This window comes from Corynebacterium sp. HMSC068G04 (genome assembly GCF_001814885.1).
GTDB lineage: Bacteria > Actinomycetota > Actinomycetes > Mycobacteriales > Mycobacteriaceae > Corynebacterium > Corynebacterium hiratae.
This window is the reverse complement of record NZ_KV818344.1, coordinates 1-57,671: the sequence shown is the minus strand read 5'-3', so window position 1 is coordinate 57,671 and position 57,671 is coordinate 1. Positions and strand designations below refer to the sequence as shown.

49 protein-coding genes and 3 tRNA genes (1 of these 52 running past the window's edge) are annotated in these 57,671 nt (G+C 62.8%); 20 read left to right on the top strand and 32 right to left on the bottom strand.

The genetic code is table 11. From position 1 onward, the window contains the following. From HMPREF2993_RS10850 to HMPREF2993_RS10815, 8 genes are all read right to left on the bottom strand, one after another. Positions 1-3: part of a transposase family protein coding region (locus tag HMPREF2993_RS10850; RefSeq protein ID WP_141758298.1), annotated on the bottom strand (this coding region is incomplete at its 3' end). 693 nt of the annotated region lie to the left of the window's left edge; the window shows 3 of its 696 annotated nt. A gap of 264 nt (positions 4-267) precedes the next feature. After that, positions 268-1,014 (bottom strand): GntR family transcriptional regulator, encoded by a 747-nt coding sequence (locus HMPREF2993_RS10845; protein ID WP_046647316.1) that lies wholly within the window; start codon positions 1,012-1,014, stop codon positions 268-270. A 56-nt stretch (positions 1,015-1,070) separates the two neighbouring features. Further along, the gene (locus HMPREF2993_RS10840; protein ID WP_070511984.1) at positions 1,071-1,745 is read right to left on the bottom strand and encodes an SDR family oxidoreductase; all 675 of its coding nucleotides are present in this window, start codon (positions 1,743-1,745) and stop codon (positions 1,071-1,073) included. 18 nt (positions 1,746-1,763) lie between these two features. Next, positions 1,764-2,951 carry an alkylhydroperoxidase domain protein gene (locus tag HMPREF2993_RS10835; RefSeq protein ID WP_070702326.1) on the bottom strand — a complete coding sequence of 396 codons (1,188 nt, stop codon included), beginning with the start codon at positions 2,949-2,951 and terminating at the stop codon, positions 1,764-1,766. 27 nt (positions 2,952-2,978) lie between these two features. Beyond that, positions 2,979-4,676, bottom strand: a complete 1,698-nt coding sequence (locus HMPREF2993_RS10830) for a dipeptide ABC transporter ATP-binding protein (RefSeq protein WP_070702323.1) — start codon at positions 4,674-4,676, stop codon at positions 2,979-2,981. A gap of 1 nt (position 4,677) precedes the next feature. After that, a complete protein-coding gene (locus HMPREF2993_RS10825) occupies positions 4,678-5,532 on the bottom strand; it encodes an ABC transporter permease (RefSeq protein ID WP_070702321.1) in 855 nt (284 codons plus the stop codon). Beyond that, on the bottom strand, positions 5,529-6,509 hold the full coding sequence (locus tag HMPREF2993_RS10820; protein ID WP_070511974.1) for an ABC transporter permease: 981 nt from the start codon (positions 6,507-6,509) through the stop codon (positions 5,529-5,531). The genes HMPREF2993_RS10825 and HMPREF2993_RS10820 overlap by 4 nt, the downstream gene beginning before the upstream one ends. Then, a complete protein-coding gene (locus tag HMPREF2993_RS10815) occupies positions 6,510-8,213 on the bottom strand; it encodes a TIGR04028 family ABC transporter substrate-binding protein (protein WP_141758296.1) in 1,704 nt (567 codons plus the stop codon). A 56-nt stretch (positions 8,214-8,269) separates the two neighbouring features. Here HMPREF2993_RS10815 and HMPREF2993_RS10810 point away from each other — a divergent pair, with 56 nt between their 5' ends. Further along, a complete protein-coding gene (locus HMPREF2993_RS10810; RefSeq protein WP_070702318.1) occupies positions 8,270-10,159 on the top strand; it encodes an FAD/NAD(P)-binding protein in 1,890 nt (629 codons plus the stop codon). A gap of 50 nt (positions 10,160-10,209) precedes the next feature. Here the strand turns inward: HMPREF2993_RS10810 and HMPREF2993_RS10805 are convergent, their stop codons facing one another. Beyond that, a complete protein-coding gene (locus HMPREF2993_RS10805) occupies positions 10,210-11,370 on the bottom strand; it encodes a cystathionine gamma-synthase (RefSeq protein ID WP_070702316.1) in 1,161 nt (386 codons plus the stop codon). Positions 11,371-11,576: 206 nt separating this feature from the next. On the opposite strand from HMPREF2993_RS10805, the gene HMPREF2993_RS10800 reads away from it, so the two are divergent. Next, the gene (locus HMPREF2993_RS10800; RefSeq protein ID WP_246822437.1) at positions 11,577-12,488 is read left to right on the top strand and encodes a mechanosensitive ion channel family protein; all 912 of its coding nucleotides are present in this window, start codon (positions 11,577-11,579) and stop codon (positions 12,486-12,488) included. A 2-nt stretch (positions 12,489-12,490) separates the two neighbouring features. Beyond that, positions 12,491-12,880 (top strand): globin, encoded by a 390-nt coding sequence (locus HMPREF2993_RS10795; RefSeq protein ID WP_070702312.1) that lies wholly within the window; start codon positions 12,491-12,493, stop codon positions 12,878-12,880. On the opposite strand, the gene ald is transcribed toward HMPREF2993_RS10795, so the two are convergent. Next, positions 12,877-13,959 carry an alanine dehydrogenase gene (ald, locus tag HMPREF2993_RS10790; RefSeq protein WP_070702330.1) on the bottom strand — a complete coding sequence of 361 codons (1,083 nt, stop codon included), beginning with the start codon at positions 13,957-13,959 and terminating at the stop codon, positions 12,877-12,879. The genes HMPREF2993_RS10795 and ald overlap by 4 nt on opposite strands. A 128-nt stretch (positions 13,960-14,087) precedes the next feature. Here ald and chrA point away from each other — a divergent pair, with 128 nt between their 5' ends. Next, complete coding sequence (chrA, locus tag HMPREF2993_RS10785) at positions 14,088-15,254, top strand: chromate efflux transporter (protein WP_070702309.1); 1,167 nt, start codon at positions 14,088-14,090, stop codon at positions 15,252-15,254. Here the strand turns inward: chrA and HMPREF2993_RS10780 are convergent. From HMPREF2993_RS10780 to HMPREF2993_RS10760, 5 genes are all read right to left on the bottom strand, one after another. Further along, a complete protein-coding gene (locus HMPREF2993_RS10780) occupies positions 15,251-15,907 on the bottom strand; it encodes a DUF8185 domain-containing protein (protein WP_070702307.1) in 657 nt (218 codons plus the stop codon). The genes chrA and HMPREF2993_RS10780 overlap by 4 nt on opposite strands. Next, positions 15,897-16,370: an acyl-CoA thioesterase gene (locus HMPREF2993_RS10775; RefSeq protein WP_046647327.1), complete on the bottom strand. Its 474-nt coding sequence runs from the start codon at positions 16,368-16,370 to the stop codon at positions 15,897-15,899. Before HMPREF2993_RS10775 ends, HMPREF2993_RS10780 begins: the two co-directional genes overlap by 11 nt. Before the next feature lie 49 nt (positions 16,371-16,419). Then, entirely contained in the window at positions 16,420-18,090 is a 1,671-nt protein-coding gene (gene ettA / locus HMPREF2993_RS10770) for an energy-dependent translational throttle protein EttA (protein WP_070516054.1), read from the bottom strand. Between the two features lie 80 nt (positions 18,091-18,170). Beyond that, entirely contained in the window at positions 18,171-18,761 is a 591-nt protein-coding gene (locus HMPREF2993_RS10765; RefSeq protein ID WP_070702305.1) for a single-stranded DNA-binding protein, read from the bottom strand. 221 nt (positions 18,762-18,982) lie between these two features. Beyond that, the gene (locus HMPREF2993_RS10760; RefSeq protein ID WP_070702303.1) at positions 18,983-21,055 is read right to left on the bottom strand and encodes a bifunctional copper resistance protein CopD/cytochrome c oxidase assembly protein; all 2,073 of its coding nucleotides are present in this window, start codon (positions 21,053-21,055) and stop codon (positions 18,983-18,985) included. Between the two features lie 76 nt (positions 21,056-21,131). On the opposite strand from HMPREF2993_RS10760, the gene HMPREF2993_RS10755 reads away from it, so the two are divergent. The 3 genes from HMPREF2993_RS10755 to HMPREF2993_RS10745 all read left to right on the top strand — a co-directional run bounded on the left by HMPREF2993_RS10755 (position 21,132) and on the right by HMPREF2993_RS10745 (position 22,886). Continuing rightward, positions 21,132-22,064 (top strand): LysR family transcriptional regulator, encoded by a 933-nt coding sequence (locus HMPREF2993_RS10755; protein WP_070702301.1) that lies wholly within the window; start codon positions 21,132-21,134, stop codon positions 22,062-22,064. 39 nt (positions 22,065-22,103) lie between these two features. Next, positions 22,104-22,177 (top strand) — tRNA-Arg (locus tag HMPREF2993_RS10750). 76 nt (positions 22,178-22,253) lie between these two features. Further along, positions 22,254-22,886 (top strand): alkaline phosphatase family protein, encoded by a 633-nt coding sequence (locus HMPREF2993_RS10745; protein WP_049155814.1) that lies wholly within the window; start codon positions 22,254-22,256, stop codon positions 22,884-22,886. Here HMPREF2993_RS10745 and HMPREF2993_RS10740 read toward each other — a convergent pair whose 3' ends face one another. Next, entirely contained in the window at positions 22,887-23,072 is a 186-nt protein-coding gene (locus HMPREF2993_RS10740; protein WP_070679995.1) for a PspC domain-containing protein, read from the bottom strand. A gap of 129 nt (positions 23,073-23,201) precedes the next feature. On the opposite strand from HMPREF2993_RS10740, the gene cmrA reads away from it, so the two are divergent. Continuing rightward, positions 23,202-24,014, top strand: coding sequence for a mycolate reductase (gene cmrA, locus HMPREF2993_RS10735; RefSeq protein ID WP_070702299.1), 813 nt, complete (start codon positions 23,202-23,204; stop codon positions 24,012-24,014). Between the two features lie 47 nt (positions 24,015-24,061). Here the strand turns inward: cmrA and HMPREF2993_RS10730 are convergent, their stop codons facing one another. Continuing rightward, the gene (locus HMPREF2993_RS10730) at positions 24,062-25,603 is read right to left on the bottom strand and encodes an alanine/glycine:cation symporter family protein (protein WP_070702297.1); all 1,542 of its coding nucleotides are present in this window, start codon (positions 25,601-25,603) and stop codon (positions 24,062-24,064) included. 262 nt (positions 25,604-25,865) lie between these two features. Between HMPREF2993_RS10730 and orn the strand changes: the two genes are divergently transcribed. From orn to HMPREF2993_RS10710, 4 genes are all read left to right on the top strand, one after another. After that, positions 25,866-26,498, top strand: coding sequence for an oligoribonuclease (orn, locus tag HMPREF2993_RS10725; RefSeq protein WP_046647412.1), 633 nt, complete (start codon positions 25,866-25,868; stop codon positions 26,496-26,498). A gap of 49 nt (positions 26,499-26,547) precedes the next feature. Continuing rightward, positions 26,548-26,620, top strand: a tRNA-His gene (locus HMPREF2993_RS10720). A 155-nt stretch (positions 26,621-26,775) separates the two neighbouring features. Beyond that, positions 26,776-27,636 (top strand): siderophore-interacting protein, encoded by an 861-nt coding sequence (locus HMPREF2993_RS10715; RefSeq protein WP_046647336.1) that lies wholly within the window; start codon positions 26,776-26,778, stop codon positions 27,634-27,636. Positions 27,637-27,663: 27 nt separating this feature from the next. Further along, entirely contained in the window at positions 27,664-28,209 is a 546-nt protein-coding gene (locus HMPREF2993_RS10710) for a DNA-3-methyladenine glycosylase (RefSeq protein WP_046647337.1), read from the top strand. A gap of 49 nt (positions 28,210-28,258) precedes the next feature. On the opposite strand, the gene sucD is transcribed toward HMPREF2993_RS10710, so the two are convergent. The 4 genes from sucD to HMPREF2993_RS10690 all read right to left on the bottom strand — a co-directional run bounded on the left by sucD (position 28,259) and on the right by HMPREF2993_RS10690 (position 32,451). Continuing rightward, positions 28,259-29,137, bottom strand: a complete 879-nt coding sequence (gene sucD / locus HMPREF2993_RS10705; RefSeq protein ID WP_046647338.1) for a succinate--CoA ligase subunit alpha — start codon at positions 29,135-29,137, stop codon at positions 28,259-28,261. Positions 29,138-29,145: 8 nt separating this feature from the next. Next, on the bottom strand, positions 29,146-30,318 hold the full coding sequence (gene sucC / locus HMPREF2993_RS10700) for an ADP-forming succinate--CoA ligase subunit beta (RefSeq protein WP_198525904.1): 1,173 nt from the start codon (positions 30,316-30,318) through the stop codon (positions 29,146-29,148). A gap of 203 nt (positions 30,319-30,521) precedes the next feature. After that, a complete protein-coding gene (locus HMPREF2993_RS10695; protein ID WP_070509723.1) occupies positions 30,522-31,166 on the bottom strand; it encodes a hypothetical protein in 645 nt (214 codons plus the stop codon). A 55-nt stretch (positions 31,167-31,221) separates the two neighbouring features. Continuing rightward, positions 31,222-32,451: a L,D-transpeptidase gene (locus tag HMPREF2993_RS10690; protein ID WP_070702296.1), complete on the bottom strand. Its 1,230-nt coding sequence runs from the start codon at positions 32,449-32,451 to the stop codon at positions 31,222-31,224. A gap of 286 nt (positions 32,452-32,737) precedes the next feature. Between HMPREF2993_RS10690 and HMPREF2993_RS10685 the strand changes: the two genes are divergently transcribed. Next, a tRNA-Lys gene (locus tag HMPREF2993_RS10685) sits at positions 32,738-32,810 on the top strand. Between the two features lie 87 nt (positions 32,811-32,897). Here the strand turns inward: HMPREF2993_RS10685 and HMPREF2993_RS10680 are convergent. The 5 genes from HMPREF2993_RS10680 to HMPREF2993_RS10660 all read right to left on the bottom strand — a co-directional run bounded on the left by HMPREF2993_RS10680 (position 32,898) and on the right by HMPREF2993_RS10660 (position 36,981). Beyond that, entirely contained in the window at positions 32,898-33,404 is a 507-nt protein-coding gene (locus tag HMPREF2993_RS10680) for a 2'-5' RNA ligase (RefSeq protein ID WP_070702293.1), read from the bottom strand. 11 nt (positions 33,405-33,415) lie between these two features. Further along, the gene (locus HMPREF2993_RS10675) at positions 33,416-34,177 is read right to left on the bottom strand and encodes an ABC transporter ATP-binding protein (protein WP_046647345.1); all 762 of its coding nucleotides are present in this window, start codon (positions 34,175-34,177) and stop codon (positions 33,416-33,418) included. Then, the gene (locus tag HMPREF2993_RS10670) at positions 34,168-35,283 is read right to left on the bottom strand and encodes a FecCD family ABC transporter permease (protein WP_246822435.1); all 1,116 of its coding nucleotides are present in this window, start codon (positions 35,281-35,283) and stop codon (positions 34,168-34,170) included. The genes HMPREF2993_RS10675 and HMPREF2993_RS10670 overlap by 10 nt, the downstream gene beginning before the upstream one ends. A gap of 2 nt (positions 35,284-35,285) precedes the next feature. Beyond that, a complete protein-coding gene (locus tag HMPREF2993_RS10665) occupies positions 35,286-36,434 on the bottom strand; it encodes an ABC transporter substrate-binding protein (protein ID WP_070702292.1) in 1,149 nt (382 codons plus the stop codon). A gap of 268 nt (positions 36,435-36,702) precedes the next feature. Next, on the bottom strand, positions 36,703-36,981 hold the full coding sequence (locus HMPREF2993_RS10660) for a DUF3618 domain-containing protein (RefSeq protein ID WP_010191207.1): 279 nt from the start codon (positions 36,979-36,981) through the stop codon (positions 36,703-36,705). 187 nt (positions 36,982-37,168) lie between these two features. On the opposite strand from HMPREF2993_RS10660, the gene bcp reads away from it, so the two are divergent. Both bcp and HMPREF2993_RS10650 read left to right on the top strand, forming a co-directional pair. Then, a complete protein-coding gene (gene bcp / locus HMPREF2993_RS10655) occupies positions 37,169-37,639 on the top strand; it encodes a thioredoxin-dependent thiol peroxidase (protein ID WP_070509732.1) in 471 nt (156 codons plus the stop codon). 3 nt (positions 37,640-37,642) lie between these two features. Next, complete coding sequence (locus tag HMPREF2993_RS10650) at positions 37,643-38,281, top strand: TetR family transcriptional regulator (protein ID WP_070509734.1); 639 nt, start codon at positions 37,643-37,645, stop codon at positions 38,279-38,281. Positions 38,282-38,294: 13 nt separating this feature from the next. On the opposite strand, the gene HMPREF2993_RS10645 is transcribed toward HMPREF2993_RS10650, so the two are convergent. From HMPREF2993_RS10645 to HMPREF2993_RS13655, 6 genes are all read right to left on the bottom strand, one after another. Then, the gene (locus HMPREF2993_RS10645) at positions 38,295-38,720 is read right to left on the bottom strand and encodes a holo-ACP synthase AcpS (protein WP_070702328.1); all 426 of its coding nucleotides are present in this window, start codon (positions 38,718-38,720) and stop codon (positions 38,295-38,297) included. 36 nt (positions 38,721-38,756) lie between these two features. Beyond that, entirely contained in the window at positions 38,757-39,509 is a 753-nt protein-coding gene (locus tag HMPREF2993_RS10640; RefSeq protein ID WP_070516075.1) for an ATP-binding cassette domain-containing protein, read from the bottom strand. Between the two features lie 2 nt (positions 39,510-39,511). Next, complete coding sequence (locus HMPREF2993_RS10635) at positions 39,512-40,570, bottom strand: ABC transporter permease (protein ID WP_070702290.1); 1,059 nt, start codon at positions 40,568-40,570, stop codon at positions 39,512-39,514. Then, positions 40,567-41,562, bottom strand: a complete 996-nt coding sequence (locus HMPREF2993_RS10630) for a substrate-binding domain-containing protein (RefSeq protein WP_070509737.1) — start codon at positions 41,560-41,562, stop codon at positions 40,567-40,569. The genes HMPREF2993_RS10635 and HMPREF2993_RS10630 overlap by 4 nt, the downstream gene beginning before the upstream one ends. A gap of 97 nt (positions 41,563-41,659) precedes the next feature. After that, complete coding sequence (locus tag HMPREF2993_RS10625) at positions 41,660-50,572, bottom strand: type I polyketide synthase (protein ID WP_070702288.1); 8,913 nt, start codon at positions 50,570-50,572, stop codon at positions 41,660-41,662. A 5-nt stretch (positions 50,573-50,577) separates the two neighbouring features. Continuing rightward, complete coding sequence (locus HMPREF2993_RS13655) at positions 50,578-50,748, bottom strand: hypothetical protein (protein ID WP_157844603.1); 171 nt, start codon at positions 50,746-50,748, stop codon at positions 50,578-50,580. 37 nt (positions 50,749-50,785) lie between these two features. Here HMPREF2993_RS13655 and HMPREF2993_RS10620 point away from each other — a divergent pair, with 37 nt between their 5' ends. The 5 genes from HMPREF2993_RS10620 to HMPREF2993_RS10600 form a co-directional block, all read left to right on the top strand. Beyond that, positions 50,786-51,568: an HNH endonuclease family protein gene (locus HMPREF2993_RS10620; RefSeq protein ID WP_046647354.1), complete on the top strand. Its 783-nt coding sequence runs from the start codon at positions 50,786-50,788 to the stop codon at positions 51,566-51,568. Between the two features lie 371 nt (positions 51,569-51,939). Continuing rightward, positions 51,940-52,923 (top strand): ABC transporter permease, encoded by a 984-nt coding sequence (locus HMPREF2993_RS10615; protein WP_049155780.1) that lies wholly within the window; start codon positions 51,940-51,942, stop codon positions 52,921-52,923. Further along, complete coding sequence (locus HMPREF2993_RS10610; protein ID WP_046647355.1) at positions 52,924-54,009, top strand: ABC transporter permease; 1,086 nt, start codon at positions 52,924-52,926, stop codon at positions 54,007-54,009. It begins immediately after the preceding gene. After that, positions 54,006-55,976: an ABC transporter ATP-binding protein gene (locus HMPREF2993_RS10605; RefSeq protein ID WP_070702285.1), complete on the top strand. Its 1,971-nt coding sequence runs from the start codon at positions 54,006-54,008 to the stop codon at positions 55,974-55,976. The genes HMPREF2993_RS10610 and HMPREF2993_RS10605 overlap by 4 nt, the downstream gene beginning before the upstream one ends. A 62-nt stretch (positions 55,977-56,038) precedes the next feature. After that, a partial coding sequence (locus HMPREF2993_RS10600) for an ABC transporter family substrate-binding protein (protein ID WP_070702283.1) occupies positions 56,039-57,671 on the top strand: 1,633 nt, incomplete at its 3' end.

The following is a 57,671-nucleotide window of genomic DNA, read 5'->3' as shown; positions in this document are numbered from 1 at the left end:
CACAGTACGGGTTCCTGGTGGGTTTAGATGGTTGTGTAGGAACTTTCATCTTCACACCAGGGACCCCTACATGTTGTGGTGACCCGCCGAACCCGTCGAGCTCTACCTCACCCCGCTACGCACCCCAAAACCGGAAGAGCCGGTTAAGCCCTTAAAGAACGAAACCCGCCAACCGAAAGATGGCTGACGAGTTGGCGTGCTTTAACGCCTCCCCAAAGGGACACACCTAATGACGGCTGCCCCCGCAGGGTCGCAGACTCATAGTGATTAGTCGAGGGTCGGCGTGGGGTCCTCGCCGATGACAACTTCCACCGTGACCGCATCGGGGCGCAGGGTCTCTTCCAACTGGGCAGCTACGACACCGCCCTCTGCCTTGACGGTTCGCGTAATGCGCAAGACCGGTTGGTTGCGTCCAACGCCCAGGGCTTTCTGCTCCTCCGTGCGCGCGGTGGCGGCCACGAGAGAATCCCGCTTAAATACGGGTGCCAGGTCAAGCTCCGTCAATAATTCAGTCAGCGGCTTCTGCATTTCCTCTTCCGTGAGGCGCGGTGCCAAGGCCTGCGGGATAAGAAGCGTGGAGGCCATGATGGGCGATCCTTCAGTCATCTGCACCGTGCGGCATTCCCACACGGCATCGCCTTCTTCAATCCCAAAGGTGGAGGCGAGGTGCCCGGGTGTTTCAATAAGCGTCAGCGACAGCACCCGCACCTCAACCTCAAGACCATGCTCCCGTAATTGGTCAAGCGCGCTGCGCCCGCTCGTCAGGCTCAACGTCGGCGGGGTGGCACGCACGAAGGTGCCGCCGGTGCGCCCGCGCTTGCGGTCGATAAGTCCCTCGATCTGGACGATGTCCAGGGCGTGGCGCACTGTCATGCGCGCCACCTTGTATTCCTGAACCAATTCCCGCTCCGTGGGGAAGCGATCACCCGGCTTCAGTTCGCCGGATTCAATCTTGCTCCGCAGCGAATCCGCGATCACCAAATAGGCGGGGCGGCGGCGTTGAGAGGTGGACACGCCTCATAACTGTACCGTGTGCTGGGTTTTTCGCATCTTGAGAGAAAACGCGCCACCTACTTGCGCTGGTTTAGCTCAATGCGTGGGCGCACGCGGATCTCAGTGAGCTGCGTGGTAGGGCCGGCATCAACGGTGGCGCGGATAGCCTTCGCCACCTCGACTGGGGCGATGACATGCTCCGGGTTGTAGTCCTGCAGGCCCTGCAGCATCGGGGTATCCGTCGGGCCCGGCGCGACGGTGGACACGCGGATGCCGAGCTCGCCGAGGCGCAAGCCGTCGGCAAGCGCGTACAAAGCATGCTTCGTGGCGGCGTAAATGACGTTGTCACCATAGGAGTGAATGCCGGCACCGGAGTTAATGAACACCACAAGCCCTTCCGCCGCACGCAGCGCGGGCAGAAGCTGGCGGGTCAGCTCGGCTGGCACGTGCACGTTGAGGTCCATCTGCGCGCGCCAATCCTCTGGCCTAGCGCTTTCCACAGAGCGCTTATCCGCCCGCGCCGCCGCATGCACGAGCACGTCGACGCGTTCAAGCGAAGCCAGTTCGGTGGGGAGCGCTGCGCCGTCGAGAAGCGACAGCAAGTCGATTTCCACCGGCACGATGTTCTCCGCCTCCGGCAGCTCCCCGGCGCGCCGGCCCAGGGCATACACGCGGTGGTCCCGGGCAAGATCCTTGATGATCTCCGCGCCCATTCCACCCGTCGCACCAGTTACAACGGCAGTTTTCACCATGGTTGTTCCTCCTTCTCGTTAGCGGAAACGCTTCGGTACATCCGGCTCCCCCAGCGTCAGCATCAGGCGGTTGGCCCAGTTGAAGAACGCGGAGGAATTGATGACATCGATGATGGCTAGGGTATCGAATCCCACGGCCTCGAGGCGCTCAACGTGGGAGGCGTCGAACGCAAAGGGAGACTCGGTCAGGGCCAGAGCGGCATCGCGGATGGCAGACCACTGCGCCGAGCCCAGGTCAGCATCTACGCCTTCCTCGAGCAGGCGGTCAATCGCCGCGGCGTCACCGCCCTCCTCCTTCGCGCGCTGCTGGTGCACCGACGCGCAGTACTCGCAACCGTTGAGGCGCGAGACTACCGTGGCGGCCAGCTCACGCTCGGCGCGGCCGAGGCCGCCGTCGGTGTTGTAGAAGATGTCCAGGTCCGTGAGCGTGCGCGCCTTGAGCGCTGCTGGGTCGCGGGCTAGCAGGCGGAAGTACTCCATGTCGATGCGCTCGGGCTTAATCAGCGCATCACGCTGCGCGTCCGTGAACTCCTCCTTCGGCTGCGGCGGCACCCAGGGCTTCCAGCCCAGCGAGTGCGCCACAAAGCCCTGCGGCTTGACGACGTCCGGCACCAACGTCCCCTCCCCCGGCACCCACTCCGGGGTCTGGGTGGGGCGCGGCGCCTCAGTCACGGGCGCGGGCTGCGCGGCACCGGCAAGCACGGAGAGGCCGTACACCACGCGCAGCTGGAAGGATAGGAAGCTGACCAGCTGCGCCAGCGTCACGATGTCATCGTTGGACCACCCGGCCGCCTGCAGGTGACCAATCGCAGCCGGGGAGGCGTCCTTGGGGTGGAAGACCAGAAGGTGGGCGAAGTCAAGGGCGGCGGCGAGGCGCGGTGAGCCCTCGAAAAGCGTGAAGCCGCCATCGATGTACGGGCCGCTGGTGATGCCGCGCTCTACAGCGCGGGCTATCTCGGCGGCGAGCTCCTCCGATTCCTCCGCCAGCAGGTCAGAATAAAAGGCGACGGCAGGAGCCGCCTGATACACGCCCGCAACAAACGTCGCGATAGCGTAGCGCTCCGCATAGCTAAACGTGCCGGGCGCTGAAGGCTCGAGGAGCGCGGCGAAGGAGGCTTGTGCGTTCTCCTTTGCTTCGGGCCGGCGCTCGCGCAGCTGAGCCACGTCTCCCTCAACACCCGCCAACAGGTTTATGATGTCTGCCATGAATTAATCCTTTCGTTTTCGCCCAGGCTACAGGCCCAGGTTGAGGTCGCCGGCGCGGTAGCGCGAGCCGGGGATGGCCTCGATGAGCTTCCGGGTAAACGGTGACTGCGGGTTGCTGAAGACCTCTGCCGTAGGCCCGCACTCCACCTGCTGGCCCTTCGAGAGCACCGATACGGTATCGGAGATTTGGTTGACCACCGCGAGGTCGTGCGAGATGAAAATGTAGGTCAGACCGAGCTCCTCCTGCAGCCGGGCCAGCAGCCGCAGAATCTGGGCCTGCACGGTGACGTCGAGGGCGGAGACTGCCTCGTCGAGGATGACCAGCTCCGGCTCTACAATCATGGCGCGGGCAATCGCCACGCGCTGGCGCTGACCGCCGGAGAGCTCGCGCGGACGGCGGTCGTAGTAGTCCGGGTTCAGCGCCACCAGGTCCAAGAACTCCTTGGCCTTTTCCTTGGCCGCGCTTGCACGCTCCCCCTTCAAATTCCGCAGCGGCTCCGCCACCGTCTGGCCAATCGTCTGCTTGGGGTCCAGGGAGCCATAGGGGTTCTGGTAGACCAGCTGGATGTTGTTGCGCTCTTCGCGCAAGGCCTTACCGCGCAGACCCACGATGTCGCGCCCGCCGACGGTGATGTTGCCCGATGTCGGGGTGTTGAACATGGCGATGCTGCGCCCCGTCGTGGTCTTGCCGGAGCCGGATTCGCCCACGATGGCGTGGGTGGATCCCTTGGCCACGGTGAAGGAGATGTCATCGACCGCGGTGAAGTCGCCGAAGCGCTGGGTCAGGCCTTCCACGCGCACCAGTGGTTCGCCGGCATCCCGAGCAGTCGCCGCGACGTGGGGAACAGAAGAAGCGCGTTCAGCGGTTGCGCCAGCCTTCGCAACAGCGCCGGTGGTTGCTGTGCGGGCGTCGGCGACGGTGAGGGAGGGGGCGTCGGCAAGCAGGCGTTTGGTGTAGTCGTGGCGCGGGTTCGTCAGCACCGTGGCGGCTAGGCCCTCCTCGCGCAGCTGGCCGGACTCCATGACCACGACGCGGTCGGCGCGGTCACCGGCCACGGCGAGGTCGTGGGTAATGAAGAGGATGCCCATGCCGAGCTCCGCGCGCATGTCATCGAGGAGGTCGAGGATGATCTTCTGCACGGTGACATCCAGCGCGGAGGTGGGCTCATCGGCGATGATGAGGTCGGGCTCCAGCGCCACGGCGGCGGCGATGAGCACGCGCTGCTTCATGCCGCCGGACAGCTCGTGCGGGTACTGGTGATAGCGGCGCGCAGGGTCATCGATGCCGACGCGCTCCAGCAACTCCAACGCCTTAGCCTTGCGCTCGGCCGCAGTACCAACCTTGTGGATGCGCAGCCCCTCCTCCACCGAGGCGCCGATGGTCTGCACCGGGTTGAGGGAGTTGTTCGGGTCCTGCGGGATGAGGCCGATGCGCCGCCCACGCAGCTCACGCCACTCGCGGCGACGCAGCGAAGTGATATCGCGGCCATCGAAGGTGATGGTTCCGGCATCGATGGTGGCATTCGAGGGCAGCAAGCCGATGGCTGCCATGGCGGAGGTGGTCTTGCCGGAGCCGGACTCGCCCACGATGGCGGTCATCTGCCCCGGGTGAACCTCGAGGTTGACGCCTTGCACGGCGGAAACGTCACCACCTGCGGTCGAATAGGACACGTTCAGATCCCGCACGCTGAGCAGGGGCTGCGCTGCATTTTTTATAACAGTCATGTTAGGCCTCCACGGGGAAGTTCTGGGACAGGCGGTTGGCGGACATCACCACGGCGACCAGCGCAATGCCGGGCAGGATGATGAGCCACCAGGCGGTGGCCATGAAGTCGCGGCCCTCGGCGATAATGAGGCCCCATTCCGGGGTCGGCGGCGGGGCGCCATAGCCCAGGAAGCCGAGGATGGACAGCTGCAGGATCGCGGTGCCGAACTGCAGGGTAGCCAGGGCGATAACCGGAGTGAGTGAATTGGGAAGGATGTGGCGGAAGAGCACGGTGGCGTGGGTGGCGCCAGCGCCGTATGCGGCCTCGATGTAGTCCGAGCTGGCCACGGAGATCACTTGGGAGCGGGCCAGGCGCGCGAAGGTCGCGACCGAGGTCGCGCCGACGGCCACCGCCGCCTGCACCGAGCCGAAGCCCAGCACGATGATGATGGACAGCGACAACAAGATGCCGGGGATGGACAGCAGCACGTCGACGACGCGCATGAGCACGCTATCCACCGCTCCTCGCAGGGAGCCGGCGAGAAGACCGATCAGCGTGCCGACGACGAGGCCGACAGCCACGGCGATCAGCGCGCCGAGCAACGACTGGCGGGCACCGTAGACGATGCGCGCATACAGGTCGCGGCCCACCGCGTCCGTTCCCATGAGGTGGCCGGACTCCCCCGGCGCCAACAGGGCTACGTCGGTGCCCGCGTACGGGTCAGCCGAGGTAAACAGGCTCGGGAACAGGGCGGCCAAGAACGCCACCGCGAGGACGATAATGGCGATGACGGAACCCGGCGCGAGCCATGGGTTGGCCTGCCCCGCGGGAGCGCGGCGCGAGGTTCGCAGGGGTTTGGTGAACGTCACACTCATGAGCGCACCGTCCTTTCTTCAGTGGCGGCAGCGCGGCGTTTCGGGGAACCGGCGCGCAGGCGGGGATCCAGTACCGGGTAGAGCAGATCCACGACGAGGTTGATGATGATGTAGGAAGTTGCGGCGATGAGAACCACCGCCAGCAGCACCGGGGTATCGCGGTTAGCCACCGCTTGGGCCACCATGTAGCCCAAGCCGGTACGGCCGAAGACGGTTTCGGTCACCACGGCACCGCCGACGAGCTCACCAAAGAGCAGGCCCGCCATGGTCAAGGTAGGCAGCAGCGAATTACGCAGGACGGTGCGCCAGAAGATCCAGGACTCCGAGGCACCACGAGAGCGCACCGCCTGGACGAAGGGCCGCGACTGCGTCTCATCAATGGAGCGAATCAGAACCTGGATGAGCGGTGCGGCCATGGGCACGGACAGCGTCAAGGTCGGCAGGATGAGGCCTTCGACAGACCCAGGTTCGATAACGCGCACCCAGCCCAGCTGGAAGGAAAAGAACTGGATGAGCAGGATCGCGATCCAGAAGCCGGGCAGCGAGACCATGAAGGAAGGCAGACCCCGGAAGAAGGAGCCGATGGCGCCGAGACCGGGCAGCGTGGCAAGGAAGGCGACGAATACGGCCACGATGAGTGCCAAGCCGATGGCGCTGATGGCCAGGATGAGGGTGTGGGGAAGGGCGTCGGCAAGCAGCGTAGCCACCGGGGCGCCGGACTGCGTGGAGTTACCAAAGTGCCCGGTGAGGAAGCCGCCCAGGGAGGTGAAGTACTGCACTACAAGCGGCTTGTCGACGCCCATCTCCTCCCGAATAGCCTCAATCTCCGCCTGGGATAGGCCCAGGGCGGGATCGCCGAAGCGGGACTGCACGGCATCCGACGGCAGCGCCGAAAGAAGCAGGAAGGCCACGGTGTAAGTAATGAGCAGCACGAGGAGAGCCTGCCCAATGCGGCTGAAGATCTGGCGGGTTGTCATCTATTTTTCCTCCTCATCCGATGGCGCGGCGTCGATGCTGACCTCGTAGAACCACGGGCGCGCTACCGATTCCGGGCTAAAGCCAGTGATGCCCGGTCGCACGGCGTAGACCACAGGTTCCTCGAAGAGCGGGAGCACGTAGGCCTGCTCCGTGAGGTAGTCCTGCACCTCTTCCGTGGCATTGATGCGGCCTTCTTTATCGGGGGTATCGAGGACGGCGTCGAGAAGCTCCTGCAGGTGCTCGTCGATGGGATTGCCCTCCGCGTCCTGGTTGAGGAAGGCATCGCGGTTGTTGATGCCATAGAGCGAGGTGATGACGTCGTAGTCGGCGCGACCGACCATCGAGTGGTAAATCTGCACCTTGTTGATGTCCTTGGCATCGGCGTTCTGGGTGGCCTGGTCACCGGCGTTGACCTGGATGCCGATGCCCAGCTCACCCAGCTGGTCCTGCACCATGGTCATGACTTCCTTGGAACGCGGCTGCGGCAAGGCGGTGTTAGTGCGCAGGACGAGGCGCTGGCCGTCCTTGACGCGGATGCCATCCGGCCCGGGTTCCCAGCCGGCCTCGTCGAGAAGCCGCTTGGATTCCTCCAGGTCAAAGGTATAGGCGGCGGACTGGTCCTTGTAGGCCAGGCCAGTCTCGGCCACCGTCGAGGTGGCGAGCGGATAAGACTCGGAGAAGAGCACGCGGAGGATCTCCTCGCGGTCCACGCCGTGGATGATGGCCTCGCGCACGCGCTTATCGTGCAGCAACGGGTGATCGAAGCGGAAGGCGAATTGGTTGTTCATGGAGTTCGTGCCGCGGGCAATGATGTTGATGCCCTGTTCCTCAAGCAGCGGCTCCTGCGGAGCGGAGATCTGGCGAGCGATATCGGCCTGGCCGGAAAGGATTGCTCCGGTGCGCACGGATTCCTCGGCGGCGAGGATGTAGTGGACGCCGTCGATCTCCGCACGGCCTTGGTGCTTGACTGCCGGCGGGGCCCAGTCATAGTCCTCGCGGGTCTTAAGCTTAAGGTCGGTGCCGATTTCTTCCGACTCCACTACGAAGGGCCCGGAGCCGATGACGTTGACCGCGTTGCCAGGGCCAAAGCCTTCGTTGTCCAAGGCCAGCGTGGAATCGGAGAGCAGGCCGGCGTTATAGGCGGAGGTGGCTTGGAGGAAACCCGGGGAGGGCTGAGTGAAGTAGAACTTCACGGTGTCCTCGTCCACGACTTCGCCGCGGTCATAGTTGGCGATCTGCTCGGAGCTGGTCAGCGTGCGGGATTTGTCACCGCGCCCGAAGAGATCGAAGTTGGCCACGACGTTCTCGGCGGTCAAAGGAGAGCCATCGGAGTAGGTCACGTCGGTGCGGATAGTAAACGTGTACTCCGTGGCATCCTCGTTAACCTTGGGCATCTCCGTGGCGATCCACGGCGAGAGCTCGAGGGTCTCGGGGTCTTGGTAGAGGAGGCGGTCGGTCAGCTGGTTGACCACGCCACCGTTGGGGTAGAAGCCCGCGGCCGGCGGGTAGAGCGTGCGGAAGAACTGCGGCTCGAGGTAGGTAAGGACGTTGTCCTCCCCTTCCGGCCGGTCCGCAGCAGAGCAGCCCGCTAGGGCAAGGGCTGCTGCCAAGGTGGCGGCGAGTGCGCGTAGAGTTTTCACGGTAATGCTTTCAGAAAGTAGATAGTCGGTGTGCAGTGCGTCTCTGGATTTAACACAACGCATACTGAGCGGTATTATTCCACTAGACAGCACAGTCTAAAAGTTTGAGGTTGATTTATATGCCCGCCATCGCCATCGTCGGGGCCGGCCCGCGTGGTATCTCGCTGGTCGAGCGCCTTGCAGCCCACCTGCGCGCGACCCCCCTTCAGTCACCCCTGCGGCTCCACATCATCGATGATGCCCCGCTCGGCGCTGGCCGCATTTGGGACACCGAACAGACCCGCACGCTGTGCATGAACACATTGGCTGGCGCGGTCACGCTATTCACCGAGCCCGGCTCCACGACCACCGCGCCGGTACTTGAAGGCCCCATCCTCTACGAGTGGATCCAGCTTCTGCGCGGCGAGCGCCCCTCCATCTCCCCCGCCAAGCTGGAGCTTTATGATTCCCACCCGCCGCGCGAGGGGCTCGCCGCCTCTTTTGCCGAAGAGCTCGCGCAGACCCGCCCCGAGTCCAACCCTTCCCGCGCGCTTTACGGCGCCTACCTGGAGTGGGTTTTCGAGGTTGCGCTGGCTCAGCTGCCGGAGAGCGTGGACGTCGTCCAGCACCGCGCCCGCGCGTTGTCCATCGAAGCGGCCGAGGGCCACGATGTCATTGCGCTTTCCGACGCCTCCACCGTCACCGCCGACGCCACCGTCCTGGCCTACGGCTGGCAAGTGCCTGCCCTGAGCGAATCCGAGCGCGCGCTGGCCGAGGCCGCAGATTCCGGCTTGCACTGGGTGCGCCCGGATAACCCCGTGGAGCAGCCGGTGTCTGAGGTCCCTGCGGGCGAGAAGGTCCTGGTCCGGGGCTTGGGCATGGGCTTCTTTGACGTCATGGCGCTGCTCACCATCGACCGCGGCGGCGAGTTCGTCGAGGACCCCTCCACCCGCTCCGGGCTGCGCTACGAGCCGAACGGCGAGGAGCCGCACTTCATCGTCTCCTCCGGCCGCGGCTACCCTTATATCCCGAAGTCGGAGTACCACGCGCTGCCGCCGAAGGCTGAGCTGACCCGCTTCCGTGCCGCAGCCGCCGCGCTCGATCCGAAGGTGGAGCTGGACTTCGGCACGCAGCTGCTGCCGCACATCCTGCGCGATGCCTACGCCGAGTACTACGAAAACCAGGCGCGGGTGGCACCGGATGCTCTGCAGCGCCCGCTCGAGGATATCCTCGCCACGATCGATTCCACGGAGCTCACTGCCCCGGTTCTTCGGGGCATGGCGGATCAGCTGCGCGTCGCGCTCGACGGCGCATCGACTGAGCCGCTCGACCTGGCGCACTGGGCGCACCCGCTGGCGGATTTCGATGGCACTGAGAACGCCGAGCTCACCGAGTACATCGCCGAGGGCCTCGCCCGCGATATCCGGGAGGCCGTCGCCGCCGCCGATTCCCCGCTGAAGTCCGCACTGTGGGCCATCTCGGCCGCGCGCAAGCCCTCCTCCATCGCCGGCTCGGAGGGCCGGATGACGTGGGAGTCCCGCACCAGCACCTACAAGGAGTTCATGGCCTTTGGGCAGATGGTGGGCTCCGGCCCGCCGCTCTTCCGCACCCGTCAGCTGCTCGCGCTTGTCGACGCCGGCCTCGTCACCTTCCTAGGCCAACGCCCCCAGCTGGAGATCGGCGAGAAGTTCACGCTGCGCACCGCGCTCGGCGAAGCTTCCTCCACCTGGCTTATCGACGCCTGGATGCACTCCCCCGATGTCCGCCGCACCGGCGATCCACTCGCGGTGTCCCTCAACGGGCGCGTGCGTGCCTTCGTCGACCACGGCCAGGCCACCGGTTCGCCGGAGACGACGTGGAACCGACGCGTGGTCAACCCGGGCGGCACCGAAGACCCGCGCCTGCACATCGTCGGCATCCCCACCTATGCGCAGTGGCCGGATACCACCATTTCCCCGATGCCCGGCACCGATCCGCTCATGCTGCAGGAAACCGACCGCACGGCCGGATCCCTGCTCAACGCTCTCTAATCAGGCACAGCGCATGCGCCGAGGCTCGAAACCTTAGCGCTGCGGCGGTTTTAGTGAAGGGCGTCGAGGGCCTGCTCCAAGTCCGCGAGCAGGTCATCAATGGACTCGATGCCCACGGAAATACGCACGAGGTCTGCCGGCGGGACGAGCTCGGAGCCCTCCGCGGAGATATGCGTCATGTTCTGAGGGTGCTCGATGAGGGACTCCACACCGCCGAGGGACTCCGCCAGCGAGATGAGCTTGGTGTTGAGGCAAATCTGGCGCGCATGCTCCTCGCTGTGGAAGCGCACGGACATCATGCCGCCGAAGCCGCGCATCTGCTTCTTCGCCAGCTCGTGGCCTGGGTGCGAGGGCAGGCCCGGGTAGAGCACCTGCTTGACCTCCGGGCGAGACTCCAGAAATTCAGCCACTGCCTGTGCATTGGAACAGTGGCGATCCATGCGCACCTCCAAGGTCTTGATGCCGCGGGCGGTGAGGTAGGCGTCGAAAGGCGAGGACACCGCACCAACGTTGCCCTGGAAGTACAGCAGGCGCTCGTCCATCTCTGCCGAGTTGGTCACGACCGCGCCACCCAGCACATCCGAGTGGCCGCCCAGGTACTTCGTGGTGGAGTGCAGGACGTGATCCGCGCCCAGCTCCAAAGGATTCTGCAAGTAGGGCGTGGCGAAGGTGTTGTCGACGACGATCTGGGCGTCGCCAGCCGCCTTGACTGCCTTAGTGACCGCAGCGATATCCGTGATTGTTGTCGCCGGGTTGGTCGGGGTCTCCAACCAAATCAGCTTGGTGTTCTCCTGCAGCGCTGCCTCCACCGCCGCGGTATCGGCGGTGTTGACGATGGAGAGCTCGATGCCCCACTGGCCATAGTCGTGGTGCAGCAAGCGGTACATGCCGCCATAGGCGTCGTTGCCTAGAATCACGTGGTCACCCGGGCGCACGAGGATGCGGATGAGGGTATCCACGGCTGCCATACCCGTGGCGAAACAGCGGGCATACTCGGCGTTCTCTAGCGCCGCGAGGGTCTTCTCTAGGGAATGAACGGTGGGGTTGGCCACGCGACCATACTCGTAGCCGCCGCGCAGCTGCGCCAGGCCATCCTGCTGGTACGTGGTGGAAGCGTAAATCGGTACGTTGATGGATCCCATATAAGGATCCGGCTGGTAACCGGCATGGATGGAGCGGGAGGAAAAGCCAAGAGTGCGGTTGTCAGTCATGAGGCACAAGTCTAGACCAAGCTGTTCAGTTGCGAGAAAGACTAGCTTTTTATATTCAGCTCTCTTCCCTACTATCGATAGGCGTCAGTCGTGAGCGACAAAAAGAAAGGACACGCGTGACTGCATTATCCGCACGCCTAGGCTCAGCCTCCGAAACAACCAACGACGCCGTCGACACGGTCACCCGGTGGTGGCAGACCGAAAACATGCAATCCTGGCTCATCGACAAGCCCATCGGCATCGCGCTCATCCTCATCGTCGCCATCATCGGCAGCTGGCTGCTGCGCCGGCTCATCACCAAGCTGGCCGATAACAGCATCAAGAAGGGTAAGCTCAGCTCGCCGCTCTCTCCTCGCAAAGCTCACCGGACGACCGATAAGGTACTCGAGAAAACGCAAGAGGCACGGCGCACCTCCCGCATCCAGACCCTCGCCGGCGTCGGCCGCTCCGCGGTCGCCATTTTTGTCTGGGTCTGGGCAGTGTTGGCCATCTTGGACAAGCTCGGCGTCAACGTCGCCCCGCTTGTAGCATCTGCTGGCGTGGTTGGCGTCGCCCTTGGTTTCGGCGCGCAAGCATTGGTCAAGGATTTCCTCTCCGGCATCTTCATGCTTATGGAGGATCAGTACGGCATCGGTGACACCATCGACCTCGGTAACGGGGTCTTCGGCGATGTAGAGTCCATTTCCCTGCGTATCACCACGGTCCGCGATATCGATGGCGCGCTGTGGTACGTCCGCAATGGCGAAATCCTGCAGGTGGCCAACCATTCCGACCGCTACTCCGTCGCCCGCGTCCAGGTCCCCATCGCGCTGAGCAACGACCCCACCCGAGCAGTCGACGTCATCACCACCGCAGCAGAAGAAGCCGCCCGCGACTCCGACATCAAGGACTTCATCCTGGCCACCCCCACGGTCAATGGCATGTCTGGCCTGGAAGTGGACCACATGTCCTACCGCGTTTCCGTCAAGACGCTACCGGGCAAGCAGTGGGATGTGCAGCGCGCCATGCAAGCGAAAATCCTCACCGCCATGCATGCGGAAGGAATTACCACGCCCTACCCACGAGGGATGGCTATCTTTGATCTGGAAGAACCGGGCCTTACGCGAAAGGAAGATTAGGCGTGCAACCAACAAGTGTGTACGACGCCGTCGGCGGAATGGAGACCTTTGAGAAACTCGTCGGCGGTTTCTACGCCCAGGTGCGCGAGGATGATCTCATCGGCCCAATGTACCCACAGCAGGACTGGGAGGGTGCACAGCAGCGCCTGACCTGGTTCCTCGTGCAGTACTGGGGTGGTCCACAGCTCTTTTCCGAACAGCGCGGCCACCCTCGCCTGCGCATGCGCCACGCGCCCTACCCCATCGACATGGCCGCTCACGATCGCTGGCTCGAGCTCATGGGCAACTCATTGGCACAGATCGACGAGGAGACCATCCCGCCGGCCTATCGCGCCATGATCTGGGATCACATGGAGCGGGTCGCAGCGATGCTCATCAACCGCGCCCCTTAAAGCCCGAAGGCCTCCTTCACCGGCTGGGACAGCAGCTCTCCCCCACGAGTCATGAGGCCGTTGGCCAAGCCTGGGAAGCGCTCCACCGCACCATCGAAGCCGTCGGCAGCCACTGCGCGAATGTAGGGCAGAGTGGCAGAACCCAGCGCGCGGGCGGAGGTGTTCGCCACCGCGCCCGGCATGTTCGCGACGCAATAGAAGATGGTGTCGTGCACCTTGAAGGTTGGCTCGTCGTGCGACGTCTTGCGGGAGTTTTCGAAGCAACCGCCCTGGTCAATAGCGACGTCGACAAGCACAGCGCCCTTCTTCATCCGCTGGACCACATCCTCGCGCACCAACTTCGGGGCCGCCGCGCCCGGAACCAGAACTGCGCCAATGACCAGATCTGCCTCCAGCAGCTCGGACTCCAACGCCGCGGGGTCCGAGACAATCGTGCGCACGTTGCCCTGGTACTGCTCGTCGAAGCGCTGCAACACGTGCGGGTCAAGGTCCAGCACGGTTACCTCCGCGCGCAGACCGTGCGCCATCGCCACCGCAGAAGCTCCCACCTGGCCGCCACCGATGACGACAACGCGGGCCGGCCGCGTGCCCGGTACACCGGCTACCAACAATCCGCGCCCGCCCTCAGTAGACAGCAGGTGGTGCGTACCCTCAGTAACCGCGAGGCGACCAGCCACCTGGGACATCGGGGTCAGCAGCGGCAGCGTGCCGTGGGAATCGGTTACGGTCTCATAGGCCACAGCGGTGGTGCCGGCCTTCATGAGTGCTTCCGTCAGCGGGCGGTCTGCGGCCAGGTGCAGGTAAGTAAACAGCAGGAGGTCTTCGCGCAGGTAGCCGTACTCGGATTCGAGAGGCTCCTTGACCTTGACCACCATATCCGCCGCCCAGGCCTCCGCAGCGGAAGGGACAATGGTCGCGCCGACGGCTTCATAGTCGGAGTCCGGGAATGAGGCGCCTTCCCCGGCCGCTGTTTCCACCAGGACCTCGTGACCGTCCTTGATCAAGATGTCCGCGGCACTAGGAGTAAGGGCGACGCGGTTTTCGTTGTTCATGATTTCTTTGGGTACAGCAATACGCATGGTGAGAGCCATCTCCTTTTGTTGAAGAAAACTGAATTCGACCCCTTCAGAGTAACGCAGATCACCTCCTGCGTGCGTCGCTCTTGTTCACCGAGCGGGGTGATTCTTAAAGAATTAGTATGCGGAGCATGAGCACACTAGGCGATGTACGGCGCTCCTTCCTCCCCCTCGGGTGGACTGCGTTTGGCGGGCCGGCTGCCCACCTGGGTTATTTCCGCGCTGAGTTTGTCAGCCGCCGGAAGTGGCTCAGCGATTCCGCCTATGCAGATCTCGTGGCCATGTCCCAGTTTCTCCCCGGCCCGGCTAGCTCGAAGGTCGGGATGGCGCTGGGCTACGGGCGCGCGGGCCTCCTGGGCCTCATCTATTCATGGTTCCTGTTCACCTTCCCCTCCGCACTCATCCTCACCCTGTTTGGCCTCCTCGTTGCACCCAACAATGGGTGGATCCAGGGCATCTTAGGGGGACTCCTCGCTGCCGCCGCCGGTGTGGTGGTCCACGCCATCGTGGGGATGGCAAAGAAGCTCCTGCTTACCCCCACCGCGTGGGCGCTTGCGCTCATCAGCGCCGCTGTGCTGCTCGTCGCCGGGTCCGCGTGGCAGCTGGCTGTCCTCGCCGTGGCTGGAGTGCTTGGGGCAACCGTGTTGAGAACATGGCTGCCGACGACCTCGGCGCCCGCCGCCGATAGTGGCCCGCGCGCGGTGCCCGCCCGCCTGGCGTGGGGCTGTGTAGCAGCGTTCTTCCTCCTGTTGGGCGGGTTGGCGGTGGGGGCACAGCTTAGCGACGCCTACCTCATCACCCGCGCCAACGCCTTCTACCAGTCCGGCGCCCTGGTCTTTGGCGGCGGGCACGTGGTCCTGCCACTGCTGGAGGAACAATTCGTCGGCGCGGGCTGGCTCAGCCAGCAGGAGTTTCTCGCGGGCTACTCGGTAGCCCAGGGCGTGCCGGGGCCGCTGTTTACCTTCGCGTCTTACCTTGGGGCGGTCGACGGCGGGATCGGCGGAGCGCTCCTGGGGACCGTTCTTATCTTCGTGCCGGGCGCCTTACTCACGCTCGCGGCTTTGCATTTGTGGGCGCGCTGGAATCATCTCGGTTGGCTGCGCGGCGCGTTCTCGGCCATCAACGCGGCCGTGGTCGGCCTGCTCATCGCGGCGCTCTGGGATCCCATCATCACCCACGGGGTGACAGGGTGGGCTTCGGCGCTCATTGCAGTCGGCGCGGGCATAGCCCTCTTCTGCAAGGCCCCGCCGTGGACGGTCGCCGTCGGCGCCGCACTGGCGGGATTCGTACTGCTCTAGAACAGTGACAGGCGCGTCGAGTGGTAGACGCTGCCATAGGGCGCGTCTAGGCGAACCCAGCGCCCCTTGCCGGACACGCGCAAGTGACGGGGGATCTTGAGTGATGCGGCAAACCCCGGAATGAGGCCGAGGCTGGTGCAGGCGAAGATCATCCGCATGGGAATCTCCACCTGCGCCTCCGAGCTCTCCACGGTGAGCACTGTCTGATTCAACAGGCTTTTTGGCGGGCCCATCGGCCCTGAAAACTGGCGGGCCAGCTGGCGGCCCTTATCGGCGAGCTCGCGAACGACGTCGACCGGCAAGGAATCGATCTCGCGGAATCCCTGCGCCGGCGGCAACGCGCCTGGCCACGATGGATCGCGCGCCGGCCCCAGCGAAAGCTCCACTCCGTCCTCCGCAAGGACAGGGTCGGGGGCGGTGTGGAGGGCGTCGGCAAGCGCTTGCGCGGACACCACTGCCCCGTCGCGGCCCACGGTGCCTCCGCACCGCCGTGCCACAACGACATCGAAGGGCGTCGTGACAAAGACCTCGACCTGGTTGGCGTCATGCTGGCGCAGACGCACCGAGGCTGAGGCATCGAGCCCCGTCGCGCGGGCGAGGAGGGCACGCAGCCCTCCCCCACCGCTGCGCACTCGGAGAGTTTCACTCTCCATGATCGCGCTGCTCATCCAGCTCGACGACGGCGTGTTCCAGGATGATGTTGCGCTCCTCCTCAGTAACCTCGCGCGGCATCTGTGTACCCGGGTCGATGGCGACCTGCACGCAGTCGATGACGCAAGCCACCTGGCCCTGGGCGTCCTTAATCTTTTGGCGGGTGGTGAAGGAGGTGGTGCCAAGACGCACCACCGTGGTTTCCACCGTCACCGTGCCGTGGCGTCCATCCCACTTGATGGGGCGGACATAGTCCGCGTCGATATGGCGGACGAATGCCACCATGTTGACACCGCGGGCGTAGAAGTTGTGCATGGCAAAAGCCAAGCGCGCCTCCTGCGCCAGCTCGATGAAATTGGAGTTCATCATGTGGCCGTACATGTCGAAGTCCGACCAGCGCACACCTACGGTGAGCGCATGGACATTGTCCGTGGTCTTTTCCGACACAACCTTTTGAGCGGACATTCCAGGTTCCTTTCGGAGTTCTTCCTCTGAGTGTTAGGGCCAGTTCGCCCTAACGGCTGAGCTTGCGGTGGGTAACGCGAGACGGGCGGGCAGCTTCCTCACCGAGGCGCTCAACCTTGTTCTTCTCGTAGTCACCGAAGTTGCCCTCGAACCAGAACCACTGACCTTCTGCCACGTTGCCCTCCCAGGCCAGGATGTGGGTACAGGTGCGGTCGAGGAACCAGCGGTCGTGAGAAATAACCACGGCGCAGCCGGGGAACTTCTCCAGGGCGTTTTCCAGCGAGCCCAGGGTTTCCACGTCCAAGTCGTTGGTCGGCTCATCGAGGAGGATCAGGTTGCCGCCCTCTTTAAGGGTCAGGGCCAGGTTCAAGCGGTTGCGCTCACCGCCGGAGAGAACCTTGGAAGGCTTCTGCTGATCGGCACCCTTGAAACCGAAAGCGGAGAGGTAAGCGCGGGACGGCATTTCGTTCTGGCCGACGTGAATGTAATCCAGCCCGTCGGAGACTACCTCCCACACGGTGGCCTCGGGGTCGATGTTCTCGCGGCCCTGGTCAACATAGGACAGCTTGACGGTCTCGCCGACGTCCACGCTGCCGGAATCCGGCTGCTCCAGACCCACGATGGTCTTGAACAGCGTGGACTTACCCACACCGTTCGGGCCGATCACGCCGACAATGCCGTTACGCGGCAGGGTGAAGGACAAGTCCTTGATGAGCACACGATCATCGAAGCCCTTGGTCAGGTTCTTGACCTCTACCACCTTGTTGCCCAGGCGCGGCGGGGTCGGAATCTGGATCTCCTCAAAGTCCAGCTTCTTGTACTTCTCGGCTTCCGCAGCCATCTCCTCGTAGCGCTGGAGACGGGCCTTGTTCTTGGCCTGGCGGGCCTTCGCACCGGAGCGAACCCATGCGAGCTCGTCCTTGAGGCGCTTCTGCAGCTTCTTGTCCTTGGCACCGGCAATTTCCAGACGCTCAGCCTTCTTCTCCAGGTAGGTGGAGTAGTTGCCCTCGTAGGGGTAGAGCTTGCCGCGGTCAACCTCACAGATCCAGCCCGCGACGTGGTCGAGGAAGTAACGGTCGTGGGTCACGGCCAGGACCGCACCCGGGTAAGACTCGAGGTGCTTCTCCAGCCACTGGACAGACTCGGCGTCCAGGTGGTTCGTGGGCTCGTCGAGCAGCAGCAGGTCGGGCTCACTCAGCAACAGCTTGGCCAGCGCGACGCGGCGGCGCTCACCACCGGAGAGGTTGGTTACCGGGGCATCGGACGGCGGGCAGCGCAGTGCTTCCATAGCCTGCTCGATCTTGGAATCGACCTCCCAGGCATCGGCGGCGTCGAGCTCCTCCTGCAGCTTGCCCATTTCCTCCATGAGCTCGTCGGAGTAATTGGTGGCCATCTCCTCCGCGATCTCCTCGAAGCGCTGCTTCTTCTGGAAGATTTCACCGAGGCCTTCTTCGACGTTTTCGCGGACCGTCTTCTCCTCATTGAGCGGCGGCTCCTGGAGGAGTATGCCGACCGTCTTGCCCGGATCCAGGAAAGCCTCACCGTTGGAAGGCTGATCAAGGCCGGCCATGATCTTGAGGATCGAGGACTTACCTGCACCGTTGGGGCCCACGACGCCAATCTTGGCGCCCGGGTAGAAAGCCATGGTGACGTTATCCAAAATAACCTTGTCACCGATGGCCTTACGCACGTTTTTCATCGTGTAGATGAATTCGCCCATGTTTCACCCTTTGCTTCTGTCAGGATTGGTAAATAACAGTACAAAGACTACATCACATGGGCGGTGGTGGTCCTCTGTCCTTAGGCCATCGCGCCCTCAGGTTCCGGTTCGACGTGTGACTCGGCCGCGGACTGCGCTTGCTGACGGTCCGCCGCGGTGTCCTGCGGAGTATCTCCCGACTGCAGGGCAGCTGGCATTGCTTCATTCTCCGTGGTGCTGGGTGGTGCCGTGTAATCTACGTCCGGCACCGGTGGATTCTCCCCCAGCCAGAGGGCTTCACTGCCCTCCTCACCGTAAGAGGTACCAATTTTGGTGGAGGTGATGCAGAAGCGGTTGAGGTCGAGTCCCACGTGGGCAATCTTGATATAGGTCCTGGAGCGCGTCGCTCCGTGCTGATCCTCCCATCGATCCGTGACGATGGAGCCCATAACAAAGACCGGCATGCCCTTAAATAGGGACTTCTTGACGTTGATGGCGCACTGGCCCCACACCTCGCCGTCGATATAGTTGAGGTCCAGCTCTCGCCACACCGTCTTGCCTTCTTCATCCTTTTCCGGAACGCTGCGGGAGGAGGCAAAGCGCAGGCGGGCCTTGTACATGGTGTCGCTAATCTTGGTCAGGTGCGGGTCGTGGGTCAAACGCCCAGTAAGTGAGATTGGGTATTGAGACATTGCGTGATTCCTTTGCCATGTGTGGTTGGTGATCTTCTTGAGTGTGAGGAAGCAATACGCCTCCCTTACCTCGCATCATCGCCACCGATCACCGCACCCGCAATAGCGTCACAGCGAACCTGTGGATAACTTGTTGAAAGACTCAACAAAATATCCATTCGCACAGTTCAAAGACCCTTTTCCATCACCCTGGACGCGCCAGCTCTCTAGTGCTGGCGCCCCTAGTGCTGGCGGAAGCTGGAATCGTCACCTTCATTCATCTGCTTGAGCATGGCGTTATAGCTTGCCAAGTCGGCATCGCCGTCAACATCCGCCTTAGCATCGTGGCGGCGAGCGGTGGCGCGATCCTCTCGCAGCCAATCCAGGAATAGTGAACCAAACACGATCACCAGCGGGAACTGGCCAAAGCCCCACGAAATACCGCCGCCGGTGCGCTGATCCGTGACAAAGTCCGGGTTCCACGGCAGGTTCAAGGATTCATAGAAATCCAAGCCCAGAATAACCTGCATCTGCATGAGGTAGACACCGGCGAACAGGTGCAGAGGCATCGACACAAACAGGATCAGTAGGCGAACGCCAGTGGGCGCGCGCCATGGCAACGGATCCGGGCCAATAACCTCCCAGTAGTAGATGTAGCCGGAAATCAGGAAGACCCAGTTCATGATGACGTGCCCGGCATGTTCCGAAATGGCAACCTCGTAGAAGCTCGGAAAGAGGTAGAGCACGTAGAGAATGGCCAGAAACTGCAGGACATTGACCGCCGGATGCGTCAGGACGCGCAGCGTGGTGGATTTGGTGAGGGCGACAGCGGCGTCGTGAAGCGTGGACTTGCCCGGCTCGCCCGGTTCAAACGCCTCCATGACCAAGGTCACTGGGGCACCCAACACGAGGCAAAGCGGAATCGCCATGGACAAAATCATGTGCACCAGCATGTGCATGGAGTACAGCGCCGGCATGTACAGACCAATACCGTTGCTCATGATGATGGTCATGCCCAACGAGCCCAACAGGAACCAGGTCGTGCGCCCCGCCGACCACGTCAGCCCGCGCTGCTTCAGGCGCCACAACGCATAGAGATAGAAACCGGCCAGCACGAGGCCGAGCGAGCCAAACATGAGGTCGAAGCGGAACATGGTCCACACGTTGGTGGCTGTCGGGGCGTCGAAAAGCTCGTAGCCCACCAGAATCTGCATGGCATTAAGGTTCGGGTCGCGCGGCGGTGGCGGCGGCGTGCGCCCCATCGAGATGGCAACTCCAACGGTGGCCGCCATGATGAGGACCTCCACCACGGCCACCCTGATGAACAGGCGCGGGGCGTTCGTCAGCTGCGGGATGGTGACGCGACGGTGCACAAACCCAATAGCCGCCAACACCACCGTGAGCACCGCTTTGCTCAACACCAGCAGACCATAGCGGGTAGTAAAGAGATCTCCCAGCTCAACCCGAATCAGCGCGTTGACCACGCCCGTGGCAGTCAGCCCCAGAATGGCTAGGAGGGCAAGCGTGGAATAGCGGCGCACGGCAACGCCCATATCCGGACCAAGACGGCGGCCGTGCGCGATGAGCCCCATGAGCCCACCAACCCACAGCATGATGAAGAACAGGTGCAAGAGCAGTGAGTTCGTGCCGTAGTCATGGTCGCCGCCAGAGGCCGAGTGCCCCTCCATCCCGAGGGGCACGGTGAGCAACAGGGACAGGAAGAACGTAGCGACCTGTCCCGCCCACGTGTGCGCAACAAACCCCGCTACGGCGACGAGCGCTGCAATCCCCGCGGTAAGGAGCCAGACCTGCGACGCCGCAATCTGGCCCCCCGCCATGCCCATCAGCTCCGGGTTAAGGACCTGCCGCAACGGGGTACCGGTGAGATCCGACATAACAAGGGGAACCTCGAGCAAAGACACCACCGCGGCCCCCACAGCGGCCCAGGCACCGGTCCGCGCAGCGATGTGCCCGTCGACGGTGAGACGCGCCTTGATCAAACGCTCGTTGTCCTTATCAGGCACGGCCGGGTAGATCAAGAACGCGCTGGACATGAATGAGCCAATGGACAGCGCCATCAGCATCCAAGCGACGGCACGGAAGAAGGGCAGACCAAAGGTCGTCATGCGCCCCGGGTCGGGGATACCGAGGGCGGCGAGCGAATCTGCAAGGAAGAACAGGGAAATGATCCCGCCCACGAGACCGGCGAAGACGACGAAAGAAAGATTCAACAAACGGGAGGGCCGCGCTCCCGACGCCGAGTGCGCCAGCCCAGGCGAGTACTGTGAGCTGGTGTTTTCCTTCTCTGTGTGCATGGTGGGCAGTCTACCGCCACACATGTTCTCTTACCTAAAAGGTAGACAACTCTCAGCTTTCGGGTAGTCTGCACTTATGGACTCACGCCAGCTTCACCACTTTCGAACCGTCGTGGACCACGGTTCGTTTACGCAGGCCGCGGAATCGCTGCAGCTCACGCAACCTTCCCTGAGCCTTACCGTGCGCAAACTCGAAAAAGATCTCAACGTGAAGCTGCTCTCCCGCGGGCGCGGCGGAGTCCAAACCACGGAGGCCGGAGATTACCTCTATGGTGTCGCGACCTCGATCGATTCCCTCCTCAACACCGCTGCCGTGCGCCTAGCCGAGATTGCGTCGGGCAGCGCCGGGTCAGTCACGCTGTGCTCCGCGCCCGAGTTCAATTGGCTGTATATGCCGGCGGTTCTGCGCCGCATGCGGCAACGCGCGCCAGAGGTAAGTGTTTCCTTAAAGGACTCAGAACCTACCGCCACGCTCAAGCAGGTCCTGGACGGCTCCGTGGAGATCGGCATCATCCTCACCACCAACCCACAGCGCTTCCGCCAGGACTACGGCACACAGCTCACCATTGACTGCGCCGCCGAGATGGACCTGCGCGTCGCACTCCCCCAGCGTCTGGCGGACCTACCCGACCCAGTCCAGCTCTCCGATCTTGCTGCCGAAACGTGGCTCCTGCCGCCGCGCTGTCCGGAGCTCAGCAGCCTGCCCGAAGTGTTGGACCAGGTATGGGCCGCGGCCCCGCTCAGCAAACCTATGGGTGTCCAGGAAATTTCCACGCTGCAAACAGGCTTGCCGCTCGTTGCCGGCGACTATGGCATCAGCCTCATGCCGCACACCGCGCAGGCCTTGGGCCAAAGCGGAGTTCATTTCCGCCGCGTTGCGGAAACGCTGCCTACTATGCAGGCGCTTCTCATCCACCGTACGGACCGTGCATTGAGCCCGGCAGCGCGCACGTTGGTCTCCACCCTCCTCAGCACCAGCACCGAATCAACGCCAGCAGTAGCCCGATAGTCTGACTTCGCTCTCCGGTGCGTTATGATGGCTCGGTACGCCTCCATAGCTCAGTGGATTAGAGCAGTGGGTTTCTACCCCATGTGTCGCGGGTTCGAATCCTGCTGGGGGCACGCAGTTCAGAGCCACTTTTTGAGATTTGCCATAACGTCAAAAAGTGGCCTTTAGGCACCTTTTGGGCACACTCCTATGGACATTACTCTCGCCACTTTTGACTACGCCCCGGAATCCGCGCTGCGCGGACTGCGTTTCAGTAACGCCTGGGTGCCGTCGCCAAGCTATGCGGAATCGCGCCGCGGGGTGCTCACGGGACAGTACCCGCAGCGCGGCGCCACCACCCGTATCACGGAGATTTTCGCGGCCGCCGGCTTCGAGGTCCGAGAAGATGCCCTCCCCGCGTCCTCACCGGTCTTTCGCCTCCTCGAGCAGCCGCATCCCCAGCTGCTGGGTGACCTGGAGGGCGTCGTGGCGGTCTGTTCCCTACAGGGCGAGAAGTCCGCGATGTCCCTCCTATGGCCCGGCGTAGCAGACTCCGGGGAGTGCGCAGAGCTCGTCTCCCCTCTCGACCTAGCGCCCACGCTCGCGGCAATCGCGGGGCTGGATGTGCGCCCCAACGCCCCGCTGTCCTTCGACGGTCTCAACCTGGTTCCGGTGCTCCGCTACGGTGCCTCCGGGCACGCAGCACTCTTCTTCGACAACGGCGTACGTATGCAGGACGCCGTGCTTGTCGACGGCTCCGCTACCCCGCCCAGCACCTTGCTGCGTCTGCAGGAGGAGTGGGAAACGTGGAAGAGGTTTATGGCTTTCGGCCCGCTGCAGTAGCTACTCCACCGGGATAACAACCCAGAGGATGAGATAGAGCAGGATTCCTGAGAAGCCCAGCAGAATCGCAACAACGAAGAGAATGCGCACCAGGGTCGGATCGAGGTTGTAGGTCTGTGCGATGCCGCCGCAGACGCCGCCGAGCATCGTGTCAGTAGTGGAACGAGTTAAACGTTGGTTGGTCATGATGTCTCCTTTCGCTTTCTATTATCCAGAGTTGGGGCCGAGGAGACATCAGTGTTTACCCTGATTTAGACCCTGAGTGCTCTACGCTGGGTGGAGACTTCCCACCCCTGAGAGAAAGGACGCCGTTTCATGGCTCACTCCCCTGGGCTGCCCGCCCCTACCCGCTCCTCGTATGCACTGCTGACTGGTGCCAGCCAGGGCATTGGCGCTGCGATGGCCAAAGATCTGGCCGCTCGCGGCTACAACGTCATTCTCGTTGCCCGCCGCGAAGAAGTCCTCGAATCCATCGCTGCGGACCTACGCTCCCGTCACGAGGTTGATGCCATTGCGCTGGCTGCGGATCTCTCCGAGGCGACGGACGTTGACCGCGTTATCGAGTTCATGGCGGGCAAGGAAATCTCCATCATCGTCAACTCGGCGGGCATCGCCAGCTTTGGCAAGTTCATGGATCAGGACTGGGATTATGAGACCAGGCAGTTTGATCTCAACGGCAAGGCCGTTCACCGTCTGACCCGTGCCGCGCTGGAGCAGATGCTGCCGCGGCGCAGCGGCGCTATTTGTAACGTGGGCTCGGCTGCGGGCAACGTCTCCATTCCGAACAACGCCACCTATGTTTTCACCAAGGCAGGAGTCAATGCCTTTACTGAGGCCCTGCACTATGAGCTCAAGGGCTCGGGGGTGACCTGCACTCTGCTGGCTCCTGGCCCGGTGCGCGATGCTGTTATCCCCGAGGAGGAGCAGTCCATCGTGGATAAGGTCGTCCCGGACTTCTTGTGGACCACCTACGAGTCCTGCTCTGAAGAAACCCTCGAGGCCATGGCCCGCAACCAGCGGCGCGTGGTCCCCGGCCCGCTCTCCAAGGTAATGAATGCACTGGGCAAGATTGTGCCGACCCCGATTGTTGCGCCGATCATCGGCAGTTTCTATTCCAAGATGGCCTAGGACACGACAAAGCCCGCTCTCTTTGGGAGAGCGGGCTTTTGCGTTACTTAACCCTGGAGCGGCGAGTCCTGCGCAATGGCTTTCTGCGCGGCCTCCTGGCGGGCGAGCTTGCGCTCTACCCAGAATTCAGCGTTCTTGATTCCCAGCGCCTCTGGGTCAAACTGCGGGTCCTTGCCGGCAGCCTTCTGTGCGCTGTAGTCCTTGAGGCACTTGAGAGCCGGGACCTGTAGGAAAAGGATGGCAATGATGTTGAGCCATGCCGTTGCACCAACACCGATGTCACCCAGCGCCCAAGCAGAACCCGGAGTCGTCGTCGCGCCAACGACCACGGACACTACGAGGAGAATACGCAGAATCCAGACGAGCACGCGGCGGGTGGTCTTGTTGCTGATCCAGCGGTTGAAGTAGGTCAGGTTGACCTCCGCCATGTAGTAGTACGCCAGGACGGTGGTGAAGGCGAAGAAGGCAATGGCGATGGCGACGAAGCTCGGGCCGAAACCTGCCAGCAAAGTGTCGAGGCCGTGCTGGACAAAGCCCGGTCCAACCTCAACGCCATCCGGGAGGGAGCCAGCGTAGCGCACAGGGCCTTCCTCCGACTCGCCCTCGAAGACCTTGTACATGTCAGTGGAGATGATGATGAACGCGGTAGCGGAGCACACGAAGAGGGTGTCAATGTACACCGAGAAAGCCTGCACGAAGCCCTGCTTCGCTGGGTGGGAAACCTCTGCCGCCGCGGCCGACTGCGGGCCGGTACCCTGGCCTGCCTCGTTGGAGTAAATACCGCGCTTCACGCCCCACATGATGGCCGAGCCCAACAGGCCAGAGAAGGCCTGCTCGGCGCCGAAGGCGGACTTGAAGATCATGCCAAAGACCTCAGGGATCTGGCTGAAGTTCATGATCAGAATGATGATGGCGAAGATAATGTACGCAGCCGCCATGAACGGAACCACGAGGGACGCAAAGTTAGCGATACGCTTGACGCCACCGATAATGATGATGGCCAGAATTCCGCCCAGAACCAGCGCAGACCAGCCGACATCAACACCCCAAGCGTTCTGGACTGCCGCGGCCACACCGTTAGCCTGAATACCAGGCAGGAAGTAGCTGGTAGCAAGAATCATTGCGACGGCGAAGACGATGCCATAGACCATCATGAATGGTCCGGCCTTGGTGTGCTTATAGGCCTTCTCGATGTAGTAAGCCGGGCCACCGCGGTACTCACCAGTGTCCTGGTCCTTCTCTTTATAGACCTGGGCCAAGGTACATTCCACGAACGACGTTGCAGAACCCAGCAACGCCACCGCCCACATCCAGAACACGGCGCCCGGGCCACCGAACGCAATAGCCGTAGCAACGCCGGCGATGTTGCCTACGCCGACGCGGCCGGCCAAGGAAATCATGAGCGACTGGAAGGAAGAGACACCCGCCTCGGAGCTCTCGCCATCCTTCAGCTGTTTAATCATGTCCGGAATGCAGCGTATCTGCAGAAACTTAGTCGCTAGCGTGAAGTAAATGCCCGCGCCGAGACATAGAAAGACCAACGCTGGTGACCAGATAAGGGCATTGAGGGTGTCGAGAAAGGCTGACATCGGTGGGGTACCATCCTTCGAAATATGTGAGTGCCATCACGTTAAAGGCTGTCCTAATAATGTCCCATCGGCTGAGGCTTTCGTGAGCGAAATCATGAAAAAGTTGAGAAAAGGGCGTACCGTAACCTCCGCAATCACCACAAATCACCAGTTCACATCGTTTAAGAAGCGCCTCCCCATTCCCGCAGATGTGTCCTACCCCCATCTACCCCCACTCTGGCACCTCCCGAACCTCACCCAAGGAGAAACTATGGTGGAACCCATGAGTGATATCCCCGCTAAGAATGATCGCCTTGTCTGGATCGATCTGGAAATGACCGGACTGGAACCACAGCGCCACGTCATCGTGGAAGTTGCCGCCGTGATAACCGACGCCGAGCTGAACATCCTTGACGAAGGCATCGACCTCGTCGTGCACGCCACGGAGGAACAGCTCGCGGAGATGGACGACTTCGTCACCACAATGCACGCAAACTCGGGACTGGACAAGGAAATTCGGGAATCCACGCTCACCATCGAAGAAGCAGAGGACGCAGTGCTGAAGCTCGTCGAAAAGCACTGCGATCCGAGCCACCCTGCTCCCCTGGCGGGCAATTCAATCGCCACAGACCGCGCCTTCATCCGCGCTTACATGCCACGTCTGGATGCCGCGCTGCACTACCGAATGATTGATGTTTCCACTATTAAAGAGCTCGCCCGCCGCTGGCACCCGCGGGCTTATTACAACCAACCGGAAAAGGGAATGGCACACCGGGCACTGCAAGACATTATCGAGTCCATCCGCGAGCTCGATTTTTACCGTCGCAGTGTTTTCCGCACCGACGACGGCCCCTCCTCCACGGAAGCCGAGGAATTAAAGGCTGCTACAACCGCCGATTACCAGGCGTTTTTGTAAAACCGACGACGTGGGTTAACCTGTATCTCGTTGCTTTCGGGCAACGATGGTGGCTGTAGTTCAGCTGGTAGAGCACCAGGTTGTGATCCTGGGTGTCGCGGGTTCGAGCCCCGTCAGCCACCCCGAATAGACCCCCGCATCCTGCTTGAGCAGGATGCGGGGTTAATTTTTTGCGCCGAACCACCCTAGCCTTGGATATGTTAGCCTTACCTAATCTAGTATTGTGTAGGCTCCCGCCCTCACAGCAACTCAAGTATCCCGAAGGACAGTGATAGCAATGGCTGCCCAAACTAAAGAAGCGGCGCCGAAGCGCAAGCCCCGCAAGGCGCATGAAGCGACCGTGCTTGGTCGTCACCAGGTTTCTCCGGATTTGGTTCGGTTGAGCATGAACTCTCCAGCATTTGTGGGCAAAGAGCTGGAGTTTACGGATCACTACATCAAGCTGTTGTTCGTGCCACAAAGCGCTGACTACTCTTGGCCGTTTGATGTCCAACAGATTCGTGAAGAGCAGCCGCGTGATAAACACCCGATTCTCCGCACCTATACCCTGATCAACCTGAACCCGGAAACCGGGGACTTCGACGTTGACTTTGTCACCCACGGTGATTCCGGCTTGGCCGGTCCATGGGCACGAGTAGCTGAGGTCGGAGAGAAGATCGGTTTCCTCGGCCCAGGTGGCGCGTGGGGACCCACCGAAGAGTATGCGCACTTTGTGTTCGCCGGCGATGAATCCGCGGCACCGGCCATCAGTGCCGGCTTGAAGCGTCTCCCCGAAGGCGCGACTGCAACTGCATACATCGAGATCGCGGCCGAAGACCGCACGTTTGAACTCCCCACCCGCGAGGGCGTGGAGGTCATCTGGGTGGTCCGCAATGGCGCTACCCCCGGTACTGAGCTATCCCGCGTGGTGCGCGAAGCTGGTATCCCCACGGGGAAGACAACCAGCTGGTTCATTCACGGTGTCGCCGAGATGATCAAAGAACTGCGTCGCTTCCTTTTCGTTGAATCTGGAATTCCCAAGGAAGACGTTTCTATCTCTGGCTACTGGCGCATCGGCATGACTGAGGACCAGTGGCAGGCCTCCAAGCGCGAATTCAACGCCGAAATTGAAGCCGAAGAAGACAAGGCCAAAGCCTAAATCTCGCTCGCACGTTAGACTGCGGCAATGATCGATTTCACCGCCTCCGCAGACATCGTCGCTCCCCAACTGCTGGGAATGGTGCTGACACACAACGGCGTCTCCATTCGCATCACAGAGGTGGAGGCCTACCTCGGCTCAGGCGATGAGGCCTCGCACACCTTTAACGGACGTACCCCACGCAACGCCGCCATGTTCGGTCCGCCCGGCCGCCTCTACGTCTATGTGTCCTACGGCATCCACCGGAACGGCAATATCGTTTGTGCACCCGAAGGGACCGGCGAGGGCTGCCTACTCCGAGCGGGCGAAGTAGTCGATGGTGTAGACCTCGCCTACCAGCGGAGGGGCGACACGGAGTTTCATAATCTCGCCCGCGGCCCTGGCAATGTGGGCAAGGCCCTTGGTTTCAGCATCGAGGACAACGGCACGCCCGTCCTCCTCAGCGATCGCGAAAGGGAGCCCGAGTGGGTTCGCGGGCCGCGCATCGGAATCTCCAAGAACCAAGACGCAGCCTTACGCTTTTGGATTCCCTTCGACAAGACGGTGTCGCGACGCCGCGGTCTCCCCCGCTAGTTCTTATTGGAGGGACATGGGGGCGAACCGCTTCATGCCCCTCACCCAACTACGCCAAGGCTGCTCGCACCAACTCTGCTGCTTGGGACGGGGTCTTTCCTACCTTTACGCCGGCCGCTTCCAGTGCTGCCTTCTTTCCTTCTGCCGTACCGGAACCTCCCGAGACGATGGCACCGGCGTGGCCCATCGTCTTTCCCTCTGGTGCGGTAAATCCAGCGATGTAGGCAATGACCGGCTTCGTCACGTGGTCCTTGATATAGGCCGCAGCGTGCTCTTCTGCGTCGCCGCCAATCTCACCGATCATGATGATTGCCTCGGTGTCCGGGTCATTCTGGAATGCCTCGATAGCAGAAATGTGCGTCGTGCCGATGATCGGGTCACCACCGATTCCCACGCACGTGCTAAAGCCGATGTCAGAGAGCTCGTACATCATCTGGTACGTCAACGTGCCCGACTTCGACACCAAGCCAATCTTTCCCGGGTTCGGAGCGGTCTCCGCCGGGATAATGCCCGCATTGGATTCACCCGGCGTGTACAGCCCTGGGCAATTGGGGCCGATGATGCGCGTCTTGGACTCGCGTCCCAACGCATAGAGCTCCGCCGTGTCCTTCACTGGGATTCCCTCGGTGATGATCACGACGAGCTCAATGCCAGCGCGGATCGCCTCCTCCGCCGCATCCTTGGTGAACTTTGCCGGCACGAAGATGACGGTGACGTTGGCGTCTGTCGCCTGCATAGCCTCGCGCACGCTGCCAAACACAGGGATCTCGCGCCCATCAATGTCTACGCGTTCGCCGGCCTTGCGCGGGTTGACGCCACCTACGATGTTGGAGCCGGACGCCAGCATGCGGCGCGTGTGCTTCATGCCTTCCGAACCCGTCATGCCCTGCACAATGATCCGCGAGTCTTTGTTGAGAAAAATCGACATATCTACTCCTAGTTCGCCAGCTCAGCAGCCCTGCGGGCAGCGGCATCCATGGTTTCAACCTGCTCCAGTTTGGGCAGGCGTGCGTCATTAAGAATCGAGCGTCCCAGCTCGGCATTGTTGCCGTCGAGGCGCACCACGAGCGGCTTGGGTTCGATCCCCTCAGAATCCAAAATCTTGTACGCCTGCACGATGCCCTTGGCAACCTCGTCGCACGCGGTAATGCCACCGAAGACGTTAACGAAGACAGATTTCACTTGCGGGTCGCTGAGAATCACCTCAAGCCCGTTAGCCATCACTTCCGCATTGGCACCACCGCCGATATCCAGGAAGTTCGCGGGCTTCGGCTGCGATGCAAGGTCCTCACCGGCGTAGGCCACGACGTCGAGCGTTGACATCACCAAGCCAGCGCCGTTGCCGATGACACCCACCGAACCATCGAGCTTGACATAGTTCAACCCCATCTTCTGCGCCTTGAGCTCCAGCGGGTCGGTCGCACCGTGGTCCTGCAGGTCGCGGTGCTCGGGGTGGCGGAACTGCGCGTTATCATCCAGCGTGACCTTGCCATCGAGCGCAATAATTTCGCCGCTTGACGTCTTGACCAGCGGATTAACTTCCACCAGCGTGGCGTCTTCCTCGGTATAGACCGTGTAAAGCTTCTTGAACACGGGCACGAGCTTGGCGACGTCCCCCTCATCAAACCCCGCCTCATATGCCATGTCCCTAGCGAGGGTGTCCGTCATGCCGTCGAGCGGGGAGAAGCTGCGCTTAATCAGAGCGTCTGGGCGCTCCTCGGCCAGCTTTTCAATCTCCACGCCACCTTCCTTGGAGAGCATGGCCAGGTAACGGCGCTTGGTGCGATCGAGGAGGATCGAGAAGTAGTATTCCTCAGCGATGTCTGCGCCTTCTGCCACCATCACCTTGCGCACGGTGTGGCCCTTGATTTTCAGGCCCAGGATCTCGTTGGCCTTCTCCGCGGCTTCCGCGGGGCTGTGCGCTAGCTTGACTCCCCCAGCTTTGCCGCGACCACCGGTTTTGATTTGTGCCTTGACCACAACCACCGGCGTGCCCAGCTTCGTGGCTGCTTCCTCAGCCTGCACGGCCGAGGTCGCAACAATGCCCTTCAGGGTGGGAACCCCATGAGCTTCAAAGAGGTCTCGAGCTTGGTACTCGTAGAGATCCACTTCTGCCTCCATCTTTGCAGTGAATAACTAGTTCTCCACAAGATTCACCAAAACCAAGACGTGATGCAAACCACTTAACATTTGCGCCTGCGCAGTGCTTCACAAAGTGCGCAGGCATGACACAACGCCGCCCGTTGCGGGGCCACAGTATGCCAATAATGAATTAACTGACTTTACTTTCGGGGGCACCCTAGACGGTAACCCTAGGCAACGCTGTCAATAATCGCGGCCAATTCCTTCGATGCGCTCTTCATATCTTCCACGTCCTTCGCATCACCCATCGAATGCCGGAACATGTAGTTAATCACTTCCGCATTACCCACGGTGGTCACGCAAAAGAACTGCCGCAGGTCCACCTCCGGATGCTTCGCGCAGGCAAAGTAGCGTCCACCCTCAGTGAAGTCGAGGTCCTCAAAAGGTTTGACTTCTTCGCCGTTCTCTCGCTCCTGACGCTGATAGTCCTCGGCGATGAACGAGCGCACGTCTCGCGCGGCCTGCTCATTGTCCTTCGGGCAAGGATCGGTTTCTTTCTCATCTAGATAGCTGGAACCGACCATAAACTGCAGCCCATCCGCCTGATAGAAGCGCCCCCAGCCATCAGGCTCACCCGCGTCATATGTGGGGTCGTGCGCCAGGCCAGCGAATTCCTCCGGCATCGCCTCCAACAGCGCCGGGATATCGAATTCAGTCGCGCACGTACCTTCCTCAGCTGGAGCGGCAGCGCTAACGCTTGATACAAACGGGCTTGCGCTTTCGCTTTCCTCATGCGTGCTACCACCTTCCGAGGAGCACGCCACCAACGCCAACGGCGCTAGTAGCACTATCGCAGCTCGCTTATACCAGTTCATCCGGGGCCCTTTCCTTGGCAGTTTTTCCGCAAGGCTACCCCGGCAATCAACCGGGCTACTGGTTAGCGGTAGCGTTCCCCGCAGACCACGTCTCCCAGTCCATGTTCCAATCCCCCAGGCCGTCGAGCGGGCTCAACACGCCACCGCCGGTGTTGGAAACCCTCACGATATCGCCGCGCTTGACCGTGTTTTGGAACCACTGAGCAGCCTCAGTAGTCACGTTGATGCAGCCGTGGGACTGGTTGTAACTGCCCATCGCACCCACAGCCCAGGGCGCCGCGTGGACATAGATTCCGGAGTAAGACATCTGGGTCGCCCACTGAACGTCGGTCTTATAACCGCCGGCGTCGAGAGCCAGGCCAAAGGTAGTCGAGTCCATAGTGAGGGACGGGTACTGGTCACCGATGATGTAGGCGCCATTCGGGGTGTCCCACTGGCCATCCCTGCCCATCGACACCGGAATGCGGCGCAGCACCTCGCCATTCTTGAACACCGACATCATCTTCGTGTTGTTATCGACCAGCGTGATGACGCGGTCACCGATAGTGAAGTTGGTGGAGGCATCCTCGCCGCCGTAAACACCGCCGCCAAGGTTGCGGCCATACAGGTCGACGTCGACAGTCACTTTCGTGCCCGGCTCCCAGTAGTTCTGCGAGCGCCAGCGCACCTCCTGGTTATTTACCCAGTAGAACGCCCCCTCAACGGCAGGCTCGGTCTTGACCGTGATGGCCTTCTCGGCCGCCTTGCGGTCGGTGACGTAATTGCCGAAACGCACGCCGATAACCTGGCCCACTCCTACTTCAGAGTCCGGCAGCGGGCTCAACGCCACCTCAGACACCGCCGCGGCCTGCGGGGTGGTGAAGGTGATGGTCTTGTGGGTGCCATCCTTGTCTGTGGCATCGATGGTGTAGGTGCGGTTGTACCCCAAAACTTCGGCACTCTTCCACGTGGTCGAATCACTCGACAGCTCGTCCTCCACCACTTTGCCAGCCTCGTTGGTCATCGTCACCGACTTCAGGCCCGCAGGAGAAGTGACCTCGACCGGTTCGGAAGGATCGACATCACTAGCACCGTCTTTGACAGAGAACTGTAGTTGCTTCGCCTTAGCGGCTGCCGACGCCGACGCATCCGCCGCCGCACTCACTTGGGCGTCTGCCTCAGAGTGGCTATCGGCCGGGCTGGAGTTCTCGACCCCGCCAATGGTGCAGGCGGTCAGAAGGGAGGCAGTCGCAATGAGACTCGAGAGAAGCACTGCGGGACGTGCAGAAGGGAATAGAGAGTGCACACAAACCCCTAGCTCATAAAAGGACGAACAAGGACAAGAGTGCACTAAGCCTAACTGCCTGCACGGCCTTCTCACTAGTTAGCGCCACCGCCCTTAACCGTTTCGTTACCGGTCTTCCCCACTCCCACATTCCACGCTTTCAAAGAAGAGAAAAGTAGCCGCTACCTAAGGAGCTCAAAAACCTTTATTCACCTGGCGATTTTACCTTTTCAGGAAGAGGGTGTTAAAGTTACATCTCGTTGCACGGCAGGCACTGAGGAAATCAGAGCCAGCTAGGTAAACACCAGCGCCATTAGCTCAATTGGCAGAGCAACTGACTCTTAATCAGTGGGTTCGGGGTTCGATTCCCTGATGGCGCACAGTTTAACCCCCTTCATCCTAGATGAAGGGGGTTTCTTCGTCCCTTAAGCCGACGACCGCGTTAAGGGGTTAAGGGGGTTAGGCCTTTAAGACCCGAAGACCTCCAAGCGCTGCGTCTTGGGCCGCCACCAGGCGGCATATTCGGCAGTGAATTCTTTATGCTCCGGCCCGGCAATCTCATCGAGGGCACGCATATAGTCAGGCACCAGCGTCCGAGGCAGGCGCAACCCCATCGTCAGGTGCGGGGTCCACCGCGGCCCGCGGCCTTCCGGGTTTGCGGCGCTAACCTGGCGCGCAGCGATCTCCAGGTCATCCGTGGTTTCCAAAAGCCACGCCACGGTCTGCTTACTTTTCCTGCCGAACACCACCGTCCCGACGCGATGAAACAGCGCCGGCAGTAGCGGCGGCAACAGAGTGCGGGCCTTGTCGACGACTGCGGTCTCGAGCGCCGGCGCAAACGTTACCGTAATGTGCGGGCGCTGGTGCTGCACCGGAAAGCCACGCTGAGCCAGGGCAGCATAGACTTCCCGGATCGTGTCTTCATCCTCCGGGGTGAGGTACAGCAGGAGGTTCTCGGGCGAATTTCGGCTCACACGGCCCGAGTCTAACTAACCTCTCGCAGCGCCACGATGGGTTGCCCGCGGTGGTCCAGCACATCTGTCTCTACGCCGTAGACCTCGCGCAAGAGTTCCTCCGTGAGCACCTCCCCCGGCGCGCCGTGAGCGCGTCCCTTGCCGCCGTGAAGCACGACAAGCTGATCGCACATCCGGGCGGCCAGATTGATGTCATGAATCGCCACCAACGCGAGGCTGCCTTCCTCCCGAGCTTTTGCCCGCACGCGGCCCAAGACGAAGAGCTGGCGGTTGAGATCGAGGGCAGAAGTGGGCTCGTCGAGAAGCATGAGCCCAGGGGTCCCCACGAGCATCTGCGCCACGGCGACGAGCTGGCGCTGGCCTCCAGAGAGCTCATTGAGGTAGCGCTGCGCAATCTCATCGAGCCCCATGGAGTGCAGGACCTCGGCTGTGCGGGTGATTGGGTCCTCGCATGCTTCGCGCCGCGCCGCAATCAGCACCGCCTCAAACGCCCGCAGCGCCGCGGTGTGCGGCAGGCCCTGCGGCACGTAGCCAATGAGCTGGCGGCGCCGCTGCCCGCGCGGGGCTTGGCCGTCGACACGAAAATCAACCGTGCCACCCCGCGCGCGGTGCACGCCGGCGAGCGCCTTAATGGTGGTGGTCTTGCCAGACGCGTTCGGCCCCAGCAAGCCCACCACCTGCCCGCCGCGCAGCGTGGGGAGACTCAGCCCGTCTACCACCGTGCGCGAACCATAGCCGGCGGTCAGATCAGCGATGGTGAGTTCTACGTCCACAATGCCCTCCTCCGGGTCATGACGATGGCGATGAAGAACGGCACGCCCAATAGTGAGGTCACGATGCCAATGGGGATGGCCAGCCCGGGCTTAATGACGAGGCTCAGCGCATGGGCGGCACACATCACCGCCGCGCCCGCGGCCATGGATGCCGGCACGAAGTAGCGTTGGTCCTCCCCCACCAGCATGCGCGCGATGTGAGGGCCTACTAGGCCAATAAAGCCGATGATGCCAGCGAAGGCCACGGTGGTGGCCGCGACGAGCGAGACCACGACGAGAACAATCACGCGTAGGCGGGAGGTGTTGATACCGAGGGCGGTGGCGCGGGCGTCACCAAGCCGCAGCGCCGTCAGCCGCCACGACAGCGCGCCCAGGATGGGCAACGCCACTGCAAGCACGCCGGCCAGCACGGCGTTGGCCTGCCAGCTGGCGCGGGTGAGCGAGCCCATGGACCAAAAGACGATCTGCTGGAGAGCCTCGCTGGAAGAGCGGTATTGAATGAGCGCCAGCATGGCCTGGAAGAAGAAGACGAGGCCGATGCCGAGCAGCACCATCGTCTCGGACTTCGCACCGCGAATAACGGCGGCGACGACGATGATGGCCGTGGCCAGCGCCGCCGACAGCCACGCGATGAGCGCGAGGTTGAACTGCGGCTGGGCCAGAAGCTGCCAACGCAACACGATGGCGCTGGCCCCGCCGAAGGCAGCCGCCGCGGAGATGCCGAGGGTAAAGGGCTCCGCCAGCGGATTATCCAGGATGGTCTGCATCTGCGCGCCAGCCAGCGACAGGCTGGCCCCGATAAGCAGCGCCATGACGGCCATAGGCAGGCGCAGGCTCCACAGGACTGTACGCGTTTGCTTGTCGACGCCTCCCGGATCCACCATCCCCCGCAGCACCTGCCCCGGGGTGAGGTCGATGGCGCCAACGATCACACTAAGAACGAATGCGGCGAGCGCTACGCCGATAAGCCCAGCGACGATGGCGATGCGGCGGCGGGTCACGCGGGAGTGCTCGCGTGCGAGGGCCTCCACGGGAAGCACCGCGGTTTCTGCGCGCGTGGTCCGTTCAGGGCTTGCCGAGCGCGCGGTTGAGGTGAGAATGCTCATGACTAGTTGGTGCTGAAGAAGGTTCCGTCGCCGGGTACGGGCGAGTATTTCTCTTGGGCTTCGGCCCATTCTTGCTGAACGTTGACGTCTGCGTAGTCCTCTGGGTGGAGCCACGCGGCGATCTGAAGGAGTGCCAGGTAGTTGAAGGGCGAGTTGTAGAACTGGTGCCACAGGCCGTGGAGGTTGTGCTCCTTGACGGCAGAGAGGTCCTCAAAACCAGGTTGGACGCCGGCCAGCGAAGCGGCGCTCTCGTGGGCATCCTTTTCGCTGATGCCATAGCCGGCGGCAGCGAAGCCGGTGTGGCCCTTTGCGTTATCCACTTTGGCGGACCAGTCGCCGCCGGTGGCGATGATCATGTCGGGATCGGCGTCGATGACCTTCTCCGGGGTCAACGCGCCGGACTCTCCCTCGATGATGCCGTCTGCCACGTTCTTTCCGCCGGCGACGTTGACCAGCTCAGAAATGTTGGAGTCATTCCACGAGCCGCAGCAGTCGGAGACACCCGCTGCGCGCCACACGAAGGTGGAGGGCTTGTCCTGTGCTTTCGTGGCACGCTCGGTCACCAGGTCCACGTTCTTTTGCCAGTCCGCGATGAACTCCTCCGCGCGGTCCTCGTGGCCAAAGATATCGGCGAAGATTTCCATGGTGGGAATGGTGTTCTCCAAGGGCTTGGCGCGGAAGTCCGTGACGGCATAGGTCAGGCCGGCCTGGTCCAACTTGTCGGTGAGCCCGGCGGTCTGGGAGGCCTCATACTGATCCTTGGAGAGCACGATGAGGTCCGGGTCGAGGCTGATGAGCTCCTCCACAGTGACATCACCCTTGGTGAAGCCGCCGATTTCCGGCAGCTCGTTGACCTTGGGCGCGGTCTTTTCCAGCTCGCGGTAGTAGTCGGGCACATTCTGCTTCAGGTCCGATCCGATGGCGACGACCTTGTCCAGCGGGTCTTCCTTGTTGAGGATGCCGGTGGCAAAGACGCTGCGGCCTTCTCCCAGGATGACGCGTTCCGGTGCGTGGTCCAGCTCCACCTGGCGGCCGGCAAGGTCTGTGAAACTCACAGCGGCAGTCCCCTGCGCTCCCGTTGACTGCTCGCTGCCGGCATCGGCATTGTCGGAGGCACAGCCCGCCAGCGCGCTGGCCAGCGCCGCCACCATGGCGCACGCCCCTACTACTCGCCCGGCGCGCGGACGGGATGCCTGGCCTGCAGGCGTCGATACGTGAAGCACGATTTCTCCTTCAAACTTTGGTCTTATGGTCTGTTCGGAGGTTCATACTACACAGACAGGTAAGGCTACCCAAAGCCTGCATAGGGTAGGCAATGCTTCCAGTAACGCATACGGAGCACAAAAATGCCCCACCCCGGGGTATTTCCCAAGGCAGGGCCTCTAGGTATGCAGTCGCGCCCAACGGCGCTAACCGGCTCTAGCGACGCTCAGCGAGCAGGCGCTGCAATTCCTTGATATCGGACTTGCGGCGCTTGGAGCGGAAAACGGAGAAAGCGATAAGGCCTACGACGGCTGCACCAACGCCGGCGAGCGCCATCTGCACATTGCGCTCCTGCAGCTTCTGGGTTGCCGCGCCCTTAGCGTCCTCGACGAAGTTCTGCGGCTTGCTGCGATCAGCCAGCTCATCCAAGGTGCTAGCCAGCTGACGGCGGGTGCGCTCGATGTCGCGCTGGATATCATCAATGTTGCGTGCCACGTGAATCTCCTGAATTTGGCTTCGTTCGGTGTTGCTGCGGTTAGTGTCTTTCTAACCGTTGTGGTTCTAACGTCGACATTCTACATTGACCGCCAGCTCCCCTGCAGAGTTGGCCAACGTTTGTTTCACCCTCGGTGGCGTAGATACGCCAGATAGCCTCCCCGTAGGGCACGGTAAGGTAGACAGCATGACTGAAGCACAACGACTGTCCGTAGGAGACAAGGCTCCCGCTTTTTCCTTGAGCGATGATGCCGGCAACACCGTAAGTCTGAGTGACTATGCTGGCCAGCGCGTCGTGGTTTACTTCTACCCGCGCGCCAACACCCCTGGCTGCACGAAGGAAGCCTGCGACTTCCGCGATAGCCTAGAGCAGCTCAATGGCATGAACATCGCCGTGGTGGGCATCTCCCCCGACAAGCCCGAGGCCTTGGCTAAGTTCCGTGAGGACCACGAGCTGAACTTCCCGCTGCTCTCTGACCCCGATAAGGAGGTCATGACTGCGTACGGCGCTTTCGGTGAGAAGAAGAACTACGGCAAGGTAGTCCAGGGAGTTATCCGCTCCACGTTCCTCGTCGAGGAAGACGGCACCATTGGCCAAGCCATGTACAACGTCAAGGCCACCGGCCACGTCGCCCGCGTGCTCAAGGGGCTCAACTAAACCGTGGAATCTAGCTCGAAGTCACCGGAGATTCTGGTCCCGAGGCGTCGCCCAGCGCAGGCGCGTAGCCGGGCCAAGTATGACCGGATTTTGTCCTGCGCGCGTCAGACGCTCGTGGACCATGGCTTCGAGTCTTTTACTTTCGATGAGGTCTCGCGCCGCGCAGAAGTGCCGATTGGCACGCTGTATCAATACTTCGCCAACAAGTACGTGCTGATCTGCGAGCTTGACCGCCAAGACACCGCCGAAATGCTGGCGGAGGTTGAGCGTTTTTCCCAGCGCGTGCCGGCCCTGCAGTGGCCGGACTTTCTCGAGGAGTTCATTGATCGCATGGCGCGGGTCTGGCGCGAGGACCGCTCGCGCCGCGCGGTGTGGCATGCCGTGCAGTCCACGCCGGCCACCCGCGCCACGGCCGCTGATACGGAGCTGTCTCTGCTCAAACCCATCGCCGAGATCATCGAACCACTTGCCCAAGGAATGGACGAGTCCGCCCGCGTGGAGATTGCGGCCTTCCTCGTCCACACCGTGGTCTCGCTGCTTAACTACAGCACCATGCGCTCGGAGGAGAGCTTCGATGGCGTGGTGGAAGAAATTAAGCGCATGCTCATCGCCTATCTCTTTGCCATCGCCACCAGCGCCTAGATCATGGCGTGGGTTATGGCGTGTGCCGCGAAAGGTGCACGATAGCGGTGGCGTAATCACCATCGTGGCTGATGGACAGCGCCGTGGAAAAATCCCCCAAGGACTCCCGCGTGAGGCGGGCAATCTCGCCCCGCAGTTCAAGTGCTACGCGGCCCCACGCATCGGGGCGGACCTCAATCTCGGCCCAGTCCACGGCCTCCTCCGCTAGGACCGGCGGATGCCCGTAGAGCGCTTGCGACCACGCCTTGATGAAGGCTTCCTTCGCCGCCCAGCGCCCTGCGAGGTGCTGAGCGCGGGCAGCACCGCTCAGACCACGGGCCTGCGCCACGCGCAACTCGGAGGCGCTGAAAACCCGCGCAAAGCGCGTTCCGGGAAGCTCCAGCTGCTGGGCAAAGGAGGGGATGTGCACCAGATCGGTGCCCACGCTCACGCCACTCATAGTCATGCAGGCCAGCTTAGTTGCGCCAACTGTGGCCTAGCGCGCCAGCTCCTGTTTGAGCTCCTCCAGCTCGTCGCCGCCGGCCATCCACTGGGTCAGCTCCGGCAGCGTGACCTCCTCCTTGGAGGCATCCAGCGACATCTGCCCCACCGTGAGCACGATGAAATGATCGCCCACGAGGTAGGCGTGCTGCGGGTTGTGCGTAATGAACACCACGCCCATGCCGCGTTCGCGGGCGGCGTCGATAAAGCGCAACACCATGCCCGACTGCTTCACACCAAGAGCGGCGGTCGGCTCGTCCAAGATGATGTAGCGCGCGCCGAAGTAGATGGCGCGGGCAATCGCGACCACCTGGCGCTGGCCGCCGGAGAGGGCGGAGAGTTCCACGGAGACGTCGCCAAGCTCAATGCCCATCTCGGCCAGCTGGTCATGCGTAATCCGCTTCATCTCTTCCTCCCGCAAGCTCCCCAGCGCCCCGGTGAGTTCCTGGCCCAAGAAAAAGTTCCGCCATACCGATAACGAAGGCACCAGCGCCAAATCCTGGTACACGGTAGCTATACCAGCATCGAGGGAATCGCGCGGGCTGGTGAAATTCACCTCTTCCCCATCGACGGTGATGGTGCCGCCGGTGGGCTGGTTGAGGCCGGCGAGGATCTTGATCAGCGTGGATTTGCCCGCGCCATTATCACCCAGAACGCAGGTCACTGCGCCTTCCTTGACGCGGAGGTTGATACCGCGCAGGGCGTGGAAGTTGCCGAAGGTTTGGGAAATATCGTGCAGCTCAATCATGGTTATCGCTTCCTCGTAAAGTTGGCCACCGAGGTGTTCGTGAGCACAGCAAAGAGCAGCATCGCGCCGAGGAAGAACTTGAACCAGTCAGGGTTCCAGCCGGCGTACACGATGCCCTGGTTGGTCATGCCGAAAATAAGCGCGCCGATGGCGGTGCCCACCGCGGTACCGCGCCCACCGGTCATGGAGCAGCCTCCAATGACCGCAGCGATGATGTAGAGGAACTCGTTACCAATGCCTTGGCCGGCCTGGATGGAGTCGAAGGCAAAAAGGGTATGCATGCCCACGAACCACGCTGCAAATCCGACGAGCATGAACAGCGCCACCTTGACGCGGCGCACGGGAACGCCGACGGCGCGGGCGGCTTCATCGTCGCCACCAACGGCGAAGATCCAATTTCCCCAGCGCGTCTTGTAGAGCACCCACGAGGCAATAGCGACGAAGAGGATCCACCAGATGACGGTAGCGCGGATGCTCAAGCTGCCGATGTGGATAGTGCCGGCAAAAATGACGCGAGCAGAGCCGAAGCCCTCCATGTCCGAGATAATCGGGGTTGCTACCTGGCCGGTGACCAGCTTGGTAATCGCCAGGTTGAGACCCTGCAGCATGAGGAAGGCCGCCAGGGTGATGAGGAAGGAGTCAATCTTGGTGCGCACCACAAGGAAGCCGTTGAGCGCACCGATGGCCAGTGCGGTGATGAGGGACAGCCCCACGCCCACCCACGAGTTTAGGTGGAAGTTGTAGTTGAGCATGGTGGCCACGAGCGCCGCGGAGGTCACCGCCACGCCGGAGGACAAATCAAACTCATTACCAATCATGAGCAGGCCCACTGCTAGGGCCACAATGCCCAGCGTGGAGCTGGCGTAGAGCACCGTGGAGAAGGCCTCCACTGAGCGGAAGGCGGGCGCCACAATCATAAAGAGGACGAAGATGACCACAGCACCGAGCAGGCTGGCCAACTCTGGGCGGCGGATGAGGCGCGCGAAACCGCTGCGACGGGTCAGGCGCGTATCGGCGGGGCTAGATAGAGCCTCGTCTGATGCAGTAGCGGTTTCGCTCATCGCAGACCTGCCTTAGCGGATTCGGAGATGATGTCCACGTTGGTGGAATCCACGAAGGAGGGACCGGTGTACACGGGGCGGCCGCCGCCCATCGTGGAACCGTTGCGGTGCGCCAACCACAGCGAGTCGACGGCGAGGTAGCCCTGCATATAAGGCTGCTGATCGACGGCCCACTCTATGCGGTTGTCCGCGATGGCGTCGACAAGCTCGGCGTTGGTGTCGAAAGTGGAGACCTTGGCCTGGGAGGAGGCGTCAGCAACCGCGTCGGCGGAGCGCATCGCCACGGAGGCCTGCAGCGCCATGACCCAGTCAATGGACGGGTCCTGGCTCAGCTTCGCGTTGATGGTGGACTGCGCAGCAGTGAGATCCTTGCCGTTGACGTACAGGATCTCCACCTTGCCGTTGTCCAGCCCGTCCTTCACGCCGGCGCAGCGCGACTCCTGAGAAGAGTTGCCTTGCTCGTGGATGACGCACAGAACGTGCTTGGCGCCATCGTCCTTGAGGCGCTCACCGGCCTTGGTGCCGGCGACCTTTTCCTCTTGGCCGAAGAAGGCGCTCATGCCGTACTTCTGGTAATCATCCATGCCGGCGTTAAGCCCCACGGTGGGGATGCCGGAATCCGCAGCTTTCTTGGCCACAGGGCCAATCGCCCCAGAGTTAGGCATGGTCACGGCGATGCCGTCCACGCCGGAATCGATGGCGGACTGCACCAAGTTAGCCTGGTTGGGCGCTTCCGGGTCGGAGGAGTAGCGCAGCTCGATGTTGTCCTTGCGGGCGGCATCCTCCGCACCTTTGCGCACGAGGTCCCAGTACGTATCTCCCGGCGCGCCGTGGGAAATCATGGCGACGACAAGACGCTCGGTGTCGACGCCACCGGCTAGCTCGCCGTCCGCTTCGGGGCGGGGCGCACCACCGGTGGCGGAGCAAGCGGCAAGAAGGGTGGCAGCGGCTACCGAAATAAGGCCTAGTAGTGGCTTCTTAGCTTTATTCACCCTTGCATGGTGCCCCAGATTGGGGGACTTCTCCAACCCACCTGACCTGCTTCTTTATCGTTCCAGAGGGTGCACGCTGGGGATACTCTAGCGCCCGCTACCCCCGTTGTGTTGTGTTTCCTCCCTCCGGATCCAGGGTGCCTCCGCGCAAGCGCGCGGACTCGCTCAGCAACGCTGCGGCCTCTCTTTCGGTCACCTCGGTAGCTGGGCCCGAGCCGAGGTTGCGGTTCACCGGCCTCTCGTACAGCGCTGCTCCACCTCGCATGGCATCTTCTAGGCGCCGCAGACCACGCCGCTCGCGATCGGTAGCGGCTGCCCGCCAGGCTTCGGCCACGCCCCCACCCTGCTCCCGGGCCAATGCGGCAAAGAAAGCACCCGGGTGGACCAGCGCGATGAGGGCGGAAACATGCCCGAAGCCCAGGGAGGTCACCAGGCCCGCCTTCGGCGGGGTGCGGCGAAGGTCCAACGGCTGGCGCAGCCACAGCAGGTGCGAGTGACGGCGCAGCACGGGATCGACGCAATCAAGCGAACGATTCGGCGGGAGAATTCCGCTGCGCAGCACCTGGGACAGCCCCACCAGCTGGAAGGCGGCGGCACCGCCCTTGGCGTGCCCGGTCAGGCTCTTTTGCGAAACCACATACAGCGGGTTGCCGGGGCTGCGGCCGAGTGCGGCGGCGATGCGCTCGTGCAGGTCTGATTCGTTGGGGTCGTTGGCGTTGGTGGACGTATCGTGCTTCGACACAACTGCGATATCGTCCGCGCCCACGCCGAGGGCCGCCAGCGAGCGGGCCAGGCGAGAGTCCTGCCCACCCCGCGCCGCGGAGAGCGCACCCAGGCCCGGCGCGGGGATGGAGGTGTGCGCGCCGTCGGCGAAGGACTCGGCAAAGCCCACCACGCCAAGGACGGGCAGCCCCATCTGTGCCGCAAAGCTTCCCCGCGCAAGCAGGATGGTTCCGCCGCCTTCGGATTCCACGAAGCCGGCGCGACGGCGGTCGTTGGCGCGGGAGAAGAACCGGTGCTCAATCCCCTGCGCTGCCATCTCCGCGCTATCGGCCGTGGCCGCCATGTCACCAAAGCCGGTAATGCCCTCAATCGACAGGGCGTCAAAGCCTCCGGCCACCACGAAATCGGCCTTGGACAGGCGCAGCTTGTCGAAGCCCTCCTCCACCGACACCGCCGCCGTGGCACAGGCGGCCACCGGGTGCACCATCTGGCCATAGCCGCCGACATAGGACTGCATGACGTGCGCGGCAATAACGTTGGGCAGCGCTTCCTGCAGGATGTCATTGGGGCGCGGCTGGGCCAAGAGCTTGTCGACGTACAGCGAGCGCAGCGCCTCCTGACCCGCCATGCCGGTGCCCTGGGTGGAGCTCACCCGCGCCGGGTGGACGTGGGCTAAGAGCTCGGCCGGACTAAAGCCCGCCGACAGGAAAGCCTCCACGGTGCACACCAGGTTCCACAGGGCGAGGCGATCGAGGTTATCCACCATGTCCGCGGGGATGCCGTAGACCTGTGGGTCGAAGCCCTCCGGTATCTGGCCGCCCACGAAGCGGGTCATGGCCACGCGCCGCGGAACCCGCACTGCAGAGCCGGCGGGCCGGGTGATCTGCCATTCAACCTCGCCAGTCTGATCAGTAACGCGCCGCAACGTGGCGCCCTCGCAACTATCGACGAAGCTCCGCGCTGTCTCTTCGTCCTGCACGGTAAAGCTCAGTGGCTTCTCCAAGTAGATGGTGGTCAGCTCGGGCGCGAGGTTATCCACCATGGGCAGGTGCGGGCCGAAGTCATCGTGGAAGCGGCGCACACCAATCCCGGCGAGGACCTCGTCGTGGAAGCGCTCGTAGACGTCTTCCTCCGCTAACTCCTCCCCTTCGACTGTCAGCCATCCGGCCGTGCGCTCATCCCAGCTGATGAGCCCGCGGCTCCACGCCAGCTCCAGCACGCCAGCCGCAGAGAGCTCTCCGCCGACCTCCGCCTCAAATCGCGTGCGCGAGGAGCCCAGCGGACCGAGCTCGCCGGCACCGACGATGACCACCATGTCCTCGAGGGACTGCGTCACCCCGTTGAAGTCTGGGCTGGTGCACTCAGCAGGCCTGAGAACGTTCGGCAGGGCCTTCGCCGTTCGCGGAGCCTTCTCTTCGCCCGATCTAGCAGCTGCGCTCGATGCATCTGCATCCTCTGACTGTGAATCCCGGGCAAGCGCGGCTAGGTCTAGCTCGGCCTCGGCCAGCCCGCCAGTGAGGTCCACGCTCAGCGGCGCCTGTGCTGCTTCGGCGCGGATGTCGGAAGAGGCGGTGGCGTCGAGAAGCAGCACCGCCATCTCCTTCGCTGAGAAGGTCCGCACGCCGCGGGCCTCTACCTGCTCCACCAGCGGATCGTTGCCGCCCATCAGGCCGGTGCCGCGCACCCAGCCGATGTGGGCGTGCACCAGCGAGGTCCGCGCGCCCCACGTGGACTGCTCTGCGGACCAGCGGTTAACCAAGGCATCGAGGGCCGCCTTGGCCTCGCCGTAGGCGCCATCGCCGCCGAAGCGCCCACGGTTGGGCGAGCCCGGCAGCACCGCGTGCAGCCGGTGGCCCACGTGTGTATCCGCGCCTACGCCAGACAGCGACGCGATGAGCTTTTCTACCGACCACAGCAGCAGGCGCATCTGGGACTCCGCCCCTGCCCCGGCATCCGCAAGAGTTCCGGCCACACGCGGCGCGGCGAAGGGGAAGAGCAAATCCGGCACGTAAGCCGGCTTCAGTCGCACGGACTCGCCACCCACGGTGGCGGTGCGCTCCGCCGCAATCCATTCAGCGAGCGCATCCACGTCCGCGAAGGAATTGAGGTTTGCTGGAACCACCCACAGGGCCGCCGCACCGACGGCACGGTTGCGGTAGAGCTCCTTATAAAACTCCAGGCGCTCGTGGTTTAGCTGGGAGGTCGTCGCGATGACGGTTGCGCCCTCCGCGAGCAGCTCGCCGATGAGCTCGGCGGCAATCGAGCCCGGCGAGCCACCCGTCACCACGGCTACCTGGTCAGCGAAGAGCAACCCGTCGGCCGGGGTGCGGGCATCGCGGGCTAAGTCTTCGTAGCCGAAGTGCTCGGCCAGGAGCGCAACCTCCTCGCCGGCGCCCAGCACGTCCAGCTTGGGCTCTGTTTCCCCGGCGGCCGCCGCGCGGGCGATGTCCTCGCGGGCGCTGGCCCAGCGGTCGTCGAGAAGCACTGCCTTGCGAGCATCAAAAGCGGGGGCGACGCGCTGCTGCCAGTCGGGGCCCAGCTCCGCGGCAACGAGTTGCTCCAGCTCCGTGTGCGCGGCGCTGTCCCCCTGCTCAGTCGGGGTGGCTTCACGTCCCAGGGCAGCGAGTGCGGCGCGGGCGGAGTCCTTCAGTGCCGTTTCAAGGCGCTCGGTATCGGCGCGCACCGCCTCTGGGTCTACGGTCTCGTGTGGTGTTGGTGCTGCGGCCTTCTGCAGCGAGACTCCTTCGCGCTCGCCGGCAGCGCGCACGGCGTCGTCGATCAGGTCATCAAGCTCAGCCGCCGAGGCCACGGCGGTCATGGGTAAGCTAGCCAAGTCCCCACCGCGCAGCGAGGAGCCCTCGCGCGTGCCCAGGACCAGCTGCACGGTCGCGCGATCGACCCAGCCCGGCCCCAATCCCCAGGTACTGCTCACGCGCTCGGCCACGTAGCTCGGCTTCTTGCCCGCGGGCCCGGTGAGCCGGTTGAGAGCCTGCGCGACCTGCTCTCTGAGGACCTCCCCGAAGGTTGCATAGCCCGGCGCGCGCTGCGCCACGCTCTCCGCCAGCTGCGGGAGAGGCGCATCCGCGGCATTCTCGATGGCGCTGACGCCGAACTCCACGCCGAGGTCAACGAGCAACTGGTTGCGGCGGGAGGACACGCCTTCCACGAGGGTTTCGATGGAATCGGTCGCCGCCATCTGATCGGGGCGGACCTTCGTCCACAGCCCAATGAGCATCTCGAGGGCCTGGTGCACGCTCAGAGGGAGGTCCTCAACGGCGGCCGGGGCCTCCTCGCGCGGGACGTGCACGGAATCTTCCCGGTGTGCCCTGTCGACTGCTTGCCTCGACTCAGATTCTGCCGGTTCCGTTTCGGCAGCGTCCGGCTGCGCAGCCACCTCCGCTGCTGAGTCGGGCACCGGCTCGGCGTCTTCGGCAAAGACTCGCCCCCGGTCGCGCTCGTAATTCAGCACCTCGATGCCTGCGCTGCCCGCGTACTGGGGCAGGCGCAGGGTTTGGCCCAGCATGTTGGTCAGCGTCGGTGCGGCACCAACGCCGACCTCAAGGAAACGCTCCACGCCGAGCTGCCCAAGGAGCAGGTCCTGGGTCTCTATCCAGCGAACCGGGGAGGCAAACTGCCAGGCCAAAAGCTCGATGAGCAGGGTTCGCCCCAAGCGCGCCGGGCTTGCCATGGCACCATCGAAGTCCGCCAGGATCTCCGCGATGGGTTCCGAATCCACCACCGCGGCGATGGATTCCACGAACTCGCGGCTGAGCGCGAAGGGCCGCGCCACGAGGTTTGGAATATAGCGCCCCACCAGGGCATCGAGGTTGATCCCTTCAGGGATGAGCGCGTCAAGGTGCGCGCGGAAATCTGCCACGCCGCTCACTAAGCGGGAGGAGTGGAAGGGCACGTCAATCCCCGAGATGGGGATGACGGCACGTTGCCCAGGGGCGCGCCGCTCGGCGTCGCTCGCCAGCGCATCCAGGCCCGCCTTCGTGCCGGCAACTGCATATTGGCGCCCGGCAATATTGTGGTTGACCACCTCAAGGAACTCGCCGGTCTCTGCGGCCACGCGGGCGACATGGGCGAAGGCCTCGCCCGCGCTCATCCCCATCTTGTGCGGGCGCAGCGCTGCCAAACCGTAGAGCGACTGGCCCGCGGAATCGCGCTCGACCAGACGGTGCATGGTGAGGCCGCGGACATAAACAATGTCCAGGACCGCCTCCAAGGACAGGACCTCGGCATAAGCGGCCAAGGCGTTGTACTCGCCCACCGAGTGGCCAGCGAAGAAGGCACCGCTCTCGAGGACCCCGGCTTCCTTGAGCGCTGCTATCTGCGCGCAGCCCAGCGTGGCCATGGCCACCTGCGTGAACTGCGTCAGATAAAGCACGCCGTCCGGGTGGGTGAAGGTCTCACCATCTACCACCACGGTGTCGGGGTTGTGGCGGACGATCTCCAGGATGGAAAAGCCCAAGCTCTGCCGCGTGTGCTGGTCCGCTCGCTCCCACACGGCGCGCGCCGCTGCGGACTCCGCATAGTCCTTCATCCCCATCCCCGGGGATTGAATGCCTTGGCCGGGGAAGGCATAGAAGGTGGTGGGACTGCTCATCGTCGCTCGCGCCTGCAGCACCGGCACGTCCTGGCTGGTGGCGGTCACGCTGCGGATCTCGCCGTAGCCGCCGCGCTTGTCGACGCCCACCCGTTCCACCTCGAGCTCCACCTCTCTGCCCGGCAGCGCGGGTGCAAGCCAGGTAGCGGACCACTCGAGAACGCGAGCGCCGTCGAAAGCCGCGGCTGCTTGCGCCAGCGCCGAGGTCCACATGCCGTGGACGATGGGGCCTTCACGGTGCCCCGCCAATGCCGCTGCGTTCGCAGACAGGTGGATAGGGTTCCTATCCCCCGTGACCACGGCAAAGGGCCGCAGCGATTCCGGTGCCACCGCGGTGGTGCGGTGGCGGAAGGAGCGCGGTGTCTCACGGAAGGACGGCTCTGCGCTGTTTTCTTGCGAGCCTTGAACTGTGGCGCCCACGGTCTCGAGCGGGGCATCACCGCGCCGCCCGGTAATAAGGAAGCGCTCGTGCAACTGCGCAAATTCGCGCTCGCCGCCGCCTACCGCGGCGGCGACAGCAACGCTCACGTCGATGAGGCGCCCCGAGGGCGTATCGCGAACGTCTTTCAGTGCTGCGGTGTAGTTCAGTGCCAAGGGCTCCCAGCCCAGGGCGACGCTGCTGCGAAGCAGCTCCCAGGTGTCTGACTTGAGGCTCAGCGAATGCTCAAGGTGGACGAGGTCAAGGAAGCCCTCCACCACCGGCTCCCCTGACTGCGTGTGGGCACCGGCCAGCACAGCGAAGGTGGCCGGCCAGGCGGGGCCGACGAGGACATCGGGCGAGACAGTAGCGCTCATTTCCCCGCTCGTCACCGCGCTGTAGTGGGCGATATCGGTGGCGCTGAGGTGAGCGCTGATTGTTGCGGCCCCCGAATCAACCTCAGGTAGGTCACCGCCGAGGGCCTGGCGCAGCAGATCCCGCATGGCGGATTCAGCATCCTCGACCTTAACGAGTGGTGAGGCACCCGGAACGCGCGGCGGAGTGATGCGAACGCGCAGCTCAGCTCCGGAGTGAAAAGGAACGGTCAACCACATGGTGCCGTCGACCGCAGTGTCCAGCTCGGCCCCATCAAGTCCAAGACGCAGGGGGTTGGGCTGCTCGCGCCCCGCCCAATTTAGGCCCGGGGCTCGGCGGATGAGCTCTTCATTACTTAAGACAGGCTCCTCGCTGGAGTCGTCGAGAAGCGCAAGCGCCGCCTGCTCGAAGCGGCCTAGTATCTGTGCCACCGGTTCGTTGGCCTGCTCGATTCCCTCAACAGCCGCCGTGCCGGGGATGATGCAGACCTCATCGGCCTCGTAGTGCTCATCGTGCGCCTGCCACAAGGTGTCGCGGCGCCAGCGGCGGCGTACCTCGGAATCGATAACCGGCACAAAGTTTGCGGGTTTGCCCGGACCGTCCACGAGTTGAATGAACCACGCGGCGTCGGTCGGGTGCAGCGCGGCGTCACCGTAGAGTCCGGTTAGCTGAGCAATTGCCTCAACTGGGTTTTCGCGGTCAACCTCAACGCACAGCGCAATCTCGCCGTGATCGGTCGGGTGCAGACGGGCTTCGGCGCGAGCCACCATGCGCGTGAATCGGCTCAACCAGGATTCATCGACCCAGCCGTCCCGGTAGGACAGCTCGAGGTAGCGCTGCAGCCACTCGGAATAGGACATCTCATCGAGGTCGCCGAGGTAGGGCTTGCACGTGCGCCCGATAGCCCCAATGATTTCCGCGCAGCGTGCCTCCACGGCCGCGGCATCGCCGGCCACCTCATCGAGGAGGCGCCCGGCGCGGGCAAAGGAATTGTCTATCTCATGAATGTCCGCGCCCAGGTCCGAGCGGCCCGACACAACATCCCTACTGTGCGCGGCAACGAGCGCCTGTTTTACCGACTCGGATGCGGTGGATTCCTTCGCCGCCATGACAGCGGTGCCCACCATGATGGCATCGACTGGCGCCGCGGGCAGACCGAAGCGCTGCGCCCACGTACCCATCAGGTACTCTGCACCGCGCGCCGGGGTACCGATTCCCCCACCAACGGTGAGGAGGACATTGTCACGCTCGCGGATCCGCGCGTAGGTAGCAACAAGGACGTCATCGAGACCTTCTAAGGAGTGGTGACCTCCAGCCGCGCTGCCTTCCAGCTGCATGATGATGGTGGTCTCAGTGAGAGCATCGGCGATACGGAGTACCTCCTCCACCTGCGCCGAAGTTCCCGGTTTGAAGGCGACCCACGGGATGTTCTTGGCGTGGAGCTTCGCCACCAGCTCTTTGGCCTCCTCCACGGGCGGAATGCCAGCGGAAATCACCACTCCGTTGATGGGTGCTCCTGCTGCGCGTGCTCGCAGAATCGAGTTCGGCCCCTCGATCTGGCGACGCCACTGGGAAGCCGCGAGGTACAGCGCGTTGAACTGGGCATTCACCCCGGGCTGCAGCATCCGGCCCAGGGTATGCAGGTTCTCCTTCAGGATGTCATCGGTGTGCTGTCCCCCGCCGGCCAGCTCCGCCCAGTGCCCGGCATTGGCGGCTGCGGCTACGATGCCTGGGTCCACCGTGGTGGGGGTCATCCCGGGGAGCATGACTGGTGAGTAGCCGGTGGCCCGTGTAAAGGCAGTCGCCAGACGCCCGCTTTCAACGCGCGGTGTCCACTCGGACCACGCGCGGGGCAGAGACGGTGCGCGGCCCGGCTCGACGAGCTGGGCCAATCCTTCCGCCGTCCCCACGGCAAGCGTGCCCACGCCGCGTCCAGCAACGAGCTCGCGCGTCAACGGCTCCACCCCGCGGGAAGGCCCCACTTCTAATATCCAGCGAGCCCCGGCTTCGAGCGCCGAGTCAATGCGCTCGGTCCAGTCCACGTAATCCGTGAGCACGGCCCGCGCGAGCTGCGCGGTGATTTCTAGGTCCAAGCCGATTCGCTCCGCCCAGCTTTCCACCTGCTCCACCGCAAACTGCATGGTGGGATGGTGGAACGCTGCTGAAACCTCAAGGTCGGTGACAGCGATGGCGGCTGACTCCCCTTCCCTCTCGTCATTAAGGGGTGAGCTCTCCTGCAGCGTGGCCTTCACTCGGGCGAGCTCAGCCGGTGTTCCGACGATGACGAAGCGCCCACGGCCGTTGTCGAGCCCGATGTGTGCTCCGACTTCGCGCAGTTGCTGTCTCGTCGCGCCCGTCACCGCCGCCATGGGCGCGCCCTGCGGGGTGCGTATGAGCCCAGCGCTGCGCGCGGTAGTCGTCATGGCTGCACCGATGAGGCGTGCCAGCGCCAGGGCCTCCGCTGGTCTCATGCGCTTCTCCACCACCGCTGCGGCGAGTACGCCTTGGGAGTGACCAATGCTGGTGACGGCGTCGTCGAGTTCTACTCCGTGCGCGCGCAAGCATTCGAGTACGGCCAGCTGAGCGGTGAGAATGCCGGGGGTGGAAAGCGAGGCGTCGGCAAGCGCGTGCGCCCACGCAGGCTCCTCGTCCGCCCAGGCCAGAGGGTCAAAACCGCGTGGCGCGGCGGGCACAAGCTCGTCCTCCAGCGGAGCGAGGAGTTCTTCTGCCTCGGCGAGGTACTCAGCCAGTTGCGGTCGCACGCCGGCAGCGAGGGCACTGCGCAGCGTCGGCAGCCAGGCATAGCCTTGCCCGGAGAAAAAGAGTGCGAAAAGCTCGGCGTCTAGGCGCGCGGACAAAGGCACAGAGACGTGGAAATCAGACACCTGCGCTACTCCCCCAAAGTGCGCGCAACAAGCTGCACGGCCTCATCGAGGGAAGGATGCGATGTCGGCTTCGGCATACCGCAAAAGACCTGGCAGGCGTGATCCGGGATGACCTCCGCCGAGCGCGTAAGGCCGCGCTCGGCGAGGTAGTCGTCAAAGAACATATCGATACTCATACCGTGTGCCGATTCTACCCACTAGGATCAATTCGTCATGGCCTCTCGAACCCCGTTCTTCATCGCCGCGCTCCTCAACGCCGCGGTGGCTGTGCTCGTGGTGGTCGGCCTGCTCCTTCCCTCCCCGGCTGCTCCCCCAGCGGCGGGGCCGAGTGCTTCCACAACAACAGCGGCGCCCGCGCAAGAAGCCCCCACAGAAGAACACTCCGACGAAGCCACGCCCCCGCCAGACATTGCGCCAGACATCGCCGAAGCGCTCGCCGCCCTAGATTCTCTGGAGGTCAAGGGCCGCGCTCCCATGACCGGTTATGAGCGCGAGGAATTCGGCCAGGCCTGGTCCGATGATGTCACGGTGAAGTTTGGCCACAACGGCTGCGACACCCGCAACGATATCCTCCGCAGGGACCTGGATCCGGAAAGCCTCGTGCTCAAGGAAGGAACCCACGACTGCGTGGCGCTCGCCGGCACCTTGCATGATCCTTATTCGGGCCAGGACATTGAGTTTCAGCGCGGGGCGCAGACCTCGAGTGCGGTGCAGATCGATCACGTTGTGGCGCTGGCCGACGCCTGGCAGAAAGGCGCCCAGCAATGGTCACCCGAGAAGCGCCGCAACTTTGCCAATGATCCCCGCAACCTCCTCGCCGTCGATGGTCCTCTCAACCAGCAGAAAGGCGCCGGCGATGCCGCCACGTGGCTGCCGCCCAACAAAGGTTTTCGCTGTGAGTATGCGCGTCGCATCGTCGAGGTAAAAGCGGTCTATGAAATCTGGGTCACGGAGGCAGAAAAAGATGCGCTGAGCCGGCTCCTGCATGCTTGCTGAGCGTTCCTTACCCCTTATCTATTCAGCGCAATCCCCCTGCACACTACCCCCAAACTATGCGCATATTATTCACTGCCACCCAGGCAATCAGGCACGATTTGTGAGCCCAAAGAAGCTTTCAGTCCCTGCACCGACACTCCCCTGCTTGCAAATTTCTATAGGCCAATTAATATGTAATTAATACAAAGTTTTCACACGCGGGGAGTACCCCCCATGAAATAAAAACAATCATTATTCCTCTCCTGTCTCACATTTCTTTTAATATGTGACACAGCACCTAGCCTGAGGTCTAGGTCACATGAGTGCGGTTAACTCTTATCGGCCGCCATACTCACCGAATCTGCCGAGACAAACCCTGCGAAGGAATAGTGATGTTCAAGTACATCATCAAGAAGACCGCCAGCTGGCTGGTAGTCATCTTCCTCGCGACTAATATCGCGTATCTCCTGGCCGCAACCTTCCTTGATCCCCGATCAAATTATGTCGGCCGCAACCCACCGCTCGAGCCGGAAGAAATCGGCCGCATCCTCACTCCGCTCGGACTCAATCCTGAGACCCCGCTTATTGAGCGCTGGTGGGGCTGGCTCTCTAACATTCTCTTCCACTGGGACTGGGGTACCTCCCCTCTCGGCGACCCGGTCAGCGCACAAATCGCTCACCGCGCACTCGTCTCGGCGCAGCTGCTGCTCGTCGCCACAATCCTCTCCGTCATCATCGGCGTTGGCCTCGGTGTCTACACCGCTTCCCGCCAATACAAAGCGGCTGACCGCTTCTGGCAGGGCGTTTCCATCATCACGATGAACACCCACGTGGTCGTCGCCTCCATTCTGGTTGTTGCCGGTGGCCTGTGGATCAACCGCGTCACCGGCCACCGCGTGGTCTACGTGACGGGCGCGTCCAGCCTCGGTGTCGAGGGCTTCTTCCCCAAACTTCTGGATATGGCGCAGCACCTCATCCTGCCGTCCATTTCCCTCATCATCATCAGTTACGCCGGGTATCACATGATGCAGCGCACCTTGCTGCTGGATAACCTGAACGCCGATTATGTGCGCACCGCCCGCGCCAAGGGCCTGACCCGTGCGCAGGCTATTCGCAAGCACGCCCTGCGCACCTCCATCATCCCGGTTGCGACCTCCGTGGCCTTCTCCGTTCCCGGCATTTTCACCGGCGCCATCATGACGGAAACCATCTTCGCGTGGAAGGGAATGGGCCAGTACTTCATCGAAACCATCAGCCGCAACGATGTCAACGGCACCACCGCCGTCGCCGCCTTCGGTGCCGTCATGATTGCTTTCTCCGCAATTCTGGCTGACCTCGTCGTCGTAGCCCTCGATCCGCGAGTAAGGGTGAGCTAAATGTCTCCAGAAAAGAAATCCACGTCGCCGCGCTCAGAAGCACGCCACACCGAGCGCCACCGCCGCAACGATCTCGCCATCGACACCGCCGCGGACAACCTTGGCGTGCGCCCGCATACCGCCACTGCTGACTTTTCACCGCAGACCGAACCCAGCGCACAGTCCGCACTTGGTTCCGGCGTCGATGTCGATGACGCACAGCGCAAGCAGTTCTCCAGCAACGAGTTCCGCGGCACCTCAAAGCTCAAGCTGTACGTTCGCCGTTTCTTTCGCAACAAGTTCGCGGCCGTCGGCCTCGTCATCTTCGTGTTGCTCACCCTGCTGGCCATCTTTGGCAGCCTGCTGACCCCCTGGGGTTTCGATGAGCCGGACTTCTTCAACCTGTCCACCGGACCTTCCTCCGAGCACTGGTTCGGCACGACCGATTCCGGTAACGACCTCTTCGCACAAACCGTCCACGGCCTGGGCCGCTCGCTCATCATTGCGCTTATCGTGTCGATAGCATCCACGGTGTTGTCCGCTTTCATCGGCGCGGCCGCGGCCATTTACGGAGGCGCGGTGGAAAAGGTCATCCTGGCCGTCATCCACTTCCTGCTGGCTATTCCGACCTTCCTGCTCATCGCTCTGGTGGTCTCCGATTCCGGCGGTGACTGGAAGCTGCTCATCGTGGTGCTCATCGTCTTCGGCTGGATGTACCCGGCGCGTGTCATCTGGGCCATGGCGCTCAGTGTGCGCGAGAACGACTACGTCCGCGCCGCGGACTACATGGGTGTTTCGCGCCTGCGCACCATCTTCCGCCACGTAGTGCCCAACATCGGTTCGCTGCTCATCATCCAAGCGGCCCTGGGCGTGGTGTCCACCATCATGTCGGAGACCGCGCTGTCCTTCTTGGGCTTGGGCGTGAAGCTTCCCGACGTCTCCCTGGGCACCCTCCTGGCCGGCGGCGCCAACGCCGTCGAGGCTTCACCCTGGCTCTTCTACTTCCCTGCAGGCATCCTCACGCTGCTGACCGTCTCCATGGCGTTCATCGCCGACGGTCTGCGCGACGCCATTGACCCCAACTCGAACTCTGGAGGCCGAGCATGACCCCGCAGAATACTGCGCATAACGCCAACGCCGTCCCGGCCAGCCGCGCTACCGATCCCGCCGCGTCCGCCGACCCGGTTCTGTCCGTACGCAATCTGTCCGTCACCTTCCCCTCGGAGGCCGGCTCCGTCCACGCCGTACGTGGCGTTGACTTCGACCTTATGCCGGGCCGCACCCTGGCCATTGTGGGTGAGTCCGGCTCCGGTAAGTCTGTGACCTCCCTCGCGGTTATGGGTCTGCTACCCGACTACGCCAAGGTGGAAGGCTCCGTGGTCTATGCCGGCACCGAGCTCATCGGCAAGTCCGACAAGGAGATGTCGAAGATCCGCGGCAAGGACATCGCCATGATCTTCCAGGATCCACTCTCCTCACTGACGCCGGTTTTCTCCATCGGCGACCAGCTCATCGAAGCCATCCAGACCCACCGCGATGTCTCCAAGAAGGAAGCGGAGAAGGAAGCCATTCGCCTGCTCGAACTCGTCGGCATCCCGGAAGCGGACAAGCGCGTGAAGTCCTTCCCGCACGAGTTCTCCGGTGGTATGCGTCAGCGCGTGGTCATCGCCATCGCCATGGCGAATAACCCGCGCGTCATCATCGCCGACGAGCCCACCACGGCCCTCGACGTCACCATCCAGGCTCAGATCCTGGAGGTGCTCAAGGTTGCGCAGCGCGAAACCGGTGCGGCCGTCATCATGATTACCCACGACATGGGCGTGGTCGCCGGCACCGCCGACGACGTTCTCGTCATGTACGCCGGACGCCCGGTGGAGCTCGGCGATGTCGACACCATCTTCAACAACCCCAAGATGCCCTATACCGTCGGGCTTCTCGGTTCCACGCCGCGCGTGGACAAGGCCACCGATGAGCCTCTCACGCCTATCGCCGGTACTCCGCCGCGCCTCATCGAGGTCGCAGCCGAATGCCCCTTCGCCGACCGTTGCCCCGTAGTGCAGTCAGAGTGCCGCACCGTGGAGCCGGAGCTGCGCGCGCTGGACGACGCCCCCAACCACTTCGCCTCCTGCCTGCGCTCCGATGAGATTAAGGACGGCACGATCGGTGGTGAACGCATGTACCCGCTGCCCACGATCTCTCCGGACTCGCTGGGTGACACACCCTATGAGAAGCGGCCAGTCACCTTGGAGGTCAAGAACCTGGTCAAGGACTTCCCGCTTATCAAGGGAGCGATTCTCAAGCGCCGCGTCGGCACCGTGCACGCGGTCAAGAACGTCAGCTTCGATGTCCACCAGGGCGAGTGCTTCGCCATCGTGGGCGAGTCCGGCTCAGGCAAGACCACGACCTTGCTGGAGATCATGGACCTCAACCCGCCAGAGGGCTCCACCATCGTGGTTAATGGCACCAATACTTCTGGTTTGAGCGCGTCTGCACGCCGCTCTCTGCGCAAGGACATCCAGATCGTCTTCCAGGACCCAATGAGCTCGCTCAACCCGCGCATGACCATCCGCGAGATCATCGCCGAGCCGCTGGAGTCGCTGGGGTACGAGGGGGACGTCGGCCAGCGCGTGGCTGAACTGATGAAACTAGTCGGTTTGGAGTCCCACCAGGTGGACCGCTTCCCCGGACACTTCTCCGGCGGGCAGCGCCAGCGCATCGGCTTGGCCCGCGCGCTCGCCACCAACCCCTCCATCGTGGTGCTCGATGAGCCCGTCTCCGCCCTCGACGTGTCCATCCAGGCTGGCATCATCAACCTGCTGCACGATCTGAAGAACCGCCTCGGGATCTCCCTGGTCTTCGTCGCCCACGACCTGTCCGTTGTGCGCCACCTCTCCGACAAGGTCGCCGTGATGTACAAGGGCGATTTCGTGGAATACGGCCCCACCGACGAGGTCTTCGACAACCCCCAACACGCTTATACCCGCGCGCTGCTCTCCGCCATCCCGGTGCCGGACCCAGCCGTGGAACGTGACCGGGTGCGCGAGATTTACCAGCCCGCCGAAACCCCGGCTTAGCAAGACTTATAACTGAATACTCACCCCTTTGTCTCCATGTTTCCTCTCGAAAGGACACAAAAATGAACATGAAGCTCCGCAGGACCGCCCTCGCAGTGGTCACCGCCTCTGCCCTCATCCTCACCGGCTGCGCCTCCGATGGCGGCTCCGGCAGCTCTGAGGGCTCCAAGGACTCCAGCAACTCCACCTCCGGCGAGAAGCTCGACGTCAAACTGGACGGCTCCTACAACGCCAAGGACCGCTCCGAGCTGAAGGAGGGCGGTGAGCTGCGCTTGGCCATCACCGAGATCTCCCAGCAGCAGAACCCCTTCCAGGCCGACGGCACTCTGTACACCAACGACGTGTGGAAGTACTACAACCCGCAGATCGGTCTCTTCGATGGCGCAGGTGAATTCCACGTCAACAATGACTACATCACGGATGTCAAGGACGAGGAGAAGGACGGCAAGACCGTCGTCACCTACACCATCCACGAAAAGGCGCAGTACAACGACGGCACGCCGATTGACTGGAAATCCTTCGAAAACACCTGGAAGTTCAACAACGGTGAGGACGAGGAAGCCAACGTCTCCTCCACCGACGGCTACGAGCTCATCGAGTCCGTGGAGCCGGGCGAGAACGACAAGCAAGCCGTCATCACCTTCAAGCAGGCCTATCCCTGGTGGCAGGGTCTGTTCAACTTCCTACTCCCGCCGCAGGTGGATTCTGCGGAGAAGTTCAATACCGCCTACCTAAGCAAGGTTCACCCGGAGTGGGGTGCGGGCCCATTCAAGGTTGAAAACGTTGACTTCCAGAGCGGCAGCGCTACCTTCGTCCCGAATGAGAAGTGGTGGGGCGACAAACCTTTCCTGGACAAGGTGACCTACCGACAGATGGAGAGCCAGGCTTCCATCAACGCCTTCAAGGCCGGCGAAATTGATGCAACCGGCGTAGGCAACAAGGAGCGTCTGGCTGCGGTCAAGGACATGGAGGGCATTGAGATCCGCACCGCCATGGTCCCATCCAACTCGCTCATCGTTCTCAACTCCAAGAACGAGATTCTTTCCGATGCCAAGGTCCGCGAGGCCATCATGACCGGTATCGACCGCTCCACGCTGTCCGGCATCCGCTTCAACGGTCTCAACGGTTACACCGAGGACCTGCCAGGTTCCTTCAACCTGTACCAGACCCAGGAGGGCTACGAGGATAACTTCGGCTCCGTCGTGAAGTTCGACGCCGAGAAGGCCAAGTCGCTGCTCGATGAGGCCGGCTGGAAGGAAGGCGGCGACGGCATCCGCGAGAAGGATGGCAAGAAGCTGTCCATGCGCTACACACTGCTGGGTGATTCTTCCATCAGCAAGGCCCTGGCTACCGCCACCCAGAAGATGATGAAGGACATCGGCGTGGACCTGAAGGTGGAGGAGCGCCCCTCCGCGGACTTCTCCAAGATCACCTCCTCCTATGACTTCGATGTCTTCCCCATGGGCTTCACCTCCGGCGATCCGTTCGGTGTGGCCTACTTCGGCCAGGTTTACCGCTCCGGTTCTCAGCTCAACCGCTCCGGCACGGGTAGCCCGGAGATGGACAAGAAGATCGATGAGCTCGCCAAGATCTCCGACCCAGACGAGCAGATCAAGGAAGCCAACAAGCTGGAGAAGGAGGCAATGGCCCAGTACGGCATCATGCCGATTTACAACGGTCCGGACATGGTGGCAA

Excerpts from the sequence above, each read along its gene's own strand:
- HMPREF2993_RS10610 (WP_046647355.1), top strand. The coding sequence starts at position 52,924 with ATGTCTCCAGAAAAGAAATCCACGTCGCCGCGCTCAGAAGCACGCCAC.
- HMPREF2993_RS10640 (WP_070516075.1), bottom strand. The coding sequence starts at position 39,509 with ATGATTGAGCTGCACGATATTTCCCAAACCTTCGGCAACTTCCACGCC.
- HMPREF2993_RS10730 (WP_070702297.1), bottom strand. The coding sequence starts at position 25,603 with ATGTCAGCCTTTCTCGACACCCTCAATGCCCTTATCTGGTCACCAGCG.
- HMPREF2993_RS10840 (WP_070511984.1), bottom strand. The coding sequence starts at position 1,745 with ATGGTGAAAACTGCCGTTGTAACTGGTGCGACGGGTGGAATGGGCGCG.
- HMPREF2993_RS10665 (WP_070702292.1), bottom strand. The coding sequence starts at position 36,434 with ATGGTGGCGGCGCTGGCCAGCGCGCTGGCGGGCTGTGCCTCCGACAAT.
- HMPREF2993_RS10810 (WP_070702318.1), top strand. The coding sequence starts at position 8,270 with ATGCCCGCCATCGCCATCGTCGGGGCCGGCCCGCGTGGTATCTCGCTG.
- HMPREF2993_RS10620 (WP_046647354.1), top strand. The coding sequence starts at position 50,786 with ATGGCCTCTCGAACCCCGTTCTTCATCGCCGCGCTCCTCAACGCCGCG.
- HMPREF2993_RS10825 (WP_070702321.1), bottom strand. The coding sequence starts at position 5,532 with ATGAGTGTGACGTTCACCAAACCCCTGCGAACCTCGCGCCGCGCTCCC.
- sucD (WP_046647338.1), bottom strand. The coding sequence starts at position 29,137 with ATGTCGATTTTTCTCAACAAAGACTCGCGGATCATTGTGCAGGGCATG.
- HMPREF2993_RS10780 (WP_070702307.1), bottom strand. The coding sequence starts at position 15,907 with ATGGAGAGTGAAACTCTCCGAGTGCGCAGCGGTGGGGGAGGGCTGCGT.
- HMPREF2993_RS10745 (WP_049155814.1), top strand. The coding sequence starts at position 22,254 with ATGGACATTACTCTCGCCACTTTTGACTACGCCCCGGAATCCGCGCTG.
- HMPREF2993_RS10815 (WP_141758296.1), bottom strand. The coding sequence starts at position 8,213 with ATGCGTTGTGTTAAATCCAGAGACGCACTGCACACCGACTATCTACTT.
- HMPREF2993_RS10740 (WP_070679995.1), bottom strand. The coding sequence starts at position 23,072 with ATGACCAACCAACGTTTAACTCGTTCCACTACTGACACGATGCTCGGC.
- HMPREF2993_RS10760 (WP_070702303.1), bottom strand. The coding sequence starts at position 21,055 with ATGCACACAGAGAAGGAAAACACCAGCTCACAGTACTCGCCTGGGCTG.
- HMPREF2993_RS10645 (WP_070702328.1), bottom strand. The coding sequence starts at position 38,720 with ATGAGTGGCGTGAGCGTGGGCACCGATCTGGTGCACATCCCCTCCTTT.
- ald (WP_070702330.1), bottom strand. The coding sequence starts at position 13,959 with ATGCGTATTGCTGTACCCAAAGAAATCATGAACAACGAAAACCGCGTC.
- HMPREF2993_RS10835 (WP_070702326.1), bottom strand. The coding sequence starts at position 2,951 with ATGGCAGACATCATAAACCTGTTGGCGGGTGTTGAGGGAGACGTGGCT.
- HMPREF2993_RS10775 (WP_046647327.1), bottom strand. The coding sequence starts at position 16,370 with ATGTCCGCTCAAAAGGTTGTGTCGGAAAAGACCACGGACAATGTCCAT.
- HMPREF2993_RS10755 (WP_070702301.1), top strand. The coding sequence starts at position 21,132 with ATGGACTCACGCCAGCTTCACCACTTTCGAACCGTCGTGGACCACGGT.
- HMPREF2993_RS10765 (WP_070702305.1), bottom strand. The coding sequence starts at position 18,761 with ATGTCTCAATACCCAATCTCACTTACTGGGCGTTTGACCCACGACCCG.
- HMPREF2993_RS10805 (WP_070702316.1), bottom strand. The coding sequence starts at position 11,370 with ATGACTGACAACCGCACTCTTGGCTTTTCCTCCCGCTCCATCCATGCC.
- HMPREF2993_RS10715 (WP_046647336.1), top strand. The coding sequence starts at position 26,776 with ATGGCTGCCCAAACTAAAGAAGCGGCGCCGAAGCGCAAGCCCCGCAAG.
- HMPREF2993_RS10830 (WP_070702323.1), bottom strand. The coding sequence starts at position 4,676 with ATGACTGTTATAAAAAATGCAGCGCAGCCCCTGCTCAGCGTGCGGGAT.
- ettA (WP_070516054.1), bottom strand. The coding sequence starts at position 18,090 with ATGGGCGAATTCATCTACACGATGAAAAACGTGCGTAAGGCCATCGGT.
- HMPREF2993_RS10695 (WP_070509723.1), bottom strand. The coding sequence starts at position 31,166 with ATGAACTGGTATAAGCGAGCTGCGATAGTGCTACTAGCGCCGTTGGCG.
- HMPREF2993_RS10605 (WP_070702285.1), top strand. The coding sequence starts at position 54,006 with ATGACCCCGCAGAATACTGCGCATAACGCCAACGCCGTCCCGGCCAGC.
- HMPREF2993_RS10820 (WP_070511974.1), bottom strand. The coding sequence starts at position 6,509 with ATGACAACCCGCCAGATCTTCAGCCGCATTGGGCAGGCTCTCCTCGTG.
- chrA (WP_070702309.1), top strand. The coding sequence starts at position 14,088 with ATGAGCACACTAGGCGATGTACGGCGCTCCTTCCTCCCCCTCGGGTGG.
- HMPREF2993_RS10615 (WP_049155780.1), top strand. The coding sequence starts at position 51,940 with ATGTTCAAGTACATCATCAAGAAGACCGCCAGCTGGCTGGTAGTCATC.
- HMPREF2993_RS10635 (WP_070702290.1), bottom strand. The coding sequence starts at position 40,570 with ATGAGCGAAACCGCTACTGCATCAGACGAGGCTCTATCTAGCCCCGCC.
- HMPREF2993_RS10710 (WP_046647337.1), top strand. The coding sequence starts at position 27,664 with ATGATCGATTTCACCGCCTCCGCAGACATCGTCGCTCCCCAACTGCTG.
- bcp (WP_070509732.1), top strand. The coding sequence starts at position 37,169 with ATGACTGAAGCACAACGACTGTCCGTAGGAGACAAGGCTCCCGCTTTT.
- cmrA (WP_070702299.1), top strand. The coding sequence starts at position 23,202 with ATGGCTCACTCCCCTGGGCTGCCCGCCCCTACCCGCTCCTCGTATGCA.
- HMPREF2993_RS10800 (WP_246822437.1), top strand. The coding sequence starts at position 11,577 with ATGCAATCCTGGCTCATCGACAAGCCCATCGGCATCGCGCTCATCCTC.
- orn (WP_046647412.1), top strand. The coding sequence starts at position 25,866 with ATGAGTGATATCCCCGCTAAGAATGATCGCCTTGTCTGGATCGATCTG.
- HMPREF2993_RS10670 (WP_246822435.1), bottom strand. The coding sequence starts at position 35,283 with ATGAGCATTCTCACCTCAACCGCGCGCTCGGCAAGCCCTGAACGGACC.
- HMPREF2993_RS13655 (WP_157844603.1), bottom strand. The coding sequence starts at position 50,748 with ATGAGTATCGATATGTTCTTTGACGACTACCTCGCCGAGCGCGGCCTT.